Raw genomic sequence first — 57,243 nt, forward strand, 5'->3', positions numbered from 1 at the left:
CCGTCGCCGGCCTCGGCGTTTCCTAGCCGGCTGGAGTTCGGGCGTGTGCTCCTCCGCCCCGCCGCGGCCGCGGGGGCCGCGGCGGGCACCGCGGAGACCTGCACGGGCGGCGGCGGCCAGGTGACCTCGCCGTCGCGCGCGACGGTGACGGCCCGCTGCACGACGTCGTCGAAGTCGAGGGCGACCTCGCCGTCCTTGCCGGGAGTGAGGAGCTTCAGCAGGTTGACGAGGTTGGTGCCGTAGAGCTGCGAAGCCTGGGCGGGCAGGCGGGCGGCGAGGTCGGTGTAGCCGAGGATGACGACGCCGTTCGGCGTCACGACGCGTTCGCCCGCGACCGTGCCCTCGACGTTGCCGCCCTGGATGGCGGCCATGTCGACGATGACGCTGCCGGGCCTCATGCTCGCGACGTCGGCCGCGGTGAGCAGCTTCGGCGCCGGGCGGCCGGGGATCAGCGCCGTCGTGATGACGATGTCGACGTCGGCGGCCTGCTCGGAGTAGATCTCCGCCGCGCGGCGGTCGTACGCCTCGCTCGTCGCCTTCGCGTAGCCGTCGGTCGAGGCTTCGACCTCGACCTCGACCTTGAGGTACGTGCCGCCGATCGACTTGACCTGGTCGGCGACCTCGGGGCGCGGGTCGGTCGCGCGCACGATGGCGCCGAGGCTCGAGGCCGCGCCGATCGCCGCGAGGCCCGCGACGCCGGCTCCGGCGACGAGCACCTTCGCGGGCGGCACCTTGCCGGCGGCCGTGACCTGCCCGGTGAAGAACCAGCCGAACTCGTTGGCGGCCTCGACGACCGCGCGGTAGCCGGCGATGTTCGACATCGAGCTCAGCACGTCCATCGACTGCGCCCGCGAGATGCGCGGCACGGCGTCCATCGCGAGTGCGGTGACGCCGCGCGCGGCGAGCGCCGCGACGAGTTCGGGCTTGAACGCCGGGCTCAAGAGGCCGATGAGGATGCTGCCGGGCTCGAGCAGGGCGATCTCGGTGTCGGTCGGCGGGTTCACCTTCAGCACCACGTCGCTGCCGAACGCCTCGACCGTGGAACCGATCGTCGCGCCCGCCGCGGCGTAGGCGTCGTCGGCGAAGGATGCCTGCGCACCCGCTCCCGTCTCCACCAGCACCTCGTAGCCGAGGCCGAGCAACTGCTTCACCGTGGTCGGTGTCGCCGCGACCCTCGCCTCGCCGGCGTATTCGGCCACCACGCCGATCCGCGCCATGTCGTTCTCCTTCTCGTCGTCGAGTGCAGCACTGCATGTCCGCGCTGCTCCAAGCATGCGCCCGCGAGGGCGCCGGGGAACAGGGCCGTGCCGGGGATGCCGCGCTCGGGTTCGCCGCAGGGGGCGGCGGTCGGACGAGGGTCAGCGTAGGGACCGGCCTTGCCTGCATGGGAGATGTTTCACGGGCATCCGCCTGGAAGATCGTGCGTTCTTTCGATCTGCGGCAATTCAGCGCGCGACGAGGGGCACGCTCCGCCCGGTCGCGACGACGCGGACCGCCCCCGAAACCCCCGCCCGCGGCCCGAATTCATCGAGGTTTCCTCGAACTGGGGCTTATCTTCGCGCCGCGACGCGCGTAGCGTCGAGCCATGGGGAAGCTGAGCGAGACGCTGGCGGAGGCGGCGCCCGGTTGGGGCGCGAAGGTCGCGTACGGCGAGAAGACCACGTTGAACGGCCAGGACTTCGTGCCCGTGGCCTGGGTCGCCTTCGGGTTCGGGGGCGGTGAAGGGTCCGGCGACACCCAGGAGGGCACGTCCGTCCCGGCCGGTCACGGCGAAGGCAGCGGCGGAGGCGGAGGCGGTTTCTCGGTGCCGCTCGGCGCGTACGTCGGCAGCCCGGAGGGCACGAAGTTCCTCGTGAACCCGATCCCGCTGCTCATCGTCGCGGCGCCCGTCGTCACGGCGATCGCGTTCGGGCTCGCGGCGATCGTCGGCGCCGGGCGCTTCCGCATCCAGCTCTGATCGGCGGCGCTCCGAACAGGATGCGGCGCGCGCCGCTCCGCAAGCGCGCGCCGCTTTGCAGACGCGCACCGCTCCGCAGGTGAACGACCCGTCACCGGGGCGCTGTCGCGCTCGGTACGGGCTTGCCCCGCCGCCGCCGTCGAGGCGCGTCCGTCATCGCCTGCGGTCCCCCTGAGCAGCATGCCCACCGACGTCGGTCCGATCGCTACGGTGTGGGCAGGTATCGGAGCGCGGAGGGAAGCAGATGGACGAGGACGACCGTGAATTCATGCGTGCCGTCGGGCAGTACCTGAAGCGGGTGAACGAGGTCGTCGAAGGCGAGATCGTGCCGAAACTGACCCCGCTCGGGGAAGTCATCGGTCAGCACCTCGGCATCGACGCGACGACGGTCTCCGTGGTGACCGAGCCGATCGCAGACCACCGGCTCGTCGACCTCGACCTCGCGCTCGATGCCCTCGACGCGGGTGCCGACGGCCGCCTGCTCGGGGTCGGCGGCGGCGAGCAGCGCCACCACATGGGCTTCGCGGAGTGGGTCAGCAACCCGCACGTCCGATACGCGCCGGGTCCGGTCGACTACGCCGAACGCGCGACGGGTCCGGATACCGGCCGGCGGGTGGTGTCCCTGGGCATCCGGTTGCTCTCCTTCAAGGGCAGACCGCTCGCGTTGGCGCAACGAGCGTCCGCGCCGCAGTACGGGCGATCCAGCGCGATGGTCGAGATCATGACCGAGGATCCGTCGACGGCGGCGGAGTTCCTCGAAGCGCTCAGATCTGCGATGGTCGCGCACAGCGTGCTGCGCGGCAAGGTGCTCTCCTTCGAGGCGACCGAGTACGGCCGTGACGCGGGCGCGACCTTCCTGCGTCGACCAGCCGTCGCCCGCGGCGACATCGTGCTGCCCGAGGGAGTGCTCGAGGAGACGGTCGAACACGTCGTCGAGATCGGCGCGTACCGCGAGGAACTCCGCGCTGCCGGCCAGCACCTCAAGCGCGGCGTGCTCCTCTACGGTCCGCCCGGCACCGGGAAGACGCTGACCGTGCGGCATCTGCTCAGCGCGACGCCCGACACCACTGCGATCGTGCTCACCGGCTCCAGCATCCGCTTCATCTCGGCTGCGGCGGAGATCGCGCGCACGTTCCAGCCGGCCATCGTCGTCCTCGAGGACATCGACCTCGTCGCCATGGAACGGCACGCCACACCGCAGCCGCTGCTGTTCGAAGTGCTCGACGCCCTCGACGGGCTGGACGGCGACGCGGACGTGGCGTTCGTCATGACGACCAACCGGGTCGATGTGCTGGAACGGGCGCTCGCGGAGCGGCCCGGGCGGGTCGATCTCGCCGTGGAGATCCCCCTTCCCTCGCTCGGCGAGCGGGAACGCTTGTTCCGTCTGTACGCCCGCGACCTGCCGTTCACGGATGCGGCGCTCGACGAGGCAGCCCGGAGGGCCGAAGACGTCACCGGCTCGTTCGCGAAGGAACTCATGCGTCGGAGCGTGCTTCGAGCCGGTCGTCGGAAGGAGGCACCGACCGACGCCGACCTCGGTGCGGAGCTCGAGCGGTTGCTCAGCGCACGGCAGCAGCTCACCCGGTCGATGCTGGGCGCGCCATCCTCCTCCGGCGAAGGGAGCTCCACCGGCGAAGGGGGCTCCACCGGCGAAGCGAGATCCTCCGGCGAAGCGCGCCACAGCGCAACCCACGCAGCGTCGTACTTCGGGTATTCACCCCTGTAGGGCGGGCCGCACCGGCAGGCGACCGTTCAGTCGACGGGTTCGCTTCGCCCCCGGGCGATCTCCTGCAGGGCCGCGAAGTGGCGTCGGAAGGCGTCGATGCCCCTCGACGTGGCGACGACCCACGTGCGAGGACGGTTGCCCGCATAGCCCTTGGTGACCTTCACGTAACGGAGGTTCTCGAGGTACGAGATCGCCTTGCTGAGCGCCGGGTCGTCGGTCTCGATGAGGTCGCGGAGCGTGCGGAAGTCCAGCTCGGCCCGTGTGTCGAGGGCCGCCATGAGGGAGAAGCGGACGGGCGTCTGGAACGCGTCGTCCAATCGGTGACGAGGATGCGGCATCGATCACCGACCGGTCCGGAGCGGGATGACGGAACTGAGCACGAGGAGCGCGAACGCGAGGGAAGCCGCGCCGAACGGGACCGCGATCGACGCCGTGTCGACGGTGCTCAGCACGGCGGCGAGCGCGAACAGGACGACCGTCGCCGCGCCGTAGAGCATCCAATGCGCCGGCCCCCAGAGGAAGCCGGTGCGGGGGAGCCCCCAGGGCATCCGCCACCCGACGATCGCCGCGATCAGCAGCGCGATCCACATCGCCATCCAGACGAGCGGGGCCCACGTCCAGGTGCTGACGGCGGAGCCGATGCCGAAGGCGGCGCCGATCGCGACGGTCGTCCAGCGCGTCACCGGCGGAAGCGGCTGCGTCGACCACCGGTCGTCCGCAGCGGACGGTTGCGGGTCGCGCAGTCGGCGCAGGGCGGGCGAGGCGGTGGCCGCGAACAGGACGAGCGGGATGAGGGCGTTCAGCCACCACGGATACGCGACCCCGGCGATGCTCAGCGCAGTGAGGACCATGAACGCGGCGAGGGGAGCGGCGCCGATGATCACCTGACCGACCCCGGGCCGGGTTCGCACACGGAACCGGTCGCGTGCGCCCTGCACGAGGCCGCAGAAGAGGAGGACCGGCAGGAGGAGCAGGTGCACGTACTGCGAGGGTCCGCCGCCGGACTCGTGCGGGTCGAAGCCGGTGAACATGACGAGGAGGATGCCGACGTAGACGCTCAGGAGGACGCTGCCCACGACCTGCAGCCACGCGGACCCGCGGGATTCGCGCTGCCGCGCCGCTCGTGACCGTATCTCGTTGTGCCGCCCCAGCAGTTCCGCGGCTTCCGCGACGGTGGGCTCACGCTCACTTTCCATGTGGCAAGTATGTGCGGAACGACAAGCGACCGCAACGCGGCGCACCTCGCGAAGTCGTCGAGGTGCGCCGCGAGAATGGGCTACTGCCGGATGAACGCGAGGATGTCGGGGTTGATGACGTCCGCGTGGGTCGTCAGCATCCCGTGGGGGTACCCCTCGTAGATCTTGAGGGTGGAGTTGCTCAACAGTTCCGCCTGCTTGAGCGACGCGTCCTGATAGGGCACGACCTGGTCGTCGTCGCCCTGGAGGACCAGGACGGGGACGGTGATCGCCTGCAGGTCGGCGGTCTGATCGGTCTCGGAGAACGCTTTGATCCCCTCGTAGTGGGCGAGCGCGCTGCCCATCATCCCCTGGCGCCACCAGTTCGCCACGACCGGCTCGGAGACCTCCACGCCCGGCCGGTTGAAGCCGTAGAACGGGCCGGCCGCGACCGCCTGGAAGAACTCGGCGCGGTTGGCGGCCAGCGCACTGCGGAAGCCGTCGAACACCGAGATGTCGGTCCCCTCGGGGTTGGCGTCGGTCTTGACCATCAACGGCGGCACGGCGGCGACGAGCACGGCCTTCGCCACACGCCCCTGCGGTTCGCCGAAGCGGGCGACGTAGCGGGCGACCTGGCCGCCGCCGGTGGAGTGGCCGATGTGGATCGCGTCGCGCAGGTCGAGGTGCTCGACCACGGCAGAGACGTCGCTCGCGTAGTGGTCCATGTCGTGACCGGTGCCGATCTGCGACGAGCGCCCGTGGCCGCGCCGGTCGCTGGCGACGACCCGGTACCCCTGGCCCAGGAAGTAGAGCATCTGCGCGTCCCAGTCGTCCGCCGACAGCGGCCAGCCGTGGTGGAACACGATCGGTTGGGCGTCGGTGGGGCCCCAGTCCTTGAAGAAGATCTCCGCGCCGTCATCCGTCGTCACGTATGTCATGTTCTTGCCTTCCGTTGTTCTGCGTGCGTCTGTCGTCGTTCAGCCGAGTTCGGCGATCGCGTCGGTGATGACTTTGGCGACCTCGGCGGGGTGGGTCTGCATGACGAGGTGGGGTGCGTCGAGTTCGACGACCGTGCGCAGGCCGGCGCGCTGGTAGCCGAACCGCTCCACGTCGGGGTTGATGGTGTGGTCGGCGACGGAGACGATGCCCCAAGCAGGCTTCGTCTTCCATGCGGCGACGGATGCGGTCTCGCCGAACGCGATCGCCGACAGCGGGCGCTGCGAGACGGCGAGCACCTCGGCGGTCTTGGGGTCGACGCCCGCGGCGAACACCGCAGGGAAGGCATCGATCTGCACGGAGACGTCGGTGCCGTCGGTGCCGTCCGGAAGCGTGTACGGCGTGTATACGAGGTTCGCGGCGAGGTCCGAGTCGGGGAAGCCGCCCTGCAACTGCCCGAGGCTCTCGCCTTCGTCGAGGGCATAGCCGGAGACGTAGACCAGACCGACCACGTTCTCGGCGACGCCGGCGACGGTGATGACGGCACCGCCGTACGAGTGGCCGGCGAGGATGACGGGGCGGTCCAACTGCTCCACGAACCGACGGAGGTACTCCGCATCGCCCGACAGCGACCGGTTGAACACCGGAGGGACGAGCACGTCGTAGCCCTCGTCGAGGAGGACTCGGGTCACGGGGCCCCAGCTCGCAGCGTCGGCGAACGCGCCGTGGACGAGGACGATGGTGGGCTTCATGCGGGACGCTCCTTGCGGTTCGAGCCGTCTCTCGCGGCTCTCCGAAGATCCGGATCGGATCGGAAACAACCTTCCTCCGGAGCGACGTCGAGCAGAAGATCGAACCGGGACGCGCATCCGACACTTTCGGACCGCCCCCGGATCTCGCATCCGGCGTCCCGGCGCCCTCAGCCCTTGACCGCGCCGCCCAGCCCGGCGCCGTTCAGGAACAGGCGCTGGAAGACGAGGAACAGCACCACCGGGATGACCGTCGAGATCGCGAGCGCCGCGAGGAACACGTCGAGTTCGATGAACTGCTGCAACTGCGGCAGGCGCACCGACAGGGGCTGCACGGCCGGGTCCTTCAGCACGAGCATCGGCCAGAGGAAGTCCTTCCAGGCTCCGATGATCGCGAACACCGACACGACGCCGATCACGGGCCGCGACATCGGCACGACGATCGACCAGAACAGGCGGTACGGGCCGGCGCCGTCCATACGGGCGGCCTCGAAGACCTCGCGCGGCAGCCCGTCGAAGAAGCGCATGACGAGCAGCACGTTGAACGCGTTCGCACCCGCCGGCAACCACACCGCCCAGAACGAGTTGATGAGCGACTGGCCGACGAGCGGCGGGTCGACGATCGTCAGGTAGAGCGGCACGAGCAGCACGATCGACGGCACGAAGAGCGTCGCGAGCACGAGGCCCACGATCGCCTTGCCGTACTTCGGCCGCAGCACCGAGAGCGCGTAGCCCGCCGTCGTCGCGACGAGCACCTGCACCGCCCACACGCCGAGGGCGAGCAGCACCGTGTTGGCGAAGTAGCGGTCGATCTCGACGCGGGTCCAGGCCGTCACGAGGTTCTCGAGGTCGATGCCGTTCGGCCAGAGCGCGAGGGGTTGCCGCAGCGTGTCCTGCGTCGGGGTGACCGCCGACTTCGCGAGCCAGAGGATCGGCCCGAGCCCGACGACGATGAGGGAGACGAGCAGCACGGTGTGCGAGGCCCGGGTCGTGATGCGCACGCCGCGTCGGCGGCGGTCGGCTACCGAGAGGATGCCGCGGTCGGGGGCATCCGCCGCGGGCTTGGGCCGGCGAACGCGCCGGCGCAGCAGTTCGACGCTCACGAGTCGCTCCAGCTTCGGGTGATTCGGAAGTACACCGCCGAGAAGACCGCGAGCACGACCGCGAGCATGAGGCTGAGCGCCGTCGCCGCCCCGTAGTCGCCGCCGAGGGAGTTCTGGAAGGCGTACTTGTAGATGAGCAGCAGGATCGTCGTCGTCGAGTTCGCCGGTCCGCCCGCGGTGAAGAGGAAGGGCTCGAGGAACACCTGCGCCGTGCCGATGATCTGCAGGATGAAGGTGATGAGCAGCACGCCGCGCAACTGCGGCATCGTGACGTGCCAGACCTTGCGCCAGACGCCCGCGCCGTCGACCTCCGCGGCGTCGTAGAGCTCCGGCGGCACGGCGATGAGGGCCGCGAGGTAGATGATGACGGTGCCGCCCGCGGCGGACCACGTCGCGAAGAGCACGAGCGAGGGCATCGCCGTCGCCTGGTCCTGCAACCACGGCTGCGGCGGGATGCCGACCCAGCCGATGATCGTGTTGAAGACGCCCGTCGGGGAGGCGTCGTAGAAGAACTTCCAGAGCAGCGCGGCGACGACCGGCGGCACGACGACCGGCAGGTAGGCGAGCGCGCTGAAGAGGCCCTTGCCGCGGCGCACCTCGCTCATGAGCACGGCGACCACGAGCGGCACGGGGTAGCCGAGCACGATCGCGAGCGCCGCGAACCACAGGGTGTTCAGCACGGCGGTGCCGAGCAGCGGGTCGGCGAGCACCCGTTCGAAGTTGTCCCAGCCGACCCACGTCGGCACGGTGACGAGGTTCGTCTGCTGGAACGCCATGACCGCCGAGTCGAGGATCGGCCGCCACGAGAACAGGCCGAAGCAGAGCAGCAACGGCAGCAGGAAGACGAGGGTGTGCGGTCCGTCGCCGCGGAACCAGGCGCGGGGTCCGCGGCGTCGGGTCATCCGATCGCCGGATGCCCGTGCGCCGGCCGGGCGGGCCGTCTCGGCCGGCGGCGACGACGTCCTGGTCGTCGGTGGGGTGTCGATCATGTCCGTGCCAGTCTGCTCGTTCTCGGAACGCGGGGTGTTCGGAGCCCCGCCTCCTCGCGGGAGGCGGGGCACCGGCGCGGGATCAGCGCGCGTAGAGCGCTTCGGCCTGGGCCTGGACGCCGGCCAGGAGCGCCGGGATGTCGGCGTTCTGATCGGTGAGCACGGCCTGCACGACGCTGTCGAGGAGGGCGTAGACCTCCTGGGTCGCGACGCGCGGCTCGGCGACGAGCGGCTGGTCGAAGATCGCGTCGGTGTACGGCGCCATCTGGTCGACGGGCACGTTCACGTACGGGGAGATCCAGCCCTGGTACTCGGCGTACTGGTCGGCACCGAAGACGGGCAGCTCGGGAGCGCCGACCGGCTGGTCGAGCGAGGCGGCGAGCTTCGCGGTCGCGACGGCCTCGTCCTCGTCGGCGATCTTGGCCATGTAGTAGTAGTCGATCCACTTCACGGCCGCGGCCTGCTCGGCCTCGCTCGCCTTGGGGCTCACCGCGGCGAGCGTGCCGCCGCCGAGGAGGCCGGGGTCGTCGCCCGTGAGGGGCAGCGTCGTCAGGCCGTAGTCGTCGGGGTTCAGCGCGTTCTGGGTGATGAGGTTGCCGTAGTTGCCGCCGCCCGAGACGTACATGCCGATGCGGCCGGCCGCGAAGTCCTGGTTGATGGTCGACCAGTCGTAGAGGAAGTTCGAGCCCATCGAGTCGTCGTCCCAGCGCATCGCGTGGAGGTACTCGAGCACCTCGGCCACCTCGGCGGAGTCGACCTCGGGGGCGCTCGCGTCGTCGGACTCGGTACGGCCGCCGAAGGCGTCGACGAGGGTCGTGAGGATCCAGCCGCCCGTGTTGGAGGAGGTCATCGTCGCGTACCCGGCCTCGCCGGTGGCCTCGCTGATTGCATCGGCGGCCTCGCGCACCTCCTCCCACGTGGTCGGCGGGTTGTCGGGGTCGAGCCCCGCCGCCTCGAAGAGCGTGCGGTTGTAGTGCAGGCCCTGGCCGTACGCGGCGATCGGGATGGCCCACTGCGAGCCGTCCGCGGCCTGGCCGGCCTGGGCGACGTTCGGGTTGAACTCGTCGGCGTAGGGCAGCTCGGCGACGAGCGCGCTGATGTCGGCGAGCTGCCCGCCCGCGATGAGGCCGCGGCCGTCGGTGAAGGGGATCGTGAAGACGTCGGGCAGGGTGCCGCCCGCGAGGTCGGCGGCGAACGTCGTGCCGGTCCAGGTGTACTCCTGGGCCTCGATCGTGATGCCCTCGTTGGCCTGCTCGAAGGCCTCGACGCGGGCGTCGAAGTTCTCGCGCGCCTCCGGCTCGAGGCCGGCGTCGATCGCGACCGTGACGGTGGCGGTGCCGTCCGACGCGTCGTCGGCGCCCGTGGCGGAGCAGCCCGCGAGGAGCGCTCCCGCGGAGACGAGGGCGACGCCGGCGGCGGCGGCCCGGGTGATCTTGAACGTCATTGTCCGAGTTCCTTTCGAATGCTGTGCAGCGTTGGAGTGGTGGTGCGGTGCGGAGGTGCGGTGGAGCGGGGCGCCGGGCTCAGACGTCGAGCCAGACGGCGGCATCGGCGGGCAGCGCCGAGCCGTCGAGCGGGATGCTGGCGAGCAGCACCTCGCGGAAGGGCGGCAGCGGCAGCGCCGTCGCCCCGAAGTTGACGATGCAGACCGTGTGCTCGCCGCGACGGAACGCGAGCACGTCGTCGCCGAGGTCGAGCCACTCGAGCTCGGCGCCGCGGAGGTCGTGCCGTTCGCGACGCAGCGCGATGGCCGCCCGGTAGAGGGCGAGCATCGAGTCGGGATCGGCGGACTGCGCCTCGACCGTGAGCGCGGCCCAGTCGCCCGGCTGAGGCAGCCAGGTCCGGGCGCCGTCGGCGGTGCCGAAGCCGTAGGGCGCCGCCGTGCCCGACCAGGGCAGCGGCACGCGGCAGCCGTCGCGCCCGGGGTCGACGCCCTCGGAGCGGAAGTGCATCGGGTCCTGCAGCACGTCGACGGGCAGGTCGACCTCGGGCAGTCCGAGCTCGTCGCCCTGGTAGACGTAGAGCGCACCGGGCATCGCCGCGGTGAGCAGGGCGGCCGCGCGGGCGCGGCGGGTGCCGAGCTCCACGTCGGTCGGCGTGCCGAAGCGCTTGCGGTCGAACGCGAAGCCGGAGTCGGCGCGGCCGTAACGGCTGACGGGCCGGGTGACGTCGTGGTTGGAGAGCACCCAGGTCGCGGGTGCCCCCACGGGCTCGTGCTCGCGCAGCGTGCGCTCGGCGGATTCGCGGAGCTCGCGCGCATCCCATTGCCGCGTCATGAAGTCGAAGTTGAAGGCGCTGTGCATCTCGTCCGGACGGAGGTAGTCGGCGAAGCGCTTCGCATCCTCGAGCCAGACCTCGCCGACGAGCACGCGCGGTTCGTCGTAGGAGTCGGCGATCGCGCGCCAGGCGCGGTAGACGTCGTGGAGCTCGTCGCGGTCCTGGTGGGGGTGCGCGCCCGGGGCGATGACGCCCGTCGGGAGTTGCGGGAGCGAGGCATCCTTCACGAGGAAGGAGGCCGAGTCGATGCGGATGCCCGCGACGCCGCGGTCGAACCAGAAGCGCAGGATGTCCTCGTGCTCGCGGCGCACGTCGGGGTGGTCCCAGTTGAGGTCGGGCTGGGCGGCCGCGAAGAGGTGCAGGTACCACTGCCCGGGGGTGCCGTCGGGATCCTCGGTGCGGGTCCAGGTGCCGCCGGCGAAGCTCGACACCCAGTCGGTCGGCGGCAGTTCGCCGTTCGCGCCGCGGCCGTCGCGGAACCAGAAGCGCTCGCGCTCGGGGGAGCCGGGGCGGGCGGCGAGGGCGGCCTGGAACCACGGGTGCGCGTCGCTGACGTGGTTGGGGACGACGTCGACGATCGTGCGGATGCCGTGCTCGCGCGCCTCGGCGATGAGCGCCTCGGCCTCGGCGAGCGAACCGAAGACCGGGTCGATCGCGCGGTAGTCGGCGACGTCGTAGCCCCCGTCGGCGAGGGGGGAGACGTACCAGGGGGTGAACCAGACGGCGTCGACGCCGAGCTCCGCGAGGTAGGGCAGCTTGGCCCGCACCCCGGCGAGGTCGCCGGTGCCGTCGCCGTCGCCGTCGGCGAAGCTGCGGGGGTAGATCTGGTAGATCACGGCGTCGCGCCACCAGTCGTCGGCCGGGGCGGCCGGGGCGGCCGGGGCGTCGGGGCGCCCCGCGGTCTGCAGATCCTCGTCGATCATCCGTTCGGGCCTCCTTCGCCCCGGGTTGGTTTAGCGATACACCAACCGCGCCGAAGATATGCGAGGTCCAATGCCGTTGTCAAGCAGCACTGCCAGGGGATTTATCGGTACACTCGCCGAAGCGCCGGAACGGCCCGAATCGCGCGATCCCGGGCTCGCCGTGCCAGGAGGGGAGCCCATGACCGTCACGCTGCGGGACATCGCCGACGAAGCCGGCGTGAGCGTCATGACCGTCTCCAACGTCATGAACGGCAAGTCGGCGCGGGTCTCGGCGAAGACCATCGAGCGCGTGCGCGGCATCGCCGACCGGCTCGGCTACGTGCCGAACATCGCCGCCCGCAGCCTCGCCGCGACCCGCTCCCACGTCATCGCCGCGCTCGTGCCCGTCGGCCCCGACGACGACCTGCTCGTGAGCCCCCACACCGTCGCCGTCATCGGCGGCATCGAACGGCACCTGCGCAAGCACGGCTACCACGTGCTGCTGCGCGGCATCGAGCACGAGGACGAGATCGCCCAGGCCGTGCGCGGCTGGTCGCTCGACGGCGCGATCCTCGTCGAGTTCGACGACGCGAAGATCGACCGGATCCGCATCGACGAGGTGCCGCTCGTCGCCATCGACTCCTACTCCGCCAACCCGCGCACCGTCGGCGTGCGCACCGACGACCACCGCGGCGGCTGGCTCGCCGGGGCGCGGCTCGCCGAGGCCGGGCATCGCCGCCTGCTCTTCGCCGGCCCCGCGCGACGGGCGAGCGGCGTCGTCGCGCAGCGCTGGGACGGCTTCCGGTCGGCGTGCGTCGCCGCCGGCATCCCGGCCGAGCACCTCGTCGTCGAGGAGGCCCTCACGACGTTCCAGGACGGGCGCGAGCTCGGACAGCGCCTCCGAGACGACCACCCCGACGTCACGGCGGTCTTCGCGACCGCCGACATCCTCGCCGTCGGGCTCATGGCGGGCATCGCCGACGCGGGCGGTTCCGTGCCCGGCGACCTCTCCGTGATCGGCTTCGACGACCTGGACGTCTCGGGTTACACGACCCCGGCTCTCACGACCATCGCGCAGGACATGCCGGCCAAGGTCGCCGAGGCGAGTCGCATCATCCTCGACGAGATCGAGCGCGGCGAGGGCCCCCGCGTGCCCGTCACCCTCGGGGTGCGGCTCGTCGAACGCGGCTCGGTCGCGCCGCCCGCTTCCCGCCGCTGACCACCGTCGGCGGGGACGCGAACGGCGGGTGCGCACCCCCGTCGCACCCGCCGTTTCCGTCCGCGTCTCAGTCGCGCGGGTCGTGCCACTGCCCGTACCCCCACATGAACGGGTACATCGGGCCGAGCGGCGCCCCCGCCGCGAGGGCGAGCGAGGCACTGCCCGGCAGCAGCATCCCCGTCGCCAGGCGCTCGAGCGCGGCGAGGAGCCGGTCGCCGAACGACCGCGTCTCCAACCGTCCGACCGGCCCGGGCGCGAACGCGCGGGCGACCATCAGATCGAACTGCGCCGTCGTGAGGTGCTCGATCGCCTCGATCTCGGTGATCGAGATCGACCCGGCGTTCTCGGCGCCCTGCGCCTCCCGCTCGACCTCGGCCACCGCACGGCGATCCCGGAGCGGAGCGCGCGGCACGTGCGCGGTACGCGTCCCGTTCATATCGCCCTCACCCCCGGAACCGCCGGTCGAGCCGTCGTCGAGACCTCCGCGACCGCCTGCGCGATGGCCGCGGCGACGGCGGCCGGCTGCGAGACCCCGAGCGCATGCGAGGCACCGGAGAGCTCCCAAGTGCCCCGAGACGAGGCCCGCTCCGCGCCGGCGCGGTGCACCGCCACGGGGATGTTGCGATCGGCATCGCCGAAGACGAACCACGACGGCGCACGGCGCCATGCCGGTTCCTCGGCCTGCAGGCCCGCCGTGAGCGCGGCCTCCGTGACCGGGCGCTGCGTGAGCGCCATCGAGCGGGCGGTCGCCGCCGGGACGTCCGCCGCGAACTGGCCGTGGAACGCCTCGAGCCGGATCGCGAACTCGTTCCCGCCGGAGGCGACGGGGTACGACACGAGGGCGTCGCCCAACGTGCTGCCCGGCTCGCTGTTCGAGAGTTCGAGGGCGCTCTGACCGTGCTCCGGCACGAAGGCGGCGACGTAGACGAGCCCGACGACGCGATCGTCGCCGGCGCCCGCCTCCGAGATGACCATCCCGCCGTACGAGTGGCCGACGAGCACGACCTTCCTGCTGGAGGCCGCCACCACGTCGCGCACGTACGCGGCGTCGCCCGCGAGGCTGCGGAGCGGATTGGCGACGGCGACCGCGTCGATGCCGAGCCCGTCGAGATGCTCGAGCACGCCGTTCCAGGATGCCGATTCGGCGAAGGCGCCGTGCACGAGCACGACGAGCGGTTGCGCGGCGCTCATGAGCGGACTCCCGCTGCTTCGGCGTCGCCGGCGTCCGCCGACGTCGTGATGAACGTGCTCCGTGGCCGCGTCGGATCGAGGAGGCGCGGCGAGCGCCCGGTAGCGCCGAGTCCCGAGCCGGTGGCGGGCACGGTGCGCAACCGGGTGATCGTCCAGCCGAGGAGGACCGAAGCGGGATCTCCCAGCCGGAACGCCGCACGGTGGGCCGTGGCGGCGAGCGGCGCCGGGGCGTTCATCGCCCCATCCCGTCGACGTCGATGATCGCCTGCGCGAAGGCGCCCGGCGCCTCCTGCGGCAGATTGTGCCCGACCCCGCCGGCGATGAGCCGGTGCTCGTAGCGGCCCGAGAACTTCGCCGCGTACGCGGAGGCATCCGGATGCGGTGCACCGTTCGCGTCGCCCTCGAGCGTGATCGCCGGGACGGAGACAACGGGACCCGCCGCCAGGCGCGCCTCGACCTCGTCGAAGCGCGGGTCGCCGTCGGCGAGACCGAGCCGCCAGCGGTAGTTGTGGATGACGACCGCGACGTGGTCGGGGTTGTCGAACGCCGCCGTGCTCGCCTCGAACGTCGCATCGTCGAAGGCCCACCGGGGCGACGCGAGACGCCAGATGAGCTTGGCGAAGTCGTTGCGATACCGGTCGTAGCCGACCCGGCCCCGCTCGGTCGCGAAATAGAACTGGTACCACCACTGGTACTCGGCGGCGGGCGGCAGCGGTGCGGCGCCGGCCGCCTGGCTGCCGATGAGGTAGCCGCTGACGGAGACCAGCCCGATGGTCCGTTCAGGATGCAGCACCGCGACGATGTCGGCGGTGCGCGCGCCCCAGTCGAAGCCCGCGACGATCGCACGGTCGACTCCGATGGCGTCGAGGAAGGCGACCGCGTCGGCGGCGACCACGGCCTGCTGGCCGTTGCGCAGCGCGTCCTCCTCGCGGAAGACGGTGCCGCCGTGGCCGCGGAGGTACGGGACGAGCACCCGGTAGCCCGCGTCGACGAGCCGGGGAACGACCTCGCCGAAGCTGCGGATGTCGTAGGGCCAGCCGTGCAGCAGCAGCACGGCCGTGCCGTCGGCCGGACCGGCGTCGACGTAGGCGACGTTCAGTTCGCCGGCGTCGACGTGAAGGAGGTCGGCGAACGGATCGCCGGTGCGGCCCGCGGCGGGGCCCGTGATGATCTGGGACATGTCGTTCCTGCTTTCTTCGTGTCGAGATGCGATGGAGCGTCAGAGTGCGGCGAGCGCGCGGCGGAGGGTCGCGAGCCAGGCGTCGGCCGTGGCGGGGTCGGTGTGCGAGCCGTGGTGGCCGGGGAAGGTCACGAACGGCCGGCCGAGGATTTCGGCGATCCGCAGCGACGTACGGCCGAACGGCAGGTCGAGGCTCTGTTCGCCGGCACCGAGCACGACCGGCACGCCCTGGTCGCCGATCGCGGCGAGGTCGGGCGCGTAGCTCGTGAGCGGCAGCATCTGGTACTTCACGTAGAAGTCGGCGAAATCGAAGCCCGGCAGACCCGCGGCGTTCGGCCGGATGGCGTCGACCTCGGCCTGCGTGAACGGCTTGCCGGCGTTGAAGGGCAGCTGCGTCAGCAGCAGGAAGTCGAGCATCGCCGGCTTCGGTCCCTCGACCCACGCGGTGCGGTAGATCTCCGCGATGCGCGCCTCGAAGTCGTGGGCGTCGCCCAGCACCCGGATCACGGGCGGCTCGTGCGCGACGAGTCCCGCGACGACCTCGGGGTGGTTTTTCGCGAGCTCGAGTCCGACCTCGGCGCCCGCGCTGTTGCCGAACACGAGCGCGCGGTCGATCCCGGCGTCCTGCAGCACGGCGACGACGTCGCGCGCCTGCTGGCCGATCTCGTATCGGCGGGGCTCGCGTCCCGTGCTGCGGCCGAAGCCGCGCGGGTCGTAGGTGATGACGGTGCGGTCCGCGGCGAGCGGGTCCGCGATGAGCGCGTACGCGCTCGCATCGCCGGGCGTGCCGGGCAGCAGGATGATCGGCTCCCCGGTGCCGCGGACGTCGTAGACGATGGCGTCGCCCTCGACGGCGACTCGGCCGGTGCGCACTGCGGGTCCGGCGGCGGTGTCCTGGATGGTCATGAGGTGATTCCTTCGTTCTCGTCAGCTGTGACCGGACGGCCGGCTGACCCGTGACCCGTCCGCGGTTGCGGCGGGGTGATTCGACGATCTCGCCGACGCGCGTTCCGATGCGCCGGTGCAATCCCCGGGGACCGGCCCCGGGAGGGGCGGCCCGGGGCCCCGGGGACGCCCCGGGACCACGGGCCGCGACGCGGCCGCCGGCTCAGCGGGAGCCGAGCAGGGCGACTCCGGCCCAGAAGCCGCAGCGGTGGTCCTGGGCGAAGCCGGTCTCGACCGCAGGGGTCGGATCGTCGAGCGAGAGCACCCGGCGATGGAGGAGGTCGAACTTCGGCCAGGGCGTCGCGTCGGTCGACGGCGATCCGGAGGCCGCGAAGGCGACCCAGGCCGTCTGCATCGCGTTCGCGAGCTGCTCCTGCGACGGCGAGAGCGAGCCCGGGATGGGCGCGTTCGGCTGGTCGAACAGGTAGGCGAGCTCCGACTGGTGCGTCGCGGCGAGCGGCGGGCCCAGCACGTCGGGGATGTACAGCTGCGGCGCTTCGGCGTCGTTGAACTCGTAGGCGAACGTCGGCACCCATGTCGCGGCGGCGGCGTTGAGGGCGATCGCCGGGCACGAGAAGTTCGCGTCCGAGTTGAGCGTCGTGAACGCGTGGGCGGGCGATGCGAAAGAACGCAGCGGGTAGGTCGCCGCGATGAGCTTCGCCGTGCGCTGGCTCACGCCGAAGTTGGAGGCGATCGTGTCGACGTAGTTCCCGGCGTCGATGGTGGCCGGCAGGCCGGCTGTGGCGCCCTTCGTGACGCTCGCGTGCAGCGCCACGAACAGGCGCTCCTCCTGGGTGTTCACCCCGTTGAGGATGGGGACGCGGGCGAAGCGGCCTGTGGCGATCGCCGTGCCGATCGATCGGGGCAGCACGGCGCCGTCGACCACTCCCGGCGTGATCGAGACGGGCTGTTCGGCCACGAGCACGTCGACCGGGACCCCGCGCAGGCATTCGGCCGTCTGATCGGCGCAGCCCACCGCCGTCGCGGACGCGATGCCCTCGGCCTCGGCCTGGGCGAGCGACTTCTGCTCGGGCGCGAAGGCGCCGCTTTCGATGATGGCCCGATGGAAGAGCCCCGTCGCGCCGGGCGAAGCGAGCTGCATCGCGACCGAGAGTCCGCCCGCCGACTGGCCCGCGATGGTCACGTTGCCGGGATCCCCGCCGAACGCGGCGATGTTGCGCTGCACCCACTGGAGCGCCGCCTGCTGGTCCATCAGCCCGAAGTTGCCGGTCGGTGCGCCGGGCGAGGCGGCCAGCGCCGGGTGCGCGAGGAAGCCCAGCAAACCCAGGCGGTAGTTGATCGTGACGACGATCGCGCCCTTGCCGGCCAGGTCGGACGCCTCGTAGTCGGCCCCCTCGCCGAGTTCGAAGCCGCCGCCGTGGATCCAGACGATCACGGGAAGCCGGCCGGCGGAGGCCGCCGCCGGCACCGTGAGGTTCAGGTACAGGCAGTCCTCGCTCGAGCCGTTCGGGCTGGGCGGCGCCTGCGGGCAGACCGGCGAGTAGGCGCTCGCATCACGGATGCCGGACCAGGCGGCGACCGGCTGCGGCGGCGCCCAGCGGAGGTCGCCGACGGGGGCGGCCGCGTACGGGACTCCGCGGAACTCGACCCCCGTCGACGTCGCGACGCCCTGCAGGCGGCCGGAGTCGATGTCGACCGCGGTCGGCGGCGGACCGGCGTGGGCCGGTGCGGTCCGCACCTCCTGGGCGTGCGCCGGCACGGCGAACTCCGACAGGCAGGCGACCAGGACGATGAGCGCGGCGATGATGCCGGCGGCCTTGAGCGCGAGGTGCGCGAGGCGGGAGAAGCGCGGACGCGTCTCCGGGGCGAATGAATCGGCTTGGGTATCCATTCCCCCAACGTCCCGGGAACCGCTCGCTCCCTGCGCCGGTGCACCCGACTGGCCGGGCCCCCGGCAACCCCCGGGGCACTGGCCAGGGTGCGACCCGGGCGCGCCTTCCGCTCCCGGCGAGGAGCATCGTCCACGAGATCGACTCCGACGCGGCGCTGCAGTGCCGCGACATCGAAGGGAAGGCACCGACATGTCCGAACAGTCCACCTCGCAGCCCCGGATCTGGCTCGTCACCGGCAGCTCACGCGGCTTCGGCCGTGCCATCGTCGACGCCGTGCTCGAGCGCGGCGACGTCGTCGTCGCGACCGCTCGCTCGACGAGCGAGCTCGCCCCGCTCGTGACGCGGTTCGGCCCGGATCGCCTCCTGCTCGCCGAACTCGACGTCACGGACGCCGAGGCGGCGGACCGGACCGTCGCCCGGGCGCTCGACCGGTTCGGCCGGCTCGACGTCGTGGTCAACAACGCCGGGTACGCCGACACGGCGGCCATCGAGGAGATGCCGGCCGACGTGTTCCGCCGGCAGATCGAGACGAACTTCTACGGCGTGGTCAACGTCACCCGAGCCGCCCTGCCGATCATGCGGGCGCAGCGCTCCGGGCTGTTCCTGCAGTTCTCCTCCGTCGGCGGCCGCATCGGGGGCACGCCGGGCCTCGGCGCGTACCAGGCCGCGAAGTTCGCCGTCGAGGGGTTCTCCGAGGTGCTGGCGGCCGAGGCCGCGCCGTTCGGCGTGCGTGTCGTCATCGTCGAACCGGGCGGGTTCCGCACCGACTGGCAGGGCGGTTCGATGCGCATCTTCGACGCCGGCGCCGACTACGCCTCGACCGTTGGGGCCCTCAACGATTACCGCCGGGCCAACGACGGCACCCAGCCCGGCGATCCGGCGCGCGCGGCGGCAGTGCTCGCCGGTCTCGTCGACCGCGCCGAGCTGCCGCTGCGACTGCCGCTCGGCTCCGATGCGGTCGACCGTGCGATCGCGGGCGATCGCGCCCGCGCCGACGAAGCGGCCGCCTGGGCGGACGTCAGCCGGAGCACGGACTTCGCCGCGGCTCCCCGGAGCACGGACGGAGGATCCGCGTCGTGAAGCCGGTCCGTGGCGAACCGTCGCCCCACGGTCGCACGGGTACCCGCAGTCCGATCCGGTGACGGTGGCGCCCGGTTCGCGGACTCACCCGATCGAGACGAGCTCCGTCACGTCGTCGTCGGGCAGCCCGTCGGCGATCGCGTTCACCTCGACCGAGACGAGGTCGGCACGCCCCGAGACCACGTTGAGGAACGCCGTGTCGGCGGCGTCCCGGCCCGTCGCGATGCGCACGAGCGAACTGCGGGGGGCGAGCGTCGTGGCGTCGACCACCCGCCAGGCGCCGTCGACCCAGGCCTCGGCGACGGCGTGGAAATCCATGGGATCGAGGCCCGGCGCGTACACGGCGACGAGGCGGGCGGGCACGCCCGAGGCGCGCAGGAGCGCGACGCAGAGGTGCGCGAAGTCGCGGCAGACGCCGGCCCGGGCGAGCAGGGTGCGCTCGGCGCCGTCGGTCGGCTGCGAGGAACCGGACACGTAGGCCAGGCGGGTGCCGACCCAGGACGACACCGCCGCGAGCAGCTCGGCCGACCCCGCGAGACCGCGGAACTCGGCCGCCGCGGTCGGCGCGAGCGCGTCGGATTCGGCGTACCGGCTCGGCCGCAGATACTGCAGCAATTCGACTTCCGGGCCGTCGGCGGCGCGCCCGCCACCGACCGCAGCCGAGTATGCCGCTTCGAGCCGGCCGGCCCCGACCGCGACGCGGTGCAGGCGGCCGCCGTGGACGTCATCCACCTCGTGCATCTCGACGGCCTCGCCATCGAGCGTGATCTCCAGAAGCTCGCGATCCGGATCGTAGGCACGGGAGACGGCGATCGCGAACACGAGGTCCGCGGGCTCGGTGACGTCGAGGACGATTCGGGAGCCCACCTGTCGCTGCATCCGTCAAGGATGCCCCGGGCGAACGCGAAAGCACAGGCTTCCCGCCGGGTCGGAGGGCGAACTCTCAGTGCACCCCGCGGAGCGCGTCGACGACGCGGAGGGTCGCGAGCGTGCGCGCGTGATCGGCCGCGGCATCCGCGTCGCCCCGCACGAGGTCGACGAACCGCCAGGTCTCGTACCCGAGGTTGTTCGTCTCGCCGTCAACCTCGACCGTGCGCGTCGACCCGTCGTGGAGTTGGAGCGTCAACCGGCGGGGCAGGTCGATGCGGTCGACGAGCAGCGTGCCCGTTTCGCCCTGGATCTCGTTCGGACGCTCGGACGCCGTGATCTTCGAGTAGGCGACCGTGCCGACGAAGCCGTCGTAGCCGAGCACGGCCGATCCGGCGCCATCGGCACCGCTCGCGACCTGGATGCCCGAACCGGACACGGCCGACGGCTCGCCGAAGAGCTCGATCATCGCCGCGATCGGGTATACCCCGAGGTCGAGCAGCGCGCCGCCCGCGAGCTCGGGGTCGAAGATGTTGACACGCTCGCCCGCGAGCACGAGGTCGTAGCGCGCGGAGCGCTGGCACACGGCGAACGACGCGAGCCGGAGGGTGCCGAGTTCCGGCAGCAGGCCGCGGATCGCGGCCATCCCGGGATCGTGCACGTTGCGCATCGCCTCGAGCACGACGACGCCGTGCGCGGCGGCCTCGGCGACGAGGAACTCCCACTCGACGACGGTCGGCACGGCGGGCTTCTCGACGAGCACGTGCGTGCCGGCGCGCACGGCAGCGAGCGCCGTCTCGAGGTGGAGGCCGTTCGGGGTCGCGAGGTAGACCGCGTCGATCTCGTCGGAGCCGAGCAGCCCGTCGAGGTCGGCGCTCCAGCGCGGCACGCCGTTCGCCGCGGCGAAGGCCTCGGCCCGTGCCCGGTCGCGCGAGTACGCCGTGGTGACGGCGAGCCCGTCGACGCCGTGCGCCGCGGCGATCCAGCGCTCGGTGATGCTGCTCGTGCCGATCGTGGCGAGGCGGAGGGGGTTCGTCATGTCCGTCACCGGGGTCCGGGCTTGATCGAGAGGTCGGTGATGACCGCGTCGCGCGGCAGATCGAGCGCGGTGAGGATGCCGGTGACGACGGATTCCGCGTCGATCCAGGCATCCGGTTCGTAGTCGCGCCCCTCCTGCTCGTGCACGCGCGCCTGCATCGGGGTCGCCGTGCGGCCCGGGTAGACGGTCGTGACTCGCACGCCGTGGCGGGCCTCCTCGCCGCGCAGCGCGTCGGCGAGCGCCTTGAGCCCGTGCTTCGAGGCGCCGTAGGCGGCCCAGTCGGGGTGCGCGGCGACGCCGGCGCCCGAGTTGACGAAGAGCACCTGGCCGCGCGCGGCCCGCACGGCGGGCAGGAGGTGCCGGGTGAGCTCGGCGGGGGAGATCAGGTTGACGTTGAGCTGCGAGGTCCAGGCCGCCAGGGGCAGGGCGGCGACTGGACCGAGGTCGACGACGCCGGCGGCGTGCACGATCGCGTCGACGGTCGCGGGCAGCTCGGCGGCCGCCAGCGCGGCTTCGATCGTCTCCGGCCGGGCGAGGTCGGCGACGAGGGTCGTCGCGCCGGGGAACTCCTGGGCGGCGTCCGCGGCCCGGCCGGCGTCGCGGGCGACGAGCACGAGCCGGTCGCCGCGATCGGCCAGCCGCCGAGCGAGCGCCCGCCCGATCCCCGAGCCGGCACCGGTGAGCACGATGGTCTGCGTCATCCGTTCATCGTCTCACCCCGGTACGGAACTCCCGGCTGCCGACGACCGGTTCACCAGCCCGGCGGTCGACGGACGAGTCCGGCGAAGAGCGCATGCAGCAGCGGCAGCGCCGACACCCACAGCAGCACCGTGCCGAACACGGCGTCGGACGCGTGCAGCACCGCCCCGCCGACGAAGAGCCCGACGAACAGGAGTGCCGAGATCACGCGGGCGAGCATCCGTTCGACCCGGCGCAGGTGCCGGTCGGCGCCGGGCGTCTGCACCGGGACGCGGCCCCGCTCGAGGTCGGCGAGGAGCCCGTCGATGCGGCGGGGGAGCCGTGCCGCGATGCCGAGCGTCGCGAGGGCCTCCCGGCCGAACGCGCGCACCGCGCCGCCCTGCTCGTCGCGCAGCAGCGAGTCGGCGTAGGGCTCGACGGCGTTCCAGATGTTGAACTCCGGGTCGAGCGAGCTGCACACGCCCGAGGTCACCGAGATCGCCCGGATGATGAGGAGGAACTTCTCCGGCAGCTGGAACGGCAGGGTGCGCATGACCTCGCCGAACTCGTCGGCGAAGTCGACGAACTCGCGCTGGTCGACGCGCTGCAGTTCGGCGAAGCCCATGCCGCCGAAGCGCGCGAACAGCTCCGTCATCGCGCGTTCGAGCTCGGCGGTGTCGGCCGAGGGCAGCAGCAGACCGATGTCCTGGATGCCCGCGACGAGCCCCTTGCCGTCGCGCGCCGCGATGGCGATGACGAGACGGCGCAATCCCGCGCGGAGATCCTCGGGGACCTCGCCCATCATGCCGAAGTCGACGAAGGTGATCTTCCAGGCCGGCGTACCCTCGACCGGCTCGGAGGGGGACGCCGGCCCGGACGCGGCGACGGCTGTCGGCACCGGGGTCACGAAGATGTTGCCGGGGTGCGGGTCGGCGTGGAAGAAGCCGTGGTCGAAGAGCTGGTCGAACATGATGCGCGCGAGCTCGGTCGCGACGGCGGGCGGCGCGATGCCCGCCGATTCGAGGGCCGTGCGGTCGTCGATCTTGATCGCCGTGACGTCCGAGAGCGTCAGCACGCGCTGGGTCGTGCGCTCCCACGCGACCTCCGGCGCCGATACCCGGGCATCCTCGGCGAAGTCCTCCGCGAAGCGCACGGCGTTGCCCGCCTCGTGCAGGTAGTCGATCTCGAGCAGGCTCGTGTGGGCGAACTCCTCGACGAGCGCCGGCGCATCCGTGTGCTCGCGGACGATGCGCACCCGCTGCAACCAGCCGGCGATGCGCCGGAGCGCCGCGAGGTCGACCTCGACGATCTCCTCGATGCCGGGTCGCTGCACCTTCACGACGATCTCGGCGAACCCGGCATCCTCGGCCACCTCCGGCGCGAGCCGGGCGCGGTGCACCTGCCCGAGCGAGGCGGCCGCGAGCGGCGCCGGCTCGAAGGCGGCGTACGCGCGCTCGAGCGGCATCCCGAGCTCGGCCTCGGCGAGGCGGCGGATCGCGGCGAAGTCGGCCGCGGGCACCTCGTCCTGGAGGCCTGCGAGCTCGTCGGTGATCTCCGGCGGCAGCACGTCGAGCCGTGAGGAGAGGAACTGACCGACCTTGATCATGAGGCCGCCGAGCTCGACGGCCAGGCCGTGGAACTTGCGGGCGATGCCCACGAACCGCTTCGTGCGGTTCCGCGCCGAGAGCCGCTCCAGGCCGAAGCGCGGCAGCACGAGCTCGAACCACCACTCCTGCACGAGGTAGCGCACCGCGAAGCGCATGATCCGCCGGTAGCGGGCGCGCGGGTTCGCGGCGTCGGTCATCGGCTCCCCCTGCCGGACTCCGCCTCGCCGCCGGCCGACGGCATCCGGTCAGTCCTGGGCGAGGATCGAATAGAGCTTACGCCGGGCCTCGTCGAGCACGGCGACCGCCTGCTCGGCCTGTTCCGGGGTGCCGCCCCGCGCGACCTGGGCGACCGCCTGCGCGAGTTTCATGCCCGCCTTCGGCAGCTCGCCGGAGCGACGGGCATCCGCCATGGCCGGGCTCGCCCAGGGAGCGGAGTCCGCCGCGGCATCCGCGGCCTCGCGCCCTGAGTCGGTGAGCGAGTAGACCTTCTTGCCGTTCGCCTCCTCGGCCGTCACGAGCCCCTCGTCGGCGAGGAGCTGCAGCGTCGGATAGACGGAGCCGGGGCTCGGCTTCCAGAGCCCGCCGGTGCGCTCCTCGATCGCGTGGATGAGCTGGTACCCGTGCATCGGCTCCACCGCGAGCAGCGCCAGGATCGCCGTGCGCACGTCGCCGCGGCCCATGCGCGGCCCGACCTTCTGCTCGAACGTGTCGCGGAGCCCCTGCAGCGCATCCCAGAGATTCGCCCCGCCCAAGCCGCCGTCGCCGCCGAAGCCGCGCGGCCCACCGAATGCCCCGCCGGTGTCGTTCCCTTGCGTGTTCATTGCAACCTCCTCGATGGTCGAGTAGCGACGAAGGAGCGTATCGAGACCCGCCCCACCGCCGGTCGAGTAGCGACGAAGGAGCGTATCGAGACCCGCCCCCACCGCCGGTCGAGTAGCGACGCAGGAGCGTATCGAGACCCTGGAAGTCGATCCGCCGGGTCTCGATACGCTGCGCTACTCGACCGACGGGTCGGGTGACCTGCTTCCCGCCCCTCCGCCGATACCGGACGATACATCGCTACCGGCGCGGCGGAACCCCTCAGGACCGATCGTCTCCGCCGCGCTCAGCCGCGTGGTCGCGGCGCCGGAGCGGGCGGAACCTCCTTGGCGGCGATCACCGCGCCGCGGGGGATCGTCTCGAGACCGCGCTTGCCGTCGACCACGAGTTCGCGCTCGTCGATCGTGACCAACGGGCCGAGCGCGTCGGTCGCCTGGCCGGTGGGCAGGATGTACCGCACGACGACCCGCATGCCGGGCTCGAGTCGCTGCAGTGCAGTCACCGACCGACTCCCTTCTCTTCCAATCGTCCGTCGTGCGCAGTACGCGTTCCCGCTCGGCGAGCCCGATCGGTTCCGGACGATGCATCGCTACCGGCGCCGCGCACCCGGCCGGGACCGTTCGTCTACGCCGCCGAACCACGACGCGAGTACGAACGCCATCGCGACCGCCCCGACGCCGACGGCGACCCGCTCGCGCCGGGTACGCGCTCCGCCGCGGAGCATCCACAGGCCGCCGACGGCGTTGACGGCGCTCCAGGCGACGTTCGCTGCGGGACTCGACGGCGAGACTCCCGGTTCCTCGGAGAACGGGCTCGGGAACGGGCGGCCCTGCACCCCGGCGACTCCGTGGGGCACCGCGTTCACGAGCAGGACGGCGCCGAGGGCGCGGCGGATCGGGCGAGGAGAGGGAACCGGGCTCGGAGTGGCATCCGTCATGCCGTGGAGTCAACACCCGCGCACGGCCGGGTGTCGAGCGCCGGGTCTTCCGAGGTGATCGCGGGTCAGCGGCCGGCGGGCGGTCGGGCCGGACTCTCGGCGTCCGAGGTGCTCGCTAGGTTCGCTCTGTCCCGCAACGATCACGGGCGCCCCGCGCCGAGACAGGAGACCGCCGACCGATGCCCGAGAAGCTCTTCCCGGAACGCCAGCGCTGCAAGGCCTGCGCGAAGAAGCTCGGCGGCCCGGGCGCGCCGGTCTACCTCGGCCTGCACTGCTCGCCGCGGTGCGCCGGGCTCGCCGAACCGCATGCCGACGCGGCCGCGGCGCCGCGCGAGTGCAAGACCGACCGCGGCGGTCGCTGGGAGTTCAAGCGGCGCTACCGCAGCGAGAGCGAGATCCCCGGCAACCTCCGCGACGACCCGACGACGAACTGGTACTGGTGCACCCACTGCGGGCACCTGCACATCGGGCACAGCCGCATCGACCTCGCGCGGGAGACGCACCGGGTGCTCGGCGACCGCGCCGCACTGGCGGATCTGCTCGTCAAGACCCGCGGCCGGGCCACCCACAAGCAGGTCGCCGAGGTCGCGAAGATCCGGCCGATCCGGCTGAAGGAACTGGAGGACCCGACGGGCGAGAAGTTCGACGTGAACGCCCTGTTCGCCGTGCTCGCGGTCTACCGCATCAAGCTCGCGGCGGTGCTCCGGCAGGAGGGCGCCGGTCGGGCCTGATCCGCGCGGTGCCGGACGGCGCCGTCAGCGCCGCGCCCGGGTTCTCGGTCGGGCGTCCCGGCGCAGCATCCCGCGCCGCGCCCGCCCCGCGAGGTCGAGCGAGGCGAGCCTCGGCTCCTGGACGGGGATCGCACCGGTGACCACCGCATCCACGGTCATGGAGCCGTCGACGGGCCCGATGACGGGGATCGGGGTCGTCGGGGTCGCGGTGCGCGGTTCGACGCGCATCCGCGCGAGCCGACGGTGCTCGATCGCGTACGCGGGGATGAGCAGTGCGACGGCGCCGAGCCACGCGAGCGGGTTGCTCCACACGACGCCGACGAAGCCGAACACCGCGCCGAGCGCGACGGCCGCGCCGACCCGCATCACGAGCTCGACGACCCCGGTGACGGTGGGCACGACGGTGCGGCCGAGGCCCTGCAGGGCGCCGCGCAGCACGAAGAGCACGCCGAGCGCCGAGTAGGTGAAGCCGTTGACGGCGAGCATCGTCGCCGCCTGGTCGACCACCGCGTCAGCGCCGTCGCCGACGAAGAGACGCACGAGCTGCGCGCCGAACGCGATGAGGATCGCGCCGAGCAGCACCGATGCGGCGATCGACATCCAGACGGACTGCACGACGCCGCGGCGGATGCGGTCGGGGCGGCGGGCACCGTAGTTCTGGGCGGCGAACATCGACACGGCGAGGCCGATCGACTGCAGCAGGGCGACGGCGATCGAGTCGACGCGCGAAGCGGTCGTGTACGCGGCCACCGCGTCCGCGCCGAGGGTGTTCAAGGCGACCTGCACCGAGATCGTGCCGATCGCGATGATCGAGGCCTGGAACCCCATCGGCAGGCCGACCCGCAGGTGCTCGAGGAGCTCCGCCTTCGGGAAGCGCCAGGACGCCCGCGTCAGGTGCAGCACGGGCAGCCGACGGCGCGCGTACTCGAGGCAGAGCAGCACCGAGACGGCCTGCGCGACGACCGTGGAGAGCGCGGCCCCGGCGACGCCCCAGTCGAGCGGGCCGACCATCAGGACGACGAGCCCGACGTTGAGCGCGCACGCGATCGCGAGGAACACGAGCGGCGTGCGCGAGTCGCCGATCGAGCGGATGATCGCCGACAGGTAGTTGAAGAACATGATCGCGGCGGCGCCGAGGAAGCTCACCTGGGTGAACACGACGGCCTCGGGCAGCAGTTCTTCCGGCGTCTGCATGAGCCGCAGCGCCGGCTCGGCGAGCAGCGGGGCGCCGACCGTCAGCAGAACGCTCATCGCCCCGGTGAGCGCCGTGCCGATCGCGACCGACCTGCGGACGGCGTCGTGATCGCGCGCGCCGTACGCCTGCGCCGTCGGGATCGCGAAGCCCGACGTGACGCCCCACGCGAATCCGAGCAGCAGGAACAGGAGGCTGCCGGTCGCGCCGACGGCGGCGAGCGAGTCGACGCCGAGATGGCGGCCGACGACGATCGCGTCGGCGACCTGGTAGAGCTGCTGCACGACGTTGCCGACGAGCAGCGGCACGGCGAAGACGAGGATGACGCGCCAGGGCGCGCCGCTGGTGAGGGTTCTGGCCATCGGGTTCTCGAACGGGAAGTCGGCGGGAGCGGCACGCGGCGGTCGCCGGGCCCTCCCGAGTTTATCGAATCGATTCGAGAATCGAGCGCCGAATCGGCCTTCGCGCCTACCGGATGCCGGCAGGGCGCCGCCCGACGAGGCTCTCCGCGGCGGCGCGGACGGCCTCGCGCGGGTCGCGGGGCGCCCAGCCCAGCACCCGGCGGGCCCGCTCGTTCGAGGTGCGCTTCGACCAGCCGAGGTCGGGCACGACCGAGCGCGCCTGCGCAGAGAACAGCGCGGCGATGCGGATGACGAAGTTCGGCACCGCGCGCGTCGACACGTTCGGCGCGGCATCGCCGAGGTCGTCGCGAATCGTCGTCGCGATGTCGCGCATGGAGAGCGCGGGCCCGTTGGAGAGCAGGAAGCGCTGCCCGGCCGCATCAGGGTTCGTCATGGCGAGCACATGCGCGCGGGCCACGTCGCGGACGTCGACGATGGGGATGTAGAGGTCGGGGAGGGTCTTCAGGTCGCCCTCGATCAGGTTCTGCACGATGTGGTTCGCGCCCGACACGGCGCCGCCGAGCAGCGGCCCCATGACGGCGACCGGCAGCATCGTCGTGAGCGCGGGCGCGTCCGGTTCGCGCTCGACGAACTCCCATGCGGCCCGCTCGGCGAGGGTCTTGCTCTTCCCGTACGCGTCCACGCCCGGGCCGTCGAGCACCGTCCAGTCGTCCTCGGTGAAGACGTGCGCGTCGTGCGGGTGCCCCCAGCTCACGGCGTGGAACGCACTCGTCAGCACGACGCGCGGCACGCCGGCGTCCCGCGCCGCGCGCAGCACCCGGAGCGTGCCCTCGCGAGCGGGCACGATGACGTCGTCCTCGTGCTCGACATGCCCCGGCATGACCGGGGACGCGACGTGCAGCACCACGTCGATGCCGTCGGTCGCGGCCGCCCAACCGTCGTCGGCGAGCAGGTCGGCGACGACGAACGTCAGGGGCGCGTCGGCCGGCATCCCGGCGCGCTCGAGCTCGGTGCGGACGCGGTCCGCCGTGTCGAGCGAGCGCAGCGTCGCGCGCACCTGGGCACCGCTGTCGAGGGCGGCGAGGATGACGTGGCCGGCGATGAAACCGGATCCACCGGTGACGAGGACTCGAGGGGCAGGCATGCGATTCTCCGTATCTCTGGGGTGCCTCCAGCCTCCGCCGCGCGCCGGGCGCCAACCAGTGCCGCCGCGTTCCTGGTAGCGGCACGCCCATGCGGCCGGCCGCACCCCGTGCCTAGGGTGAGGTGTGGACGACGCGACGAACTCCCTCGGCGAGTTCCTGCGCGCCCGCCGCGATCTCGTGACCCCGGAGCAGGCGGGCATCCCCGTCTCCGGCGTGCGCCGGGTGCCCGGACTGCGCCGTGAGGAGGTCGCGATGCTCGCGGGCATCAGCAACGAGTACTACCTCCGGCTCGAGCAGGGCCGCTACCGCAACCCGTCCGCCCAGGTGCTCGAAGCCGTCGCCCGGGTGCTCCGATTGGATGACGAGAGCACCGCGTATCTGCTCCGGCTCGGCACCGCGCCGACGCGTCCCCGCCGTCGCCGTCCGCCCGCGGTGACCGTGCCGATCGGCGTCCAACGGCTCGTCGCCGACCTGCCGCTGCCCGCCTTCGTCGAGGGCCGCTACCTCGACGTGCTCGCCGCGAACGCGCCCGCCGCGGCGCTCTCGCCCCGGCTCGTCGTCGGCCGCAACCGGCTCCTCGACGTGTTCCTCGACCCCGACGAGCGCGACCTCTTCGTGGACTGGGACCAGGCGACCGAGGGGATCGTCGCCTCCTTCCGCCAGTCCGTCGGCACCGACCTCGAAGACCCGCGGCTCATCGAACTCGTCGGACAGCTCTCCCTCTCGAGCCCGCGGTTCCGGCGGCTGTGGGACCGCCACGACATCGGCGGCCGGCGCGGGGCGCTGCTGCGCTTGGAGCATCCGGTCGTCGGACTCGTGCACCTGCATCGCGAGAAGCTCATCGTCGCCGAGGCGCAGCAGCTGACCGTCGCGATCTACCACCCGGCGCCCGAGCCCGCCGATGCCGACAAGCTCCGCCTCATCACGGCGGCCGCGCTCGACGCCGCCCGCTAGTCGCGTCAGCCGTCAGCCGGTCAGCCGGTCCGGCCGGTCTCCGGGAGCCGCTTGCGCCGGCGCCACGCGTCGTGGTGCACCGTGCCGCTGATCGTGTGGATGCCGACGATCACTACCCACAGCAGGAACGGGAACACCGCGAGCACGGCGTTCGCCCACCCGCCGACCGAGAAGAGGTCGGCCTCGTCGGTCCCGCCGAACATCGTCGGCACCGCGGCGAGGTTCAGGGCGGCGGCGACGTACGCGAAGACGGCCGTCCAGAGCGGCAGCACCGCGGTCATGCGCACGAGGTAGCCCGCCGACGCCATGACGAGCGCGGTCAGGATGCATCCGATCGAGCCGAACAGGAGCATGTGCCCCTCGATGAGCGCGCGGATGACGACCCCGTCGGCCTGCCCTTCGGCGGCGTCGAGCCCGGCTCCGCCGGACATGGCGTCGCCGACGAGGGTGACAGCCACGTAGACGAGTCCCGCGCCGAAGCCGATGTCGGCGACCCACGACAGCTCGGGGTTGCGGGAGGTGACCAGCTGCCGGAACCCGCCGAAGAACACGATGAGGCTCGTCATGAGGATCGAGTCGGCGAGCACGACGGCGAGCGTCCCGTTCGCCGTGCGTTCGAAGTACGCCTCGAGCCCGGCAGCGTCGGTGAGCCCCGGCCGGGCGCCCTCGAAGAACTGCCGCGCCCCCTCGAAGGCGAGCGCGACCGCGACCACGATCGACGCGACGCCGGTGACGCGCCGCACATCGGGCGCACGTCTCGTGCGCGGTACCGCCTCCGTCATCGACCGTCCTCCCACCCCAGGAACCTGCGGCCGAGCGGCGGCCCGTCCGGCGGGTGCCAACCTACAAGGACCCCGGGGATTCCGTCGCCCGCCCGAGGACGGCGTCGACAACGCAGTCCGTCCCGTCCGAGAACGGACCCGGCTTCTCGGCGCTTCCGCACCGAGCCGGGCGGTTCAGTCCACGGGCTTCGCCTGCTCCAGACGTCGCCGGCACGATGCGGAAGCGTCCCGTCATGTCCCCGCGCGAGAACCCGAGGGAGTCGTACAGCGGGCGCCGGCCGGTCGCGAAGCGGGCGACGAAGGCCGAGCAGTCCGGCATCGCGCGTTCCTCAATGGATCGGGCCCCGCCTCGCGGCGGGGCCCGATGTGTTCCGGGTTGTCTCGGGTTCTTCGGGGGCCGCCGACGCGGCTCGCCGTCATCCGGTGGGAATCAGGTGAGCTGCTGCATGTCGGCGAAGCGGGAGAAGTGGCCGTGGAACGCCACGGTCACGGTGCGGGTCGGGCCGTTGCGGTGCTTGGCGACGATGAGGTCGGCCTCGCCGGCTCGGGGGCTGTCGCGCTCGTAGGCCGCTTCGCGGTGCAGCAGGATCACCATGTCGGCGTCCTGCTCGATCGAGCCCGATTCGCGGAGGTCGCTGATCGCGGGCATCTTGTCGGCGCGCTGCTCGGGGCCACGGTTCAGCTGCGAGAGCGCGATGACCGGCACCTGCAGCTCCTTCGCGAGCAGCTTCAGCGCACGCGAGAACTCCGAGACCTCCTGCTGGCGGCTCTCGACGCGCTTGCCGCTCGTCATGAGCTGGAGGTAGTCGATGATGATCATCTTGAGCCCGACGCGCTGCTTGAGCTTGCGGCACTTCGCCCGGATCTCGACGAGGGTCATGTTGGGGGAGTCGTCGATGTAGAGCGGCGCACCCGCGATGCGGCCCTGCACCTGGGCGATCGTCGACCAATCGCGGGAGTCGACGGTGCCCTTGCGCATCGACTGGAGCGGAATGGACGCCTCGGCCGAGAGCAGTCGCATCGCGATCTCGGACTTGCCCATCTCGAGGCTGAAGACGATGGTGGGCGCGTCGTGGTGGATGGCCGCAGCCCGCGCGAAGTCGAGCGCGAGCGTCGACTTTCCCATGGCGGGTCGGGCGGCGACGATGATCATCTGGCCGGGGTGGAGGCCGTTCGTGAGGTCGTCGAGCTCCGCGAACCCCGTCGGCACGCCGGTCATCTTGCCGTCGGTGTGCTTGGCCGCCTCGATCTCCTCGATGGCCTGGGTGACGGCCTCGCCGAGCGGGACGTAGTCCTCGGTCTCGACGGACCCCGTGACGGAGTAGATCTCGGCCTGCGCGTTGTTCACGAGGTCGACGACCTCGCCCTCGCCGGAGTACCCCATTTGGACGATGCGGGTGCCGGCGTCGACGAGCCGGCGCAGCAGCGCGCGCTCGGCGACGATCTCGGCGTAGTAGCCGGCGTTCGCCGCGGTCGGCACGATCGCGGTGAGGGTGTGCAAGTACTCCACGCCGCCCGCGCGGCCCAGTTCGCCCGACTTCGTCAGCTCGTCGGTCGCGGCGATGACGTCGGTCGGCTCGCCGTGCGAGTAGAGGTTCAGGAGGGCGTTGAAGATGACCTCGTGCTTGGGGATGTAGAAGTCCACCCCGCGCAGGGTCTCGACGACGTTCGCGACGGCGTCGGTGGAGAGCATCATCGCGCCGAGCGTGGACTGCTCGGCGAGGAGGTCGTGCGGAGGGGTGCGCTCGGCGCCGTGACGGACGTCTCCGGATTCGGGTACCAGGTGCGCGATCGACAACTCGGGCTTCCTCAGCTTTCTCCTCGTGCATGGATGACGCAGGCACGACGAACAGCGCCCGGCCTGCACTCTTCGCTTCGACGTGAACAGTCCAGCACCGACCGCCGACATCCATCGGTGACACGCACGGACGCCCCCGGGTTCGTGCGCGGACTCACGCTATGTAGCGCCGATCCACAGCGCAACCCGGCCTGTGGATAACTCTGGGGACAATTGCGCGGAGGTGGGGGAGAAGATGTGGACAGGGGTTGTGGAGAACTGTGGAATCAGGCCGAACTACACCGCTGTGATTCCAGCTTGACCGGGTGTTTTCTGATTCCACAGGTGTGTGTGGAAATCAATTCCGAACCCGTGCACACCTTCGGCGTGTCCTGTGCACAACTCTCACGAACATTCCTCAGGTACCGCTTGCCGCCGAGGGCGGATCGGGTGTAGACGCAGCGTGATCACGACCCGGCGCTCGCTGCGCTCCGACACACGCCCGTAACCGGGGGGTTGTCAGACGTAATACGCAATCCATAGATTCGCCACAACTGAAACACAGGCATCCGCCGGTCTCCAGTCGGCGGACGCCGACCTCGCGCGCCGGGCCCCGTCCGCGAGCCAGCAGAACCGAATGGAGTACCCGTGCTCAGACGTACCCTCGCGGGTGTGTGCACGACGGCCGTCGTCCTGACGTCGGCCGTCATCGCAACGCCCGCGTTCGCCGCGGTCGAGCCCCCGGTCCTGGACATCGTCCGACCGGTCTCGCCGCAGATCCAGATGCCCGCGCAGTACCCCACGCAGCCGGTGCTCGAGGTCGTCCCCGACCTGCCGACCGACGCCTCGATCGCGCGCGGCGTCATGCCGTACGACGAGATCGCGCCCTTCCTCAACGGCGTCATGGCGTCGAGCAATCGCGTCTCGGCGCAGGTCGTCGGCAAGTCGGCCCTCGGCCGCGACATCTACATGGTCACCGTCACGGCGCCGGAGACGGCGGCCGAGGTCGCGCAGCAGGCGGTGTGGCGCGACACGATCAAGCACGACCCGGCGGCCGCATCCGCCGACAGCGCCCTCCAGGCCGGCTACAAGGTGCCCATCTGGTACAACGGCAACATCCACGGCAACGAGTGGGAGGGCACGGACGCGACCCTCAACTACATCGAGGACCTCGCGACGAGCGACGACCCCGCGGTGCTCGACCTGATCTCGAAGAACCGCCTGTACTTCACGGTCACGAACAACCCCGACGGCCGCGCGCTCGGACAGCGCGCCACCGCCAACGGGTACGACCCCAACCGCGACTTCATCACGGGCGCGACGGCCGAGGCATCCGTCGTCCGCGACCTCGCGAGCATCCTGCAGCCGACCTACTTCATCGACCTGCACGGCTACACCAACGTGCTCCAGGTCGAGCCGTGCGGGCCGCCCCACGGCGAGAACTACGAGTACGACCTCTTCGTCCCGCACGCCTACGCCACGGCGCTCGAGATCGAGGAGCGCGTGACCGCGGCGAACATCCCGGGCAACACGTACTACAACCCCTCCACCGGCGCCACGACCACCACGAACACGGGCTTCATCAACATCCCGTTCCGCGACCAGCGCGCCGGGTGGGATGACTGGCCCCCGATCTTCGCCCCGCAGTACGTCGCGTACCAGGGCGCGATCACGAACACGGTCGAGCTCCCGCTCGGCCGCAGCGGCGACCAGCCCGCGCGCGCCAAGATCAACATCGAGGTCGCCGAGATCGTCGTCGACACCGTGTCGGACTACGTCCAGGAGCACCGCGACTCGCTGCTCGACAACCAGATCGAGATCTTCCGCCGCGGCCTCGCGGGCGAGGAGAGCCGTGTGATCCCGGCCGATGTCGCGCCCGAGGACCTCGCCCCCGGCGTGCCCGCGGAGTGGACCTCGATCTGGGACGAGACGGACGTCTACAACGCCGACTACCCGCGCGCCTACGTCATCCCGGTCGACGACACGCAGCGCTCCGCCTCCGACGCCGAGACGCTCGTGCAGCAGCTCCTCGTGCACGGCATCGAGGTCTCGAGGACGACGGCGCCGTTCACCGCGGACGGCACGACGTACGCGGCGGGCTCCTACTACGTCGACATGCATCAGCCCGTCCGCGGGCTCGCGAACGTGCTGCTCGACGACGGCAGCGACATCTCCGAGCGCGTTCCCGACATGTACGACATCTCGGCGTGGAGCCTCTCCCTCCTCTGGGGCGCCGACGTCGCGTCGGTCGGCTCGACGACGGATGCCGCTCCGACGACCGCGCTCGTGCCGGTCGAGGATGCCCCGCTCTCGGGGTCGATCCCGGCCGCGGGCACCTACCTCTCGTTCGAGCCGCGCGGCGTCGCCGACTACCAGGCGGTCAACGAGCTCTTGGCGGACGGCATCGCGCTCTCGCAGCTGGCTGACGGCACGATCATCCTCGGTTCCGACGCGGCGAGCTACGCCGCCGCCGAGGCCGCCGCCGAGATCTACGGCGTCGACTTCACGGCGATCGACGGCTTCGCCCTCGCCGACGAGGAGAGCACTGCGCTGAGCTCCGTCACCGTCGGCTACGCCGGCACGTTCGAGGACCGCGATGCGCTCGCGAAGCTCGGGTTCGCCGGTGCGATCCCCGTGAGCGCCGCGACGATCACGTCGGGCGCCGTCGACCTGACGTCGATCGACGTGCTCTACGTGGGCTCGAACCTCACCTTCAGCGGCGCCCAGGCCGCGGGACGCGCCGCGCTCGACGCCTACCTGGCGGCGGGCAAGCCCGTCGTCGGTCGCGGAACCGCCGGCTCGACCTTCGTGAACACCTACGGCATCACGAGCGCGTCGGGGACGACAGGAACCAGCGGCTCGAACGGCATCATGCGCGTCGACACCCCCGCCGAAGGCGTGCTCGGCGACTACCCGCAGGACACCGCGTTCGGCTACCCCTTCACGTGGTTCACGGGTCTCGGCGCGAACGCCGTCGTCGAGCAGACATACGCGAGCGGCGACCCCTTCGTCTCCGGCCACTGGGCGTCGTCGACGGGTCGTTCGCAGGCGGATGCCGCCGGCAAGGCGTCGGCGTTCTCCGCGGTGAGCCCTGCCGGTTCGAAGGCGTTCGTCTTCGGCACGAGCCCGACGTTCCGCAACCACCCGGTCGGCGCGTTCAGCGACCTCGCCCGCGCCATCCACTGGGCCGCTCCCGAGGGGGCCGCTGTGCCGGTGCCGAACGACGTGACCAAGCCGGTCGCGACGCTCGTCACGCCGACCACGGCCGGTCCGTTCCCCTCGCTCCAGGTGCGGGTGGATGCCACGGACGAGCGCGGTCTCGCCCGGGTCGTCGCGAACATCTACCAGGACGGGAAGCTCGTCAAGAGCACGCAGACCGCCGCCTCCGGCGCGAAGTCCGCGACGCACACGGCGACCGTGTCGCTCCCCGACGGCGCCTACACGGTCAAGTACAACGCGTCCGACCTCGCCGGCAACATCGCCAAGACGGGCACGTTCGCGTTCTCGATCGATGCGACCAAGCCCACGGCCACGGTGAAGGACGGCGCATCCTTCACGAAGGCGGCGTCGAACGGGGCCTACGACCTGGTCTCGTACAAGCTCTACGACGCGCAGAAGATCGACCGCGTCGAGCTCAACGGCGTCGTCAAGAACCTGACCGACAACGTCTGGTCCGACGTCAACTTCATCAAGCCCGGCGTCTTCGGCGCCGTGCAGGGTGAGAACACCCTCGTGGTGTTCGACGTCGCCGGCAACGCGAAGACGTACACGTTCATCCTGAACTGACGCGTCGACGACGAGAGGCCCTGGGGGAACCCAGGGCCTCTTTCGTTCCGATCCCGGGCGCGACCCGGAATGCGGAAGGAGGCGGCGCTGGGCATGAGCCCGGCGCCGCCTCCTCCGTGCGGGTGCGACTTACTTGGCCGCGATCACCTGGAGGGTGATCGTCGCGGACACGTCGTCGCGCAGCTTCGCGATGACCTGGTGGTCACCGGTCGACTTGACGGCCGAGGGGATCTCGACCTTGCGCTTGTCGATCTCGCCGAGACCGGCGGCCTTGACCGCAGCGGCGATGTCGGCGGGCTTGACCGAGCCGAAGAGACGGCCGCCAAGGCCGGCCTTCACCGTGAGCTTGACCTTCGTCGACTCGAGCGAGGCCTTGAGGGCCTGGGCGTCCTCGAGCGAGTGGAGCTCGCGGGCCGCACGGGCGGCCTTGATCTGCTCGACCTGCTTCTCGCCGCCGCGGGTCCACGGCGTGGCGAAGCCCTGGGGGACGAGGTAGTTGCGGGCGTAGCCGTTCTTGACCTCGACGACGTCACCGGGAGCACCGAGGCCGTTGACCTCGTGCGTGAGGATGATCTTTGCCATTTTCGTGCTCCTTAGCGGCCGGAGCCCGAGTAGGGCAGAAGGGCCATCTCGCGGGCGTTCTTGACGGCCTTGGCGATGAGACGCTGCTCCTGCACGGAGACACCGGTGATGCGGCGGGCGCGGATCTTTCCACGCTCGGAGATGAACTTCCGAAGGGTCGCGACGTCCTTGTAGTCGATGACGCCGACCTTGACGGACTTCGCGGGGGCGGCGTTCTTCGCGCCCTTTCCGCGGGGCTTGCGGCGGTCGCCGCTGCTCTTTCCAGCCATAGTCTTTCCTGTTCTGAAATACGTGAGGTTTCGCGCCGCCGGTGCCGATTCGGCACGCTGTGCGCGCGGCCCGAAGGCCTAGAAGGGGGTCTCGTCCGAGTAGTCGGTACCCGGAGCGTTCCACACGTCGCCGCCGGCGTTGCCACCGGGAGTGCGAGGTGCCCACGGCTCGTCGGAGCCGCCGCCGTAGGACTGGCCGCCGGCGTTGCCGCCATACGAGCCGCCGCCGCCGACCGCACCGCGACCGCCGCCTCCTCCGGAGGCACGGGTCACACTGGCGGTCGCGTACCGCAGGCTCGGGCCGACTTCGTCGACCTCGAGCTCGATGACGGTACGGCGCTGGCCGTCCTTGTCGTCGTAGGAACGCTGCTTGAGACGCCCGGAGGCGATGACACGGGTTCCCTTGGTGAGCGAACCTGCGACGTGCTCGGCGAATTCACGCCAGCAGCTCGCACGCAGGAACAGCGCTTCGCCGTCCTTCCACTCGTTCGACGCGCGGTCGAACGTACGAGGAGTGGAAGCGATGGTGAAGTTGGCAACCGCCAGCCCGTTCTGCGTGTAGCGCAGCTCGGGGTCGGCGGTGAGGTTGCCCACCACGGTGATGACGGTCTCGCCGGCCATCGGGACTAGGCGTCCTTCTTGGCAGTCGCCTTGGCCGCGGAAGCGGCCTTCTTGGCGGCCTTGGCCTCGGCGGCCTTGGCCACGGCGGCCTTCTGGGCGATGCCGGCCTCGGCGCGCAGGACCTTGGTGCGCATGACGGCCTCGCTGAGGTTCAGCTGGCGGTCGAGCTCATCCGTGGTCGCGGACTCGGCGTGGAAGTCGACGACGGCGTAGATGCCTTCGGCCTTCTTGTTGATCTCGTACGCCAGACGACGACGTCCCCAGATGTCGACGTTGTCGACAGTGCCGCCATCGTTGCGGATGACGTTGAGGAACTTGTCCAGGCTGGGAGCAACCGTGCGCTCGTCGATCTCGGGATCGAGGATCACCATCAACTCGTACTGGTGCATGACTCACCCACCTCCTTCGGACTCAAACGGTCGCAGTATTTCTGCGACAGGAGGGTTCAATGCATGCGTCGCACCGCGGAGGCCCCGAATAGGGCGCACGGGCAACCTGAACAGCCTACCCGACGATCCCTCGAGTCTCCAGTCGGGCCCAGGCAGGGCTCAGGATGCCTCGTCGAGGCCGGTCAGAAGATCTCGTTGCGGTCGCGTGCGATGGCGAACCCGTGCGACGAGTCATCCTCGATGCACGTCACGCCGGCCTCTTCCGACGTGCACGTCACGCCCTCGAAGGAGATCTCGCTGCCGTAGGGGAGCACGAGACCGGTGTCGACGACCTCGTTCGGCGTCCAGACGCCGCTGTTCATGAGCGGCCAGACTCCCTGGCCCGCAGTGGCTTCGATGCCGCGCCCGCACGCGATCTGCGCGCCATAGCACGGGTCGCCCTCGGATTCGGATGCGAACTCCCAGTCCCGCTCGTCGATGCTGCAGCCGTAGAGCAGCGCCGCACCGCCGCCGTCGGTGCGCTCGGAGGGGTCGATCTTGCAGTGCAGGTTGCCCGAGGGGGAGTCGAACACCACACCGTCCTCGAGGTCGACGTTCGAGCCCAACTGACCCGCGAACTGCTCCTCGAGCGCGGCGGTCCACCGGTAATCGGCCGGATCCACCGCGGTCGTCGTCTCCGTCGGCGTCGGTTCCGGCGTGGTCGCCCCCGTCTCGACGGGTGCTTCAGTGATGACCGTGCTCGGGGCGGCATCGGCGACGGCCGCCGGGTCGGCGCACCCGACGAGCACGAGCGGCACGGCGGCGGCGAGCAGGGTCGCGGCGACCGTGGTGCGGAGGGTTCGCTTGGTCATGAACATTCGTCCTTTGTGCGCGGGTTCGGGGCGCGCAGCGTGATCTTATGGGCGGCCGCGGTGGACGTACCCCAGTGCTCGCCCGGACGAGACGCAATCGAGACCGACACCGATCAGGCGTCGCGTACGGCCCACCAGGCGAGGAGGCGTTCGCGCGCGGCGTCCTCGCCGATCGGCCCGTCGTCGAGTCGCACGTCGAGCAGGAACTTGTACGCCTCGCCGACGAGGGGACCGGGGCGGATGCCGAGGATCTCCATGATCTGCTGGCCGTCGAGCTCGGGGCGCACCGCGTCGAGCTCTTCCTGGGCGGCGAGCTCCGCGATGCGGCGCTCGAGGTCGTCGTAGGCGAACTCCAGCCGTTCGGCCTTTCGGCGGTTGCGGGTGGTCACGTCGGAGCGCGTGAGGATGTGCAGTCGCTCGAGCTGGTCGCCGGCGTCGCGCACGTAGCGTCGCACTGCGGAGTCGGTCCACCCCGCGTCGCCGTACCCGAAGAACCGCAGGTGCAGCTCGACGAGCCGGCTCACCGCGTCGACGGTGTCGTTGTCGAATCGCAGTTCGCGCAGGCGCTTGCGGGCGAGCTTCGCGCCGACGACGTCGTGGTGGTGGAACGACACCGCACCACCCGGTTCCAGCCGACGGGTGCGGGGCTTTCCGATGTCGTGGAGCAGGGCGGCGAGCCGCAGGACGAGGTCGGGGGAGTCGAGCGTTCCACGTGAAACCTCGTGTCCGATCGCCTGCCGCAGAACCGTGAGCGAGTGCTCGTAGACGTCTTTATGGTGATGGTGCTCGTCGACCTCGAGCTTCAACGCCGGCAGCTCGGGGAGCACGAAACCGGCCAGACCGGTGTCGACCAAGAGCCGCAGACCCGCGATCGGGTCGTCCGTCGAGAGGAGCTTGGCGAGTTCGTCGCGCACCCGCTCCGCAGAGATGCGCTCGATCGCCGGCGCGAGTTCCGTCATCGCGGCGAGCGTGCCGGCTTCGACCTCGAAGCCGAGTTGCGACGCGAACCGCGCCGCGCGGAGCATCCGGAGCGGATCGTCGCCGAAGGAGACCTCGGGCGCCGACGGCGTGCGCAGGACTTGCGCGACGAGGTCCCCGACCCCGTCGGCGACGTCCACGAGCTCGAGCTTCGGCAGCCGGAGGGCGAGGGCGTTGACCGTGAAATCGCGCCGCACCAGGTCGTCCTCGATGGAGTCGCCGAAGACCACGTCGGGTTTGCGCGACGCTCCGTCGTAGGCATCCGCACGGTACGTCGTGATCTCCACGGTCTCGCCGGCGATCTTCGCCCCGATCGTGCCGAACGCGCGACCGATGTCCCAGTGGGCCTCGGCGATGGGCTTCACGATGCCGAGGATCTGCTCCGGCGTCGCATCCGTCGTGAAGTCGAGATCGTGCACCGGGCGACCGAGGAACGCATCCCGCACCGGGCCGCCGACCAGGGCGAGTTCGTGGCCCCCCGCCTCGAAGGCGTCGGCGAGGGTGGAGACGGCGGGGGAGGCGGCCAGTTCGCCCAGCCGATCGAGGGCTGCCGCGACACTCTGCATGCCCTCCATCGTAGGCGGGAGGGCGCGAACGCCCCACCGTGAGCACAGGCCGCCCCACCGTAGAATCGCCAGCATGCTGCCCGAGTCGAACCGTGTGCGTCGACTCCGCCGACCCGACGGCGCCGTTCCGGTGCGCCTGCGTTCGCGGAGCCCGTTCGCCGTGCCCATGCGCCGGTTCGGCTCCGCCGCGCTCGTCGCAGCGCTCGGGGCCGGGATGCTCGGCGGCGCCATGCTCGCGGACGCCGCACTCCCGGCGCTCGCGGCCACGCCGTCCGCGGTCGCCGAGGACGGCACCGTCACCCTCACCGTCGCACTGGCCTCGACGTCCACGATCGACGCGACGCGGGCCGCCGACCCCGCCGCCCAGGCCCAACTGCTCGTCGAGATCGACAACTCGACCGACCGCACGATCGGCGTCGGCAGCGTCCGGCTGTTCACCGCCGCCGGCGCCCTCGACGACGACGACGAGCTCGACGCCTGGCTCACGGCAGATGACTCGGCCCCTGTCGGAGCCGAACTCGGCAGGGTTGAGACGCGAGTCATCCTCCCCGGCGACTCCGCCACCGTCGCCCTCGGCGTGCCGATCTCCGCCTTGGATCCCGGCGTCGACGAAGTGACGCCGATCGGGCTCGGCGCGACCTTCAGCACGGCCGGCAGTTCGGTCGCGGACGGGCGCGGAACCGCGGTGTGGTCCGAGGGGGCAACGGGGACCGTCGGGCTCGCGTCGGTAGCCGCTCTCGTCGCACCCGCTACCGCCGACGGCCTCATCTCCGCCGAGGACCTCGAGGAATTGACGGCGTCGACCGGCGAGCTCTCCCGGCAGCTCGATGCGCTGGCCGATCGGTCGGTCGCCGTGGGCGTCGATCCCCGACTCATCGCGTCGATCCTCGTGCTCGGCGACGGCGCTCCCGAGTCGGCGACCGCATGGCTCGAGCGTCTCAGCGGGGTGTCGAACGAGACGTTCCCGCTGCAGTACGCCGACGCCGACCTCGGACTCCAGGCGCGGCTCGAGCTCGAGTCCCCGCTCCAGCCCCTCGGGTTCCGTGAGGCCACCGCGGCGAGCCTCCTCGTCGATGTGCCCGAAACGGAGTCGCCGACCGCGACGCCGACGCCCGGCGCCTCCGACTCCGACGCCGCTCCCGAGCCGACGTCGACGGCCACCGCCGAGCCCACGACGGACGGCGACGAGAACGGCGAGGACGCTGCCGCCTTCGATCCGGTCGCCGAGGCCCTCGCCGGCTGGCCGTTCTCCCGCGTCGACGTCGCCTGGCCCGCAGACGGAACGGCGATCGCGGGCGACGCCGCGTTCTACTCCACCGCCGGGCTCACCACCGTCATCCGATCCGGCGATCTCGGTGTCGAAGCGGGCGCCTCCGCCGCCGCGACCGTCGAAGGCGGCCTCAGCCTGCTGGCTGACGCGGAACTGTCCGCCGACTACCAGGAGGCTGCGGAGGCGACGTCCGACGCGACGTACCGGGCGGCCGCCGCACGAGCAGCAGCCCGACTCGCCGTCCTTGCACGCTCTGAATCGACCGGCGGCACGGTCCTCGCCGCCGTGAACCGCGAAGCCGCCGGGAGCCCGAGCCGCTTGAGCATGGTCCTCGCCGAGACGGACGCCTTGCCTTGGGTGCGCGCCTCGACGCTCGCCCAGGCGGGAGCGGGTGACGCTCCCGCCCGCGCATTGCCGGAAGGCTCCGCGGACGACGCACACCTTGCCACGGCGGCGACAATGCTCTCCGCCGAGGATGCGGTGACCGAGTTCGCGACGGTCCTCGAGGACCCCGCGCCACTGACCGATCAGCAGCGACGCTCGCTCCTCGGCTCGTTCTCCAACGGCGTCGCGGCGATGCCCGCACTCTGGATCACCGCCACGGACGATTACCTCGACTCGTCGCGCGCGACGGTCGACGCCGTCTCGGTCGTCCCGGCCGCCGACGTCCTCGTCATCTCCTCCGAGGTCGGCGTCACGGTCGAAGTCGCCAACGAGTTGGAGTATCCGGCCACGGTCGAGGTCTCCGCGACGCCGAACAACGGCCGGCTCATCGTGGAGGACGTCGTCGAACTCACCGTCGAGGCGAACTCGCGCGCCACGGCGCGCATTCCGGTCGCGGCCGGCATCGGCAACGGCGAGACTCGGCTGACCGTGCGCCTCGAATCGCCGACCGGCGTGGCGGTGGGATCACCGGTCGTCATCCAGGCCAACGTGCACGCTGATTGGGAGGGCATCGGCGCCGTCGTGCTCGCCATCGGCGCCTTCGGGTTCCTGGCCTTCGGCGTGTTCCGGTCGATCCGCCGACGCCGGGCCGAGCGAGGCGCGGAACACGACGACCATGGCGACGGTGGCGACATGCCTGCCATGGCATCGAGCGAACAGGGCGGTGCGGCATCCATGCCCGACAAGGAATCTTCCGAATTGCACGGGGACCGCGACGACGACGCGCACGAGCGCCCGGACACCGCGGGCGAGCCGAACGAGGCACCGCGTGGCTGATCGCAGCATCGGACGGGCCAGCGCGTTCATCGCGTCGGGGACGATCGTCTCCCGACTCCTCGGGTTCGTCCGGTCGATGGTGCTGGCCGCGTCCTTGGGCGTCGTCGGAGCGAGCGCCGATGCGTTCTCGGTCGGCAACGGCCTGTCGACCATCATCTTCACCATCGTCGCCGGCGGCGTGCTTTCGGCCGTGGTCGTGCCGCTCATCGTGCGGTCCGCTTCGCACGCCGACGGCGGCGGTGCGTACATCAACAAGCTCGTCACGCTCAGCATCGTCCTGCTCGCCGCGGCCGCGCTGATCGCCACGCTCCTCGCTCCGGCACTCACCTTCGTCTGGGGTCGCACCCTCGCGCCCGAGACGTTCGACCTCGCGGTCGCCTTCGCCTACTGGTGCCTCCCGCAGATCTTCTTCTACGGCCTCTACGCGATCCTCGGCGAAGTGCTGAATGCGCGTTCGAGCTTCGGACCGTACACCTGGGCACCGGTCGTCAACAACGTCGTGTCGATCGTCGGCTTCGCCGTCTTCGGCCTCGTCTTCGGCTTCGCCGACGAGGTGAACCGCACGGCCGGCGACTGGACCATCGGCATGATCGCCCTCGTCGGCGGCACGGCCACGCTCGGCATCGCGGTGCAGGCACTCGTCCTCTTCGTCTTCTGGAGGCGCGTCGGACTGCACTTCCGATTCGACTTCCGCTGGCGGGGCGTGGGGCTGCGCAGTGCGGGCCGAATGGCGGGCTGGACGTTCGGGATGCTGCTGCTCTCGACCGTGGCGGGGATCGTCCAGGCGAACGTGGCCGGAACCGCCTCGTCTGCCGGTGCCGCGGCGAATGCAGCACTCGAGTACGCCTGGCTCATCTTCATGCTCCCGCACTCGATCATCACGATGTCGATCGCGACCGCCTACTTCACCCGGATGAGCGCGCATGCGGCGGCCGACCGCATCGCAGATGTGCGTGCCGACCTCTCCAGTGCGATCCGCGGGATCGGCACGATCATCGTGCTGGCCGAAGCGGTGCTGATCACCGTCGCCTTCCCGTTCGCCGCGGTGTTCGAGCCGCGATTCGCCGAGTCGCGTGCCCTCGGTTGGCTCGTCATGGCCTACGGCATCGGCCTGCTCGGCTTCGGCGTCCTCTTCGTCGTCCAGCGCACGTTCTATGCACTCGGCGACACCCGGACGCCCTTCTTCATCACCATCGTGCAAGTGAGCGTCTTCAGCCTGGGTTCGCTCGCCGCCCTCGCGTTGCCGGCGGAGTATCGCGCCGTCGGGATCGCACTCGCGACGACCCTCGGTTCGACCGTCCAGGTCATCGTGTCGCTCGTCGTCCTGCGGCGCCGGCTCGGCCTGCTCGACGGACGCCGGATCGCCACTGCCGTCGTTCGCTCCGTCGCCGCGCTGATCCTGCCGGCCGCCGCCGGCATCGGGATCGTGCTCGCCCTCGGGGTGAATGTGCCGGGCGGCTTCGCGATCGATTCGCGTTGGAGCGCGATCGTGACGATGGTCCTCGTCGGCACGGTCATGTCGGTCCTCTACTTCGGCGGTCTCTGGCTGCTCCGTTCCCCGGAGTTCCGCGGCTTCGCCGAGCCGGTGCTCGCCCGGCTGCGCCGGCGTTGACGACCTCCTGACCGACATCCGGCTCTCGAGGCGGGCACCCGCCGTCACGCTCGGGCGGCTCGGAATATCGCACGCCTACACTGTGTTGACCACTTCGTGCGCCTGAACCACAGGTGCTCGACGAATTTCGAGGAGCCTCGGTTGCGCGACATCATCATCATCGGTTCCGGACCTGCCGGTTTCACCGCCGCGATCTACGCCGCACGCGCACAACTGACCCCGCTGCTCATCGCCTCGTCCGTCGAGGTGGGCGGCGAGCTCGTCAACACGACCGAGGTCGAGAACTTCCCGGGCTTCCCTGAGGGCATCATGGGCCCCGACCTCATGACGAAGATCCAGGCGCAGGCCGAGCGCTTCGGTACCGAGGTCGTCTACGACGACGTCGTCGAGCTCGACGTCGCCGGCCCGGTCAAGCGCGTGAAGCTCGGCAACGGCGAGACCCACGAGGCGAAGACGCTCGTCTTCGCCACGGGCTCGGCCTACCGCAAGCTCGGCCTGCCGGAGGAGGAGCTCCTCTCGGGCCACGGACTGTCCTGGTGCGCCACGTGCGACGGCTTCTTCTTCCGTCAGAAGACGATCGCCGTCGTCGGCGGCGGGGACTCGGCCATGGAGGAGGCGAACTTCCTCACGAAGTTCGCCGACAAGGTCTACGTCCTCCACCGCCGCGACAGCCTCAAGGCGTCGAAGATCATGCAGCAGCGCGCGTTCGACAACCCCAAGATCGAGTTCGTGTGGAACGTCGAGGTCTCGGCGATCCGCGGCGCGTCCGCCGTCACCGGCGTCCAGCTGCGCGACACGGTCACGGGTGAGGAGCGCGAGCTCGAGCTCGACGGCCTGTTCGTCGCCATCGGCAATGACCCCCGCACGCACCTCGTGCACGGCAAGCTCGACCTGACCGTCGAGGGCACCATCGCCGTCCAGGGTCGCACGTCGAAGACGTCCGTCGAGGGCGTGTTCGCCGCCGGCGACGTCATCGACCCGCACTACCGTCAGGCGATCACCGCCGCCGGTTCGGGCGCGGCCGCTGCGCTCGACGCGGAGGTCTTCCTCGCGGGCCTCGAGGACGCCGAGTCCGTCGACGCGGAGCCCGTTCCAGTCGCCGTGGCGGCCAACTGACCTGACGGCCGGACGCCCTGTGGCATCCGACCGCCGAACACCGGCGCCGGCCCGCGGCCGACGCACTGACAAAGGAGAATCCATGAGTGCACGTGCAGTGACCGAGTCCACGTTCGAGGCCGAGGTCCTCCAGAACGACAAGGCCGTGCTCGTCGACTTCTGGGCCGAGTGGTGCGGTCCGTGCCGCGCGGTGAGCCCGATCCTCGACCAGATCGCCTCGGAGCACGCCGACAAGCTCGACATCGTCAAGCTCAACGTCGACGAGAACCCCGGCCTCGCCATGAAGTACCAGATCACCGCGATCCCCGCGATGAAGGTCTTCAAGGGCGGCGAGGTCGTGCAGACCGTCATCGGCGCCAAGCCGAAGCCCGCCCTCGAGGCCGACCTCGCCGCCTACATCGCGTAGTCGGCGGTCGATTCGTACGAAGACCCGTCCGGCGAAAGCCGGGCGGGTCTTCTGCATCCCGGCGGCAACTGCGCGCCGGCGAGGATGCCACGGACCGGAGAGCGGCCCGGTCGCGGGATGACCCGCGGATCGGACCCTCGGGAACACGGGCATACCATGAAGATCCCAGCAGAAACGGAAATCGCAAGTGAGCACTGACGGCGTCCCGCAGCGGACCGGTGACAATCTCGACCCTTGGTACGCGAATTACGCGGAGCGAGCTTCCGGGCTCTCCGCCAGCGAGGTCCGAGCTCTGTTCGCCGTCGCGTCGCGACCCGAAGTGGTCTCGCTCGCCGGCGGCATGCCGTTCGTCTCCGCACTGCCGCAGGAACTCATCCAGGACGCCATGCAGCGCGTCATGGTGGAGAACGGCCCGACCGCTCTGCAGTACGGCGGGGGACAGGGGATTCCCGAGCTTCGCGCGCAGATCCTCGAGGTCATGGCGCTCGAAGGCATCAAGGCATCCGTCGACGACATCGTCACGACCACCGGCTCTCAGCAGGCGCTCGACCTGGTGACCAAGCTCTTCATCGATCCCGGCGACGTCATCCTCGCCGAGGCGCCCTCCTACGTCGGTGCCATCGGCGTCTTCCGCTCGTACCAGGCGAACGTCGTGCACGTCGCGATGGACGACGACGGTCTGATCCCGGATGCCCTTCGCGCGACGATCGCGCGCCTCCGAGGTGAGGGCCGTCGGATCAAGTTCCTGTACACGATCCCCAACTTCCACAACCCGGCCGGCGTGACCCTGTCCGCCGAGCGACGCCCGGAGATCATCGAGATCTGCCGCGAGAACGAGATCCTCATCCTCGAGGACAACCCGTACGGCCTGCTGCACTTCGACGAGCCGGTCCCGAACGCGCTCCGCTCCCTCGATCCCGAAGGCGTCATCTACCTCGGTTCGTTCTCGAAGACACTCGCCCCGGGGTTCCGTGTCGGGTGGGCACTCGCGCCGCACGCCATTCGCGAGAAACTCATCCTCGCGGCCGAGTCGGCGATCCTGTCGCCCTCGTCCTTCTCGCAGATGGTCGTCTCCGAGTACCTTGCGACGGCCGATTGGCGCGCGCAGATCGACCGCTTCCGCGGCGTCTACCGTGAGCGCAAGGATGCGATGATCGAGGCGCTCTCAGAGCATTTGCCGCAACTCAGCTGGACCAATCCCAACGGCGGCTTCTACGTCTGGGTGACCCTGCCCGACATGCTCGACTCCAAGCAGATGCTGCCGCGCGCGGTCCGCGAACTGGTCGCGTACACCCCCGGCACTGCCTTCTTCGCCGACGGACGCGGGCGCCATGCGATGCGACTGTCGTTCTGCTATCCGACGCCCGAGGCGATCCGCACAGGGGTCCGCCGCCTCGCGACGGTGGTGAATGGCGAGCTCGATCTGCTCGACACCTTCGCCGGCACGGGTCGACTGCAACTTCCGGCTGCACCCGACTACGGTTCGACGCCGCCGTCGGACCTCCGTTGAGCCGCACTCCCTTCGAGAACCAGGAGAAAACCCTGATCATGAGCGAAATCGACGCAGCCGCCGACGAGTCGACCGCCGTCGTGAAACGGCCGCTGGACATCGTCGTCCTCGCCGGCGGAATCTCGCACGAGCGCGACATCTCGATCCGTTCGGGACGTCGTGTCGCCGATGCACTCCAGGAAGCGGGCCACCGCGTGATCGTCCGCGATCCGGATGCCTCACTGCTGCCGTACCTCGCGGCGAACCGCCCCGATGTGGTGTTCCCCGCACTGCACGGTTCCTCCGGCGAGGACGGCTCGCTGTTCGAGTTGCTCCACGGTCTCGGTCTCGCGGTCGTCGGGTCTCGCGGAGAGGCGGCGCGTCTCGCGTGGCGCAAGCCCGCAGCATCCGAGGTCGTCGCCCGCGCCGGCGTCGCGGTACCCGACAACATCGTGCTCTCCCACGAGACGTTCCGGGAGCTCGGCGCCCCCAGCGTGCTTGAGGTCCTCCGGAGCGCGATGCCCGGCGAGGTCGTCGTGAAACCGGGATCCGGCGGCTCGGCGCAAGGCGTCTCGATCGTTTCCTCGACCGATGAACTGCCCCGCGCGATGGTCGAGGCGTTCGTCTACGACGATGTCGCCATCGTCGAGCGCCGCATCCTCGGCACCGAGATCGCCGTGACGGTCGTCGATGAAGGCGACGGTCCGGTCGCCCTGCCGGCAGTCGAGATCGTGCCGACCGGTGGGGTCTACACGTTCCAGGCGCGCTACACCGCGGGGGAGACGACCTTCTACGCACCGTCCCGCCTCCCTGACGACCATGCCGAAGCCGCTGCTCGAGCCGCGATCACGGCGCACGGCGCGCTCGGGCTCGGCGACCTGTCCCGGATCGACTTCATCGTCGACGAGGACGGCACGCCCTGGTTCCTCGAGGCCAACGTCGTTCCGGGCCTGACGGAGACGTCGATCGCCCCCCTCGCGATACGTGCTGCGGGCCGCACGCAGGCGGACGTCTACGACGTGCTGGTCGCCCACGCGGCATCACGCTCGGCCTGAGCGGCGCGTTCGGCGTCCGTCCATTCACACGGAACGGGCCCGGTGTTTCACGTGAAACACCGGGCCCATTCCGCTGTACTTCGAACCGAAGATCAGACGCCGGACAGATCGTCGCCGAGCTCTCCGAGGATCCGTCGGAGGTCCTGAACGCTGGCGAAATCAATGCTGATCTGGCCTTTTCGCGCACCCAACGAGATCTTGACCCGAGTGTCGAGGCGGTCCCCGAGCCGAGTAGCGGCTTCGTCCAAGAACTCTTGGCGACGCCCCGCTGCCGGCTTCGCGCGCTTGGAGGTCGGCGCAGCAGTCGCCACTGCCTCAGCTGCACGCACGGAGAGCTCTTCGTTGATGATCTTGTCCGCCAGGTGCTGCATGGCCTCCGGCTCGTTCACCGAGAGGATCGCGCGAGCGTGTCCCGCGGACAGCACGCCGGCGGCAACCTTGAGCTGCACCTTCTCAGGGAGCTTCAGCAGCCGGATCGTGTTGGAGATCTGGGGTCGAGATCGCCCGATGCGATCCGCCAGCTGCTCCTGCGTGATGCCGAAGTCCTCGAGCAGCTGCTGATAGGCGGACGCCTCTTCCAGGGGATTGAGCTGCGATCGGTGCAGGTTCTCGAGCAGGGCGTCGCGGAGCATGTCCTCGTTCGCGGTGTCCTTGACCACCGCAGGGATGCTCGTCCGGCCTGCAGCCTTCGTCGCCCGAAGTCGACGCTCGCCCATGACGAGCTCGTACTTGCCGTCCAGGTCCGGGTGGGGACGCACCACGATCGGCTGGAGGACGCCGAACTCCCGGACGCTGTGGACGAGCTCCGCGAGGTCCTGCTCGTCGAAGACGCTCCGCGGCTGCGCTGCGTTGGGCACGATCGACTCGGGGTCCAGCTGCAGCAGTCGAGCACCCGGGACCGTGAGCAGTGCCTCGTCCTCGCTCGCAGGCTGAGCCGGGACGATCGGCTCTTCGGTCGCGACATCGGCATCGACGGCGGAGCTCTCCGCCGGTTCCGCCGGGGGAGAGGGCGTTGCGGTCGAGTCCGGGAAGAAGACGTCGATCGGACGCTCAGCGGTGCGCTGCTCCTCCGAGATCGTCGGGATCAGTGCGCCGATGCCGCGTCCGAGTCCCGTTCGCTTCGCTGCCATCAGTCGCCTCTCGTCTCTTCACCGCGACGCGCAAGCTCGGCCGCTGCCTCACGATACGACAGCGATCCCGTCGAGCTGTAGTCGTAGCTGATCACGCTCTGCCCGTAACTCGGCGCCTCGGAGACACGAACCGATCGGGGAATGATCGTCTCGAGCGTCTGCTCCGGGAAGTGCTCGCGGACCTCCTGCGCGACCTGCTGCGCAAGATTCGTGCGGGAGTCGTACATCGTGAGCAGGATCGTCGAGAGCCGAAGGTCGTTGTTCAGATGCTTCTGGATCAGATCGATGTTGCTGAGGAGCTGCGAGAGGCCTTCGAGTGCGTAGTACTCGCACTGGATGGGGATGAGCACTTCGCGTGCTGCCACGAATGCGTTGATCGTGAGGAGGCCGAGCGACGGCGGGCAGTCGATGAACACGTACTGGAACGGCTCGTCCACGTTCGCCAGATAGGCATCGAGTGCGCGGCGGAGGCGCTGCTCGCGTGCTACGAGCGAGACGAGCTCGATCTCGGCGCCGGCGAGATGGATCGTCGCGGGAACGCAGAAGAGTCGCTCGTGCTCGGTCGAGGGGTGCACGACTTCAGCGAGGGGGAGATCGTTGACGAGCACTTCGTAGACGCTCTGCATGTCCGAGCGATGCTCGACGCCGAGTGCGGTCGATGCGTTGCCCTGCGGGTCGAGATCGATGACCAGCACCCTCGCACCGGCACGCGCGAGGGCTGCAGCCAGGTTGACCGCAGTCGTGGTCTTCCCGACGCCGCCCTTCTGGTTCGAGATGGTGAAGATTCGAGCCTGTTGCGGCAGCGGCAGCTGCTCACGTTCGAGCGCCATCCGGCGTCGAGTCTCGTCGGCGAGTGCGTCGGCCAGGGGAGTGCCTCCATATCGGGGCGATGTTTCACGTGAAACATCGGCGGGGGGTGGAACCTCGGGAGCGAGCCGTCGGGTGCCGGGGGGTGCAGTGTGCGCGCGAAGATCCGCATCCAGCATGCGGCCACCGGTCGCTTCCGACGTCGGCACCGCCGCGGCTTGGTCAGCGGCCGCGGTCTCGGATGTCATCGGAGGCGGCGGGGTGACGAGGAACTGATCGACTGCCGACGCTGACGCAGACGCCGACTCGGACGAAGCAGGGCCATCCGCCACCGCAAGAGCCGCCTCGCTCTCAGCATCGACCTCGCCGGCCGGTTCTTCGCCGTCGCCTTCGCCCCCAGTGCCGTCGGACTCAACGCCGTCAGGCTCACGGTCTCCGACCTCGAGGCCGTCGGACTCAGCAGTGTCGGATTCAGCGGCGTCAGCCGCACGGTCGTCGCCGTCTCCGACGCCGCCAGGCCCAAGGCCACCAGACTCAGCACCGTCGGCCCCATCGTCTCCGTACTCGTTGTCGCCAGACTCAGCGGTCGCCCAGTCCTGACCCGTCTGCTCCGAGTGCGTGGCCGTCGCGGCATGCGGAGTCGCCGCTTCCTCGAGCGTCTGACTCGCATTGCCGTCGGTCGCGTCCATGGGACGGGGGGCCCACAGGTCCCGATCGCTCGCCTGGATCGCCGTCCATTCCGCGCCCGACGTCTCGACCCCCTCGTCGACGCCGGCTTCCTCACCGGTGTCGTCGCCCGCGGAACTCCACGCGTTCGCTTGGTCGGCATGCTCGGTCTCGTCGGTCGCGGAGGCGTCCACATGGGGTTCGACTTCGGGAGTCGCATCCAATACACCACTCACGTCAGCCTCGCTTGCCGCAAACGGTGCATCGGAGACAGTGTCGTCGTCTTCGCTGTCGGCAATGTCGACACCGACCGCGAGAATTCCATCCGTGACGGTCGACGAGGGAGCAGTGAGCTTCAGTCGCTCTTCGCGTTCGAACATGAACTCGGATCCGACCTCGGACTCAGGCCGAGCACCGTCCTCGGCGTCCACGTCGACGACCGCGTCCAGTTCAGGCTCGTTCCGCTGCTCGACCGTCTGTTCGGTAGTCGCGACGCGGACGTCTCCAGCAGGAGCAGGGTCGACTCCGGCCTCCGAGACAGCTTCGATCTCGGACTCCGCCGGGTCCTGAGTCGGCGCGGCTTCCTGCGCGTCGCCTTCTCGAGGCGGGGCATCTCGCCATTGCGCCAGCGGGTCGAATCCAGAAGCGAAGTCGTCACCCGCGTCGTCGAGAGCAGCCGCAGTCGCTGCATCCCAGTCGATGCGAGCAGCTGGGCTGCGCTGTCCGTCAGCTCGAACCGAGTATCCGTTCAGTACCTGCGGCTCATGACGGTAGGTACCGTCGATCAACTCGGCATAGTGCTCTGTGGGGTCTGCACCGGCCCACACCTCAGCTCGACGCACCGGGTCGTTCGTCTCCCCGTACGGAGTGGGGGAGTGGTGTGACGACCGCTGAGGTGCATCGTCAACCTCCGTCTCGCTTCCCGTCACAGCGATGACGACCGGTGCCGAGGCACTCGCCGGTTCACTTGCCGACTGGACCGGGGGCCTCGAAGCGATCACCGGCGGCGCGGGTGCGGACGAATCCGGCTGCATCGCCCCTTCGGTGGCCGACTTCGACGAGGCAGTTTGTGCGAGGGTCGTCGGCGACTCATCCGCCGGCCGACGGCTCCGCCTGCGGAACCATCCGCGACCGCCGTCACCCGCCATCTCGCTGCCCCTTCCGACCGCTTCGTCGGACCTGCTCAACGAGCATCCGACACGCTACCCAAGACTATCCGTCGACCGACGACACACCGATGACCGACGTCGGCGCGGATGGCCTCGACCCGTTCTCAACTGTGGAGGACGGATGTGGAGAACGTCTTCGCCCTCCGTGGACACGTTCGGACTTCACCATGGGCCGTCACCCCCAGAACGCTGGAAACCTGCGGAACAGCCGCGTTGGGAGCCGATCCGCCCGACTTATGCACAGATCGAGCCTCGAGTTATGCACAGACCTGTGGAGAACTCCCGTGGATAATCCTGTGGAGAACTGCTGTGTATAAGTGCGTGGCTCGCGTCATCAGCTGGACCGTTTCGCACCTTCGCCGCCTCGACCGACTCCATTGAACACCCTGATCTCACAGGTCCACTGCAGCGCACGGGGGCAAAGCGAACCCGCTCCACCGTGCCGACCGACTGATCGACCGCGCGCCACATCGAGGCCTCTAGTAGTCCGTCGACGTCCGGCGCGACTGAGCGTCAAGAGCACGCGCGAGAGCAACGCGTATCGCGGGTCTGTTCGCGTGCCGATGGGACGGCTTGGCTGGGAGCAGCGCAGTCAGGGGAGAACCCTCCAGCACGACAGCCTGCTCGCGAAGTGGGGAATCGTCCGAGGGAAGCCCTGGCAACTCGATGCTGCGGAACCCGAGGCTTCGGAAGCGATCTCGAGTCGAGTGGGAGGACGTCAGGACGCGCCGGGTGTTTCACGTGAAACATCGCCGAATCCGTTCGACGGGCCCGTCCTCGCACCACCGCGTCGAAGGCTGCCCTGACCGTGACGGACCGATGCGCGAACTCCGCAACTCCGGCGCGAAACTACGAGACCAGGGCAGCGACGAAGAGGCTCGGAAGAGGAAGCAGAGGTGGAAGAGGATCGGAAGTGGAAGCAGAGGTGCGCGGGGGACGCGAGGCTTCGAGAAGGTGCCGGCGACAACATCCCCAGGACACCGCCGCCGAGAATGCAATCGCCACAGACCCGGGGGGCATCAGCGGCAGGCAGACTCAGGAACGTGCGTCGGGAAGTCGTAACAATGTCCGGCCGACACCGTCAACCAGCCCCGAACCTCCTACCGCCTCGGTCGCCAGGACCCCGTCAGACGGCTTCCCTCGGCGGGCCCCGGCGGCTTCCCTCGGATGACTCCCGCGTCCGGCTCGCCCTCACGTCTCCCGACGAAGCCACCGCCCGACGACGACAAGCAGTAGTGAGCCGCTCGGCGACCAGTGACGAACTGGACCACTGCGACGACCCATCCGGCCTCAGCGCACTCAGGGAGATCCCGCATGGGCGGAGACGGGTGTTCAGGAGCCGCAAGCGCACGTCTCACCTGAACTGCCGGACTCTCGCTCCAAGCACCTCGACCCGCGAGGGGCTCCCTGCAGGAGCAGCGAGCAGAGCTGGTTTCAGGTCAGTCCCCCCACGTGACGACCGAGGATGCAGGATTCGTACCCTCCCCAGTAGGGCCTTGCCGACGCCGCCGAGCCAGGTCGATTCCGAAACTCATCCCGGCTGACAACCGTGAACCGAGAGTTCGCTCCGGCCCTCCGCCTACGGCGCCCCATCGGGATCCCTCCGAGCATCACCGCCGAGGAAGCGCGAAGCAGCGCCTCGGCAGGCTCGCGGAGACGGCTCGGCAGTACCGCGAACCGTCGCACGGGCGATGCGATTCACGCCCTCCGACGGACCCCGCCGGCAACGGGATGAGCCGGTCGTGCTGCGCGGCAGCGTGCGGTGATCAGACTGAGCTTCACCGCATCGACGAGACACCAAACGCACGCAGCGCAGGCATCCGAAGCGCGAGAGAGCTAGACCGCCGGCTGCCGCCCTTGCCCAGCAACCGCACTCCATGCCGGCGACGACCGTCCGGAGCCAACGCGCGGTGAGGACGCCGCCCACCGACGGACGTGACGGCGAAGCTACGAACGGCACCCGCGTGACTCCCGACCACAGCGAGCCGACCTCGGCGCGAGCCAACAGAGCCGCCCTGCGTCACCCAGACGAACCTGCCCGAACGAACGACGAAGGCCGCATCCCTCGCGGGACACGGCCTTCGAAAAGCCGGTGCTCAGTGCACGATCGCGCGGAACACTCGCGTGAGTTCGGCCTCCGGGACGATGCCTTCACCGAGGACCAGAACCTCGGGCTCAGTCACCCGGTACTTGCGGAACACCTTGGCGGCGGCGTCGATCTCGCGCTCCACGCTCGAGCCCTTCATCAGCACGAGCTCGCCGCCATCCTTCAGCAGGGGAGCGGTGATCGGGATCAACGTGCGAAGCGCGCTGACCGCGCGCGCCGTGACCTGCGTGAAGGAGTCATCCATTCGCGCTTCCTCGGAGCGAGCACGGACGACGGTCACGTTCTGCAGTCCGAGTTCCGCGACCTGCCGCTCGAGCCACGCCACGCGCCGCTCCATGGGCTCGATCAGCACGAAGTCGACATCAGGACGCTGGATCGCCAGCACCAGGCCGGGCAGGCCGGCGCCGCTGCCGACGTCGGCAACACGGCCCGGCCGGAGCAGCGGAGCGACGAGCCCGCTGTTCAGAAGGTGTCGCGTCCACAGGCGGGGGAGTTCGAGCGGGCCGATCAGCCCGAGCTCCTCGCCGTGCTTCGTCAACGCCGCGGCGAACGCACGAACGCCGTCGATGTGTTCGCCGAAGAACTCAGCAGCCGCGGCAGGCTCGGCTTCGACGACCGCCGGAGCGGCGACCTGGGCCGCCTCCGGCTGCTCGACGTCACTCATGCGCGCATCCAGTCCGTTTCACGTGAAACATCACGCGGTGCGCGAGATGACCGTGTGGCGGTCTGCGCCTTCGCCGCGGGACTCCGAGTGGAACCCGTGCTCGGCGACCAGGTCGTGCACGAGCTTGCGCTCGTACGAAGACATCGGGGGGAGTGCCGCCTCAGTCGCGCCCGCTTCGAGCTTCTCGACCGCGCGATCGACGATGCGTCCGAGCTCCGACTTGCGCGCGTCGCGCGAGCCGCCGATGTCGAGGATGAGGCGCGAGAACGAACCGGTCTTCGCCTGGACGGCGAGACGCGTGAGCTCCTGCAACGCACCGACGGTCTCGGGCTTCGAGAGCACTGCGAGGTTGGCGCCGGACGTGGCATTGACCGACAGGTAGGCGCGTCCGTTCCGAGCGTCGATGTCGATGTCACCGTCGAGATCGGCGATGTCCAACAGCTCCTCGATGTAGTCGGCGGCGATGTCGCCTTCCGCTTCGAGCTGCGAGAGGTCCGTGGTCTCCGGCTGGGCTTCGGCCTGGATGTCCGTCATGTCGTTCACTTCCCGGTGTCGTTCGTGCCGTCGGCCGCGGCCGGCCGGCCGGTCGTGCCCTGCTGCTTCTTCGCGCGTGCCTTGCTCATCGGCTGCTGACGCTGCGTCGGCTTCTTCTCTTCGAGGACGATCGTCGGGCCCCCGGCGCCCTCGTCGACGACGAGCTTGCCCTTGCGGGCGAGACGCTCCTCGCGCTCCTTCGCCGCCTGGCTACCGGGCGTGGGCATGTTGCGGATCACGAGGAACTGCTGACCCATGGTCCAGAAGTTCGTGGTGAGCCAGTAGAACATCACGCCGAGCGGGAAGGCGACGCCGGAGAAGAGGAACACGAAGGGGAGCAGGTAGAGGAGGATGCGCTGCTGCCGGAACATCGGGCTCGCCTTGGTCTCCTCGGACATGTTCTTGGAGACGATCTGGAGCTGCGTGATGAACTGCGACGCGGTCATCAGCACGATCATCGTGACGGCGATCGCGATGACCTGCCACGGGCCGCCCTCATTGACGGCCTTGACGAGCGTCGAACTGAGGGGCGCACCCAGGAACTCGGCGTGCGCGAAGGACTGCGCGAGATCCTGCGAGAGGAGGCCGACGCCGGCAGTGCCCTTGTTGTACGCGTCGTTCAGCACCGAGAAGAGGCCGAAGAAGATCGGCATCTGGATGAGGAGCGGCAAGCACGAGGAGAGCGGGTTGGTCCCGGTCTGCTGGTAGAGCGCCATCGTCTCCTTGGACATCGCCTCGCGGGAGAACTGGTCGTTCTTCCCGCGGTACTTGTCCTGGATCTTCTTCAGCTGCGGCGCGACCTCGAGCATGCGGCGCTGGTTCTTGATCTGCTTCACGAAGAGCGGGATCAGGGCGGCGCGCACGACGACCACGAGGCCGACGATCGAGAGCACCCACGTCACACCGCTGTCCGGGTCCATCCCGAAGAACGTCCACATGGAGTGGAAGGAGACGAGGAGCAACTCGATGGCCCATTTGATGGGCCAGAGAATGATGCCGATGAAGTCCATGGGCGGGGATCAGTCCTTTCGGGACAGTGCGGGGGAGTCGGTGAGCCGAGCGGAGGTCGGGTGCTCGTGCAGGTCTGTACCCGTGTGGTGGTGGTGCCCGGTCGCATGATGATCGGCGGGGACGCCCTCGCCGGGCACCACGAAACCGAACGGGGTGATGCGCAACGGGCCGCGCCGACCGGTGCGCACCTCGTCGATGCCGCCGCGCGCGAAGGGGTTGCAGCGAAGGATGCGCCAGAGCGTCAGACCGCTGCCGACGAGGACGCCGCGTTGCTGCACCGATCCGAGCCCGTAGGCCGAGCACGACGGGTAGTAGCGGCAGACGTCGCCGTAGAGCGGCGAGATGAGCTTCCGGTAGCCGACGAGCAGCACGACCGCGAGATTCCGCGGGAGATACGCGACCGTCGACAGCATGCTGCGCATGAGTCAGTGCTCTTCCGTGCGGACCGTGCGTTGCCCGGTCTTCTGCACATCGCGCTCGAGGGCATCCCACCCGGCGTCAGCGGCGGAGGGCAGCGCCCGGAAGACGACATCGACGCCGGAGAAGCCGGCGTCGACGAGACCGCGGCTGGCCGCCTTCAGGCGTCGCCGAACGGAGTTACGACAAACGGCGTTGCCGACCTTCTTCGAAACGATGAATCCGAAGCGGGCCGGAACGCCGGTGCCGGTGATGCGGTAGTAGCTCACGATGTGCGCGCCTCCGGACCGTGCGCCTCGGCGGACGAGGACGCGATAGTCCTCGGCGCTCGTGAGACGGTTGGCCCTGGCGAGCA

General features: G+C 70.4%; 51 protein-coding genes (1 of these 51 only partly in view). 13 read left to right on the plus strand and 38 right to left on the minus strand.

Annotated features, from left to right (window positions below):
* Positions 1–1,217 (minus strand): Re/Si-specific NAD(P)(+) transhydrogenase subunit alpha (locus GB864_RS02330; RefSeq protein WP_160422742.1); only part of this gene is annotated, 1,217 nt, incomplete at its 3' end.
* A 368-nt stretch (positions 1,218–1,585) separates the two neighbouring features.
* On the opposite strand from GB864_RS02330, the gene GB864_RS02335 reads away from it, so the two are divergent.
* Both GB864_RS02335 and GB864_RS02340 read left to right on the plus strand, forming a co-directional pair.
* The gene (locus tag GB864_RS02335; protein ID WP_160422743.1) at positions 1,586–1,957 is read left to right on the plus strand and encodes a hypothetical protein; all 372 of its coding nucleotides are present in this window, start codon (positions 1,586–1,588) and stop codon (positions 1,955–1,957) included.
* 268 nt (positions 1,958–2,225) lie between these two features.
* The gene (locus tag GB864_RS02340) at positions 2,226–3,683 is read left to right on the plus strand and encodes an AAA family ATPase (protein ID WP_236778831.1); all 1,458 of its coding nucleotides are present in this window, start codon (positions 2,226–2,228) and stop codon (positions 3,681–3,683) included.
* Between the two features lie 26 nt (positions 3,684–3,709).
* Here the strand turns inward: GB864_RS02340 and GB864_RS02345 are convergent, their stop codons facing one another.
* The 8 genes from GB864_RS02345 to GB864_RS02380 all read right to left on the minus strand — a co-directional run bounded on the left by GB864_RS02345 (position 3,710) and on the right by GB864_RS02380 (position 11,835).
* On the minus strand, positions 3,710–4,000 hold the full coding sequence (locus GB864_RS02345) for a transcriptional regulator (protein ID WP_236778832.1): 291 nt from the start codon (positions 3,998–4,000) through the stop codon (positions 3,710–3,712).
* A 24-nt stretch (positions 4,001–4,024) separates the two neighbouring features.
* Positions 4,025–4,879: a hypothetical protein gene (locus GB864_RS02350; RefSeq protein WP_160422746.1), complete on the minus strand. Its 855-nt coding sequence runs from the start codon at positions 4,877–4,879 to the stop codon at positions 4,025–4,027.
* An 80-nt stretch (positions 4,880–4,959) separates the two neighbouring features.
* Positions 4,960–5,796: an alpha/beta fold hydrolase gene (locus tag GB864_RS02355; protein ID WP_160422747.1), complete on the minus strand. Its 837-nt coding sequence runs from the start codon at positions 5,794–5,796 to the stop codon at positions 4,960–4,962.
* 39 nt (positions 5,797–5,835) lie between these two features.
* A complete protein-coding gene (locus tag GB864_RS02360) occupies positions 5,836–6,546 on the minus strand; it encodes an alpha/beta fold hydrolase (RefSeq protein ID WP_160422748.1) in 711 nt (236 codons plus the stop codon).
* Positions 6,547–6,713: 167 nt separating this feature from the next.
* Entirely contained in the window at positions 6,714–7,646 is a 933-nt protein-coding gene (locus tag GB864_RS02365; protein WP_336603841.1) for a carbohydrate ABC transporter permease, read from the minus strand.
* Positions 7,643–8,635 carry a carbohydrate ABC transporter permease gene (locus tag GB864_RS02370; protein ID WP_202106934.1) on the minus strand — a complete coding sequence of 331 codons (993 nt, stop codon included), beginning with the start codon at positions 8,633–8,635 and terminating at the stop codon, positions 7,643–7,645. The genes GB864_RS02365 and GB864_RS02370 overlap by 4 nt, the downstream gene beginning before the upstream one ends.
* Positions 8,636–8,717: 82 nt before the next feature.
* Positions 8,718–10,079: an ABC transporter substrate-binding protein gene (locus tag GB864_RS02375; RefSeq protein ID WP_160422749.1), complete on the minus strand. Its 1,362-nt coding sequence runs from the start codon at positions 10,077–10,079 to the stop codon at positions 8,718–8,720.
* A 79-nt stretch (positions 10,080–10,158) separates the two neighbouring features.
* Positions 10,159–11,835 carry a glycoside hydrolase family 13 protein gene (locus GB864_RS02380; RefSeq protein WP_160422750.1) on the minus strand — a complete coding sequence of 559 codons (1,677 nt, stop codon included), beginning with the start codon at positions 11,833–11,835 and terminating at the stop codon, positions 10,159–10,161.
* A gap of 178 nt (positions 11,836–12,013) precedes the next feature.
* On the opposite strand from GB864_RS02380, the gene GB864_RS02385 reads away from it, so the two are divergent.
* The gene (locus GB864_RS02385) at positions 12,014–13,033 is read left to right on the plus strand and encodes a LacI family DNA-binding transcriptional regulator (protein WP_160422751.1); all 1,020 of its coding nucleotides are present in this window, start codon (positions 12,014–12,016) and stop codon (positions 13,031–13,033) included.
* A gap of 67 nt (positions 13,034–13,100) precedes the next feature.
* On the opposite strand, the gene GB864_RS02390 is transcribed toward GB864_RS02385, so the two are convergent.
* The 5 genes from GB864_RS02390 to GB864_RS02410 all read right to left on the minus strand — a co-directional run bounded on the left by GB864_RS02390 (position 13,101) and on the right by GB864_RS02410 (position 18,201).
* Complete coding sequence (locus tag GB864_RS02390; protein WP_160422752.1) at positions 13,101–13,469, minus strand: hypothetical protein; 369 nt, start codon at positions 13,467–13,469, stop codon at positions 13,101–13,103.
* Positions 13,466–14,224: an alpha/beta fold hydrolase gene (locus GB864_RS02395; RefSeq protein WP_160422753.1), complete on the minus strand. Its 759-nt coding sequence runs from the start codon at positions 14,222–14,224 to the stop codon at positions 13,466–13,468. Before GB864_RS02395 ends, GB864_RS02390 begins: the two co-directional genes overlap by 4 nt.
* A 232-nt stretch (positions 14,225–14,456) precedes the next feature.
* Positions 14,457–15,404, minus strand: coding sequence for an alpha/beta fold hydrolase (locus tag GB864_RS02400; protein WP_160422754.1), 948 nt, complete (start codon positions 15,402–15,404; stop codon positions 14,457–14,459).
* Positions 15,405–15,443: 39 nt separating this feature from the next.
* A complete protein-coding gene (locus GB864_RS02405) occupies positions 15,444–16,310 on the minus strand; it encodes an alpha/beta fold hydrolase (RefSeq protein WP_160422755.1) in 867 nt (288 codons plus the stop codon).
* Positions 16,311–16,512: 202 nt separating this feature from the next.
* The gene (locus tag GB864_RS02410) at positions 16,513–18,201 is read right to left on the minus strand and encodes a carboxylesterase/lipase family protein (RefSeq protein WP_160422756.1); all 1,689 of its coding nucleotides are present in this window, start codon (positions 18,199–18,201) and stop codon (positions 16,513–16,515) included.
* Positions 18,202–18,391: 190 nt separating this feature from the next.
* Between GB864_RS02410 and GB864_RS02415 the strand changes: the two genes are divergently transcribed.
* Complete coding sequence (locus tag GB864_RS02415; protein WP_160422757.1) at positions 18,392–19,282, plus strand: SDR family NAD(P)-dependent oxidoreductase; 891 nt, start codon at positions 18,392–18,394, stop codon at positions 19,280–19,282.
* An 84-nt stretch (positions 19,283–19,366) separates the two neighbouring features.
* On the opposite strand, the gene GB864_RS02420 is transcribed toward GB864_RS02415, so the two are convergent.
* From GB864_RS02420 to GB864_RS02450, 7 genes are all read right to left on the minus strand, one after another.
* Entirely contained in the window at positions 19,367–20,161 is a 795-nt protein-coding gene (locus GB864_RS02420) for a transglutaminase-like domain-containing protein (RefSeq protein WP_160422758.1), read from the minus strand.
* A gap of 64 nt (positions 20,162–20,225) precedes the next feature.
* Positions 20,226–21,188, minus strand: coding sequence for a Gfo/Idh/MocA family protein (locus tag GB864_RS02425; RefSeq protein ID WP_160422759.1), 963 nt, complete (start codon positions 21,186–21,188; stop codon positions 20,226–20,228).
* Between the two features lie 5 nt (positions 21,189–21,193).
* Positions 21,194–21,889 (minus strand): SDR family oxidoreductase, encoded by a 696-nt coding sequence (locus GB864_RS02430; protein ID WP_160422760.1) that lies wholly within the window; start codon positions 21,887–21,889, stop codon positions 21,194–21,196.
* A 50-nt stretch (positions 21,890–21,939) separates the two neighbouring features.
* On the minus strand, positions 21,940–23,670 hold the full coding sequence (locus GB864_RS02435) for an ABC1 kinase family protein (RefSeq protein ID WP_160422761.1): 1,731 nt from the start codon (positions 23,668–23,670) through the stop codon (positions 21,940–21,942).
* A gap of 48 nt (positions 23,671–23,718) precedes the next feature.
* Entirely contained in the window at positions 23,719–24,294 is a 576-nt protein-coding gene (locus GB864_RS02440) for a PadR family transcriptional regulator (protein ID WP_160422762.1), read from the minus strand.
* 284 nt (positions 24,295–24,578) lie between these two features.
* Positions 24,579–24,794: a putative acetyltransferase gene (locus GB864_RS02445; protein WP_336603842.1), complete on the minus strand. Its 216-nt coding sequence runs from the start codon at positions 24,792–24,794 to the stop codon at positions 24,579–24,581.
* 87 nt (positions 24,795–24,881) lie between these two features.
* Positions 24,882–25,229 carry a hypothetical protein gene (locus GB864_RS02450; RefSeq protein ID WP_160422763.1) on the minus strand — a complete coding sequence of 116 codons (348 nt, stop codon included), beginning with the start codon at positions 25,227–25,229 and terminating at the stop codon, positions 24,882–24,884.
* A 179-nt stretch (positions 25,230–25,408) separates the two neighbouring features.
* Between GB864_RS02450 and GB864_RS02455 the strand changes: the two genes are divergently transcribed.
* Positions 25,409–25,960, plus strand: coding sequence for a hypothetical protein (locus GB864_RS02455; RefSeq protein ID WP_160422764.1), 552 nt, complete (start codon positions 25,409–25,411; stop codon positions 25,958–25,960).
* A gap of 24 nt (positions 25,961–25,984) precedes the next feature.
* On the opposite strand, the gene GB864_RS02460 is transcribed toward GB864_RS02455, so the two are convergent.
* Together GB864_RS02460 and GB864_RS02465 are read right to left on the minus strand one after the other, a co-directional pair.
* Positions 25,985–27,514 carry an MATE family efflux transporter gene (locus GB864_RS02460; RefSeq protein ID WP_160422765.1) on the minus strand — a complete coding sequence of 510 codons (1,530 nt, stop codon included), beginning with the start codon at positions 27,512–27,514 and terminating at the stop codon, positions 25,985–25,987.
* A 106-nt stretch (positions 27,515–27,620) separates the two neighbouring features.
* Positions 27,621–28,658 carry an SDR family oxidoreductase gene (locus tag GB864_RS02465; RefSeq protein ID WP_160422766.1) on the minus strand — a complete coding sequence of 346 codons (1,038 nt, stop codon included), beginning with the start codon at positions 28,656–28,658 and terminating at the stop codon, positions 27,621–27,623.
* A 124-nt stretch (positions 28,659–28,782) separates the two neighbouring features.
* Here GB864_RS02465 and GB864_RS02470 point away from each other — a divergent pair, with 124 nt between their 5' ends.
* On the plus strand, positions 28,783–29,613 hold the full coding sequence (locus tag GB864_RS02470) for an MmyB family transcriptional regulator (protein ID WP_160422767.1): 831 nt from the start codon (positions 28,783–28,785) through the stop codon (positions 29,611–29,613).
* Positions 29,614–29,633: 20 nt separating this feature from the next.
* On the opposite strand, the gene GB864_RS02475 is transcribed toward GB864_RS02470, so the two are convergent.
* A complete protein-coding gene (locus GB864_RS02475; RefSeq protein WP_160422768.1) occupies positions 29,634–30,395 on the minus strand; it encodes a hypothetical protein in 762 nt (253 codons plus the stop codon).
* A 430-nt stretch (positions 30,396–30,825) separates the two neighbouring features.
* Positions 30,826–32,193, minus strand: coding sequence for a replicative DNA helicase (gene dnaB / locus GB864_RS02480; protein ID WP_272898145.1), 1,368 nt, complete (start codon positions 32,191–32,193; stop codon positions 30,826–30,828).
* Positions 32,194–32,820: 627 nt separating this feature from the next.
* On the opposite strand from dnaB, the gene GB864_RS02485 reads away from it, so the two are divergent.
* A complete protein-coding gene (locus tag GB864_RS02485; RefSeq protein ID WP_160422770.1) occupies positions 32,821–35,958 on the plus strand; it encodes a M14 family zinc carboxypeptidase in 3,138 nt (1,045 codons plus the stop codon).
* Between the two features lie 129 nt (positions 35,959–36,087).
* Here the strand turns inward: GB864_RS02485 and rplI are convergent, their stop codons facing one another.
* The 6 genes from rplI to GB864_RS02515 form a co-directional block, all read right to left on the minus strand.
* The gene (gene rplI / locus GB864_RS02490; protein WP_160422771.1) at positions 36,088–36,540 is read right to left on the minus strand and encodes a 50S ribosomal protein L9; all 453 of its coding nucleotides are present in this window, start codon (positions 36,538–36,540) and stop codon (positions 36,088–36,090) included.
* Positions 36,541–36,551: 11 nt separating this feature from the next.
* Positions 36,552–36,809, minus strand: a complete 258-nt coding sequence (gene rpsR, locus GB864_RS02495; RefSeq protein ID WP_160422772.1) for a 30S ribosomal protein S18 — start codon at positions 36,807–36,809, stop codon at positions 36,552–36,554.
* 78 nt (positions 36,810–36,887) lie between these two features.
* Positions 36,888–37,430 (minus strand): single-stranded DNA-binding protein, encoded by a 543-nt coding sequence (locus GB864_RS02500; protein WP_160422773.1) that lies wholly within the window; start codon positions 37,428–37,430, stop codon positions 36,888–36,890.
* 5 nt (positions 37,431–37,435) lie between these two features.
* Entirely contained in the window at positions 37,436–37,819 is a 384-nt protein-coding gene (gene rpsF, locus GB864_RS02505; protein ID WP_160422774.1) for a 30S ribosomal protein S6, read from the minus strand.
* A 182-nt stretch (positions 37,820–38,001) separates the two neighbouring features.
* Positions 38,002–38,670: a hypothetical protein gene (locus tag GB864_RS02510; protein WP_160422775.1), complete on the minus strand. Its 669-nt coding sequence runs from the start codon at positions 38,668–38,670 to the stop codon at positions 38,002–38,004.
* Positions 38,671–38,783: 113 nt separating this feature from the next.
* Positions 38,784–40,214, minus strand: a complete 1,431-nt coding sequence (locus tag GB864_RS02515) for a CCA tRNA nucleotidyltransferase (protein ID WP_160422776.1) — start codon at positions 40,212–40,214, stop codon at positions 38,784–38,786.
* 73 nt (positions 40,215–40,287) lie between these two features.
* On the opposite strand from GB864_RS02515, the gene GB864_RS18330 reads away from it, so the two are divergent.
* The 6 genes from GB864_RS18330 (at position 40,288) to GB864_RS02540 (ending at position 48,383) form a co-directional block, all read left to right on the plus strand.
* Positions 40,288–42,705 (plus strand): DUF6049 family protein, encoded by a 2,418-nt coding sequence (locus GB864_RS18330; protein ID WP_236778833.1) that lies wholly within the window; start codon positions 40,288–40,290, stop codon positions 42,703–42,705.
* On the plus strand, positions 42,698–44,317 hold the full coding sequence (murJ, locus tag GB864_RS02520; protein WP_336603843.1) for a murein biosynthesis integral membrane protein MurJ: 1,620 nt from the start codon (positions 42,698–42,700) through the stop codon (positions 44,315–44,317). Before GB864_RS18330 ends, murJ begins: the two co-directional genes overlap by 8 nt.
* A 141-nt stretch (positions 44,318–44,458) precedes the next feature.
* A complete protein-coding gene (trxB, locus tag GB864_RS02525; protein ID WP_160422778.1) occupies positions 44,459–45,433 on the plus strand; it encodes a thioredoxin-disulfide reductase in 975 nt (324 codons plus the stop codon).
* Positions 45,434–45,515: 82 nt separating this feature from the next.
* Positions 45,516–45,839: a thioredoxin gene (gene trxA / locus GB864_RS02530; RefSeq protein WP_160422779.1), complete on the plus strand. Its 324-nt coding sequence runs from the start codon at positions 45,516–45,518 to the stop codon at positions 45,837–45,839.
* A 319-nt stretch (positions 45,840–46,158) separates the two neighbouring features.
* The gene (locus GB864_RS02535) at positions 46,159–47,349 is read left to right on the plus strand and encodes an aminotransferase-like domain-containing protein (protein WP_419672756.1); all 1,191 of its coding nucleotides are present in this window, start codon (positions 46,159–46,161) and stop codon (positions 47,347–47,349) included.
* A gap of 38 nt (positions 47,350–47,387) precedes the next feature.
* Positions 47,388–48,383, plus strand: a complete 996-nt coding sequence (locus GB864_RS02540; protein WP_160422781.1) for a D-alanine--D-alanine ligase family protein — start codon at positions 47,388–47,390, stop codon at positions 48,381–48,383.
* Between the two features lie 92 nt (positions 48,384–48,475).
* Here GB864_RS02540 and GB864_RS02545 read toward each other — a convergent pair whose 3' ends face one another.
* From GB864_RS02545 to rnpA, 7 genes are all read right to left on the minus strand, one after another.
* Positions 48,476–49,513 (minus strand): ParB/RepB/Spo0J family partition protein, encoded by a 1,038-nt coding sequence (locus GB864_RS02545; protein ID WP_160422782.1) that lies wholly within the window; start codon positions 49,511–49,513, stop codon positions 48,476–48,478.
* On the minus strand, positions 49,513–50,343 hold the full coding sequence (locus tag GB864_RS02550) for a ParA family protein (RefSeq protein WP_236778839.1): 831 nt from the start codon (positions 50,341–50,343) through the stop codon (positions 49,513–49,515). The genes GB864_RS02545 and GB864_RS02550 overlap by 1 nt, the downstream gene beginning before the upstream one ends.
* 3,908 nt (positions 50,344–54,251) lie before the next feature.
* Positions 54,252–54,926 carry a 16S rRNA (guanine(527)-N(7))-methyltransferase RsmG gene (rsmG, locus tag GB864_RS02555; protein ID WP_160422783.1) on the minus strand — a complete coding sequence of 225 codons (675 nt, stop codon included), beginning with the start codon at positions 54,924–54,926 and terminating at the stop codon, positions 54,252–54,254.
* Between the two features lie 30 nt (positions 54,927–54,956).
* Entirely contained in the window at positions 54,957–55,460 is a 504-nt protein-coding gene (locus tag GB864_RS02560; RefSeq protein WP_160422784.1) for a Jag family protein, read from the minus strand.
* Positions 55,461–55,465: 5 nt separating this feature from the next.
* Positions 55,466–56,470: a membrane protein insertase YidC gene (yidC, locus tag GB864_RS02565; protein ID WP_160422785.1), complete on the minus strand. Its 1,005-nt coding sequence runs from the start codon at positions 56,468–56,470 to the stop codon at positions 55,466–55,468.
* Between the two features lie 9 nt (positions 56,471–56,479).
* Positions 56,480–56,893 carry a membrane protein insertion efficiency factor YidD gene (gene yidD / locus GB864_RS02570; RefSeq protein WP_160422786.1) on the minus strand — a complete coding sequence of 138 codons (414 nt, stop codon included), beginning with the start codon at positions 56,891–56,893 and terminating at the stop codon, positions 56,480–56,482.
* A 3-nt stretch (positions 56,894–56,896) separates the two neighbouring features.
* Positions 56,897–57,243, minus strand: partial view of a ribonuclease P protein component gene (gene rnpA, locus GB864_RS02575; protein WP_160422787.1) — the 3' portion only. It continues 1 nt past the right edge of the window; only the last 347 of its 348 coding nucleotides appear in the window; its start codon straddles the right edge of the window (only 2 of its three bases are visible, at positions 57,242–57,243); its stop codon occupies positions 56,897–56,899.

Source organism: Agromyces seonyuensis (assembly GCF_009789225.1).
Classification (GTDB): Bacteria; Actinomycetota; Actinomycetes; order Actinomycetales; family Microbacteriaceae; genus Agromyces; species Agromyces seonyuensis.

Bases quoted from the DNA above. Each gene is read 5' to 3' on its own strand.
- GB864_RS02415 (WP_160422757.1), top strand. From the start codon at position 18,392: ATGTCCGAACAGTCCACCTCGCAGCCCCGGATCTGGCTCGTCACCGGC.
- GB864_RS02420 (WP_160422758.1), bottom strand. From the start codon at position 20,161: ATGCAGCGACAGGTGGGCTCCCGAATCGTCCTCGACGTCACCGAGCCC.
- rsmG (WP_160422783.1), bottom strand. From the start codon at position 54,926: ATGAGTGACGTCGAGCAGCCGGAGGCGGCCCAGGTCGCCGCTCCGGCG.
- GB864_RS02370 (WP_202106934.1), bottom strand. From the start codon at position 8,635: ATGATCGACACCCCACCGACGACCAGGACGTCGTCGCCGCCGGCCGAG.
- GB864_RS02340 (WP_236778831.1), top strand. From the start codon at position 2,226: ATGCGTGCCGTCGGGCAGTACCTGAAGCGGGTGAACGAGGTCGTCGAA.
- GB864_RS02465 (WP_160422766.1), bottom strand. From the start codon at position 28,658: ATGCCTGCCCCTCGAGTCCTCGTCACCGGTGGATCCGGTTTCATCGCC.
- GB864_RS02460 (WP_160422765.1), bottom strand. From the start codon at position 27,514: ATGGCCAGAACCCTCACCAGCGGCGCGCCCTGGCGCGTCATCCTCGTC.
- yidC (WP_160422785.1), bottom strand. From the start codon at position 56,470: ATGGACTTCATCGGCATCATTCTCTGGCCCATCAAATGGGCCATCGAG.
- GB864_RS02385 (WP_160422751.1), top strand. From the start codon at position 12,014: ATGACCGTCACGCTGCGGGACATCGCCGACGAAGCCGGCGTGAGCGTC.
- GB864_RS02475 (WP_160422768.1), bottom strand. From the start codon at position 30,395: ATGACGGAGGCGGTACCGCGCACGAGACGTGCGCCCGATGTGCGGCGC.
- GB864_RS02560 (WP_160422784.1), bottom strand. From the start codon at position 55,460: ATGACGGACATCCAGGCCGAAGCCCAGCCGGAGACCACGGACCTCTCG.
- GB864_RS02550 (WP_236778839.1), bottom strand. From the start codon at position 50,343: ATGGCGCTCGAACGTGAGCAGCTGCCGCTGCCGCAACAGGCTCGAATC.
- rpsF (WP_160422774.1), bottom strand. From the start codon at position 37,819: ATGCACCAGTACGAGTTGATGGTGATCCTCGATCCCGAGATCGACGAG.
- rpsR (WP_160422772.1), bottom strand. From the start codon at position 36,809: ATGGCTGGAAAGAGCAGCGGCGACCGCCGCAAGCCCCGCGGAAAGGGC.
- GB864_RS02350 (WP_160422746.1), bottom strand. From the start codon at position 4,879: ATGGAAAGTGAGCGTGAGCCCACCGTCGCGGAAGCCGCGGAACTGCTG.
- GB864_RS02450 (WP_160422763.1), bottom strand. From the start codon at position 25,229: ATGACGGATGCCACTCCGAGCCCGGTTCCCTCTCCTCGCCCGATCCGC.
- rplI (WP_160422771.1), bottom strand. From the start codon at position 36,540: ATGGCAAAGATCATCCTCACGCACGAGGTCAACGGCCTCGGTGCTCCC.
- GB864_RS18330 (WP_236778833.1), top strand. From the start codon at position 40,288: ATGCTGCCCGAGTCGAACCGTGTGCGTCGACTCCGCCGACCCGACGGC.
- GB864_RS02455 (WP_160422764.1), top strand. From the start codon at position 25,409: ATGCCCGAGAAGCTCTTCCCGGAACGCCAGCGCTGCAAGGCCTGCGCG.
- GB864_RS02440 (WP_160422762.1), bottom strand. From the start codon at position 24,294: ATGAACACGCAAGGGAACGACACCGGCGGGGCATTCGGTGGGCCGCGC.
- GB864_RS02400 (WP_160422754.1), bottom strand. From the start codon at position 15,404: ATGTCCCAGATCATCACGGGCCCCGCCGCGGGCCGCACCGGCGATCCG.
- GB864_RS02355 (WP_160422747.1), bottom strand. From the start codon at position 5,796: ATGACATACGTGACGACGGATGACGGCGCGGAGATCTTCTTCAAGGAC.
- GB864_RS02430 (WP_160422760.1), bottom strand. From the start codon at position 21,889: ATGACGCAGACCATCGTGCTCACCGGTGCCGGCTCGGGGATCGGGCGG.
- GB864_RS02395 (WP_160422753.1), bottom strand. From the start codon at position 14,224: ATGAGCGCCGCGCAACCGCTCGTCGTGCTCGTGCACGGCGCCTTCGCC.
- GB864_RS02515 (WP_160422776.1), bottom strand. From the start codon at position 40,214: ATGCAGAGTGTCGCGGCAGCCCTCGATCGGCTGGGCGAACTGGCCGCC.
- yidD (WP_160422786.1), bottom strand. From the start codon at position 56,893: ATGCGCAGCATGCTGTCGACGGTCGCGTATCTCCCGCGGAATCTCGCG.
- GB864_RS02540 (WP_160422781.1), top strand. From the start codon at position 47,388: ATGAGCGAAATCGACGCAGCCGCCGACGAGTCGACCGCCGTCGTGAAA.
- trxA (WP_160422779.1), top strand. From the start codon at position 45,516: ATGAGTGCACGTGCAGTGACCGAGTCCACGTTCGAGGCCGAGGTCCTC.
- GB864_RS02545 (WP_160422782.1), bottom strand. From the start codon at position 49,513: ATGGCAGCGAAGCGAACGGGACTCGGACGCGGCATCGGCGCACTGATC.
- GB864_RS02425 (WP_160422759.1), bottom strand. From the start codon at position 21,188: ATGACGAACCCCCTCCGCCTCGCCACGATCGGCACGAGCAGCATCACC.
- GB864_RS02410 (WP_160422756.1), bottom strand. From the start codon at position 18,201: ATGGATACCCAAGCCGATTCATTCGCCCCGGAGACGCGTCCGCGCTTC.
- GB864_RS02375 (WP_160422749.1), bottom strand. From the start codon at position 10,079: ATGACGTTCAAGATCACCCGGGCCGCCGCCGCCGGCGTCGCCCTCGTC.
- GB864_RS02335 (WP_160422743.1), top strand. From the start codon at position 1,586: ATGGGGAAGCTGAGCGAGACGCTGGCGGAGGCGGCGCCCGGTTGGGGC.
- GB864_RS02405 (WP_160422755.1), bottom strand. From the start codon at position 16,310: ATGACCATCCAGGACACCGCCGCCGGACCCGCAGTGCGCACCGGCCGA.
- GB864_RS02500 (WP_160422773.1), bottom strand. From the start codon at position 37,430: ATGGCCGGCGAGACCGTCATCACCGTGGTGGGCAACCTCACCGCCGAC.
- GB864_RS02360 (WP_160422748.1), bottom strand. From the start codon at position 6,546: ATGAAGCCCACCATCGTCCTCGTCCACGGCGCGTTCGCCGACGCTGCG.
- GB864_RS02435 (WP_160422761.1), bottom strand. From the start codon at position 23,670: ATGACCGACGCCGCGAACCCGCGCGCCCGCTACCGGCGGATCATGCGC.
- GB864_RS02380 (WP_160422750.1), bottom strand. From the start codon at position 11,835: ATGATCGACGAGGATCTGCAGACCGCGGGGCGCCCCGACGCCCCGGCC.
- GB864_RS02390 (WP_160422752.1), bottom strand. From the start codon at position 13,469: ATGAACGGGACGCGTACCGCGCACGTGCCGCGCGCTCCGCTCCGGGAT.
- GB864_RS02510 (WP_160422775.1), bottom strand. From the start codon at position 38,670: ATGACCAAGCGAACCCTCCGCACCACGGTCGCCGCGACCCTGCTCGCC.